We start from the raw sequence: 56,514 nt of genomic DNA, 5'->3' as shown, positions 1-56,514 counted from the left end.
TGAATGGCCCCACGAACAGGTCTGCTGCAAATGCCGCAGTGGATCACGGCAGTCAGGGCCGCGCAAGGAGGAAGGACTAACTTGCAGCCCGGACTGCCACGCGCCTGTGTCGGAGCCCGTTATTGCGAGGTGATTTTGTGAGATTTTTGTTTCTGGCATTTTTGAATGTGATGGCGTTCGTGGTCATGCCCGCAGTCGCCAGCGCCCAGCAGGCGCTCCTGACCGATCCCGTCGCTTTCGAAAAGGAGCATTTCACCAAGCGTTGCGGCGCCGGTGTCACCTTTGGCGATGGATTTGCAACAGAGCAGGACATCAACAACGACAAGCGCGGCGATATCGTCATCAACGAAGGTGAAATCACCTGCAAGGGCGAAAAAGGCCCCGACTGCACCGATGAAGGTTGCCCGCACAACTTCTACATCCAGGTCGACACCGGCGGCTACCTTATGATCGCCACCGCGCAGATCTACAGCTACGACTTCATCATGCGGTTCGGCAACATGGTGCTTGTGATGAAGATGCATCCGCGCTTCTGCGACCGCACCGACACCGAACCATGCCAGATCACGGTGCGCGTGCGCGGTACAAAGTTCACGACGATATTCAAGAAGTAGGGGCAGGCGCCATTGGCGTCTTCGAGGTCTCAGTCCGCGTGGCAGGGCCAGCCGGCCGGCTTTTTCAGGGCGGGCGGCAGCTTAGTCTTGTCGTCGCCGCAGGACAGATCGATCTGCGGCTGCAGCAGACCGCGCGCATTTGAGAGATCCAGACCTTCGATATCGGTCAGGAACATGAATGCCCTATCGAAGTTTATCGGCCCCTGGACGCTGGCAGCATCGAAATGGGCACGCGAGAGGTTGGCCAGGGTAAAATTCGTATCGCCCAGCACCACCTTGTCGAAGTTCGCCCGTCCGAGTTCGGCCTTCTGGAAGTCGGCCCCAGTCAGTTTCGCTCCGGAAAAATTGGCTCTCTGCAGTTCGGCACTGGCAAAAGACGCACCATCGGCCGACACCTTGGAAAAGCCGCTGCGGTAGGCCTGGACTCGCGCGAAGTCCGCCTTCTTCATCGTCGAGCCGGTAAACCAGGCGCGCATAAGGTTGGCTTTTTCAAGCTGCGCCCCGTCAAGGTTGGAGTTCGGAAGCCCGGTGACAGACAGATCGGCGCCGGAAAGGTTGGCATCCTTGAGGTTGCTGCCGTCAAGCATGATATTCTTCTTGCTGCATTCGCTCCAATCGAGACCAGGCTCCGGCATGCTGTCGCAATCGGCAGCCCGGGCGCCCGGCGCGCAATAAAACGCCAGCGAGGCAGCGAGTGCGAACATGGCAAGCGGCACGGGGTGGCGAAGGCCTTTGCCGCCGATGGCTTCAGCCAAAGGCATTCCCCGTCTCGACGAAACTACCGGCGTATCAACAACCATGCCACACCCATGTCACCTGATTTCCAACGCTCCAGCCTCCGGCTTTTGCGCCTGTCTATCGATCAGCCATCATCCTTGACGTCCGCTTCCGGACGGTCGCCGCCGCTGGCCGACTCGGTCTTCCAGCTTCCGTCCGCCGCCTGATAGGCGATCTCCGCATCCTGGCCGCCGATCTGCTGGCGTTTCGCGGCGTCCTTGGCAGCTTTCAGGGCCTGCGCATGATCAGGGAATGTTTCAGACCATACGTCGCCCAGTCGATAACCCCAGCCTTCGTCGTGTTCGGCAACATGATACGTAACGTGCATGACATATTTTCCTAATTCCAGATGTCGCGCAGCTTAGCCTACTTTGCACGCCGGAAGGCTTAAATCCTTGCGGCTTGCCCGGTAGTCGTCTTCCACGCCTATCGGAAATAGGGCTTCAACGGCCACTGGACAATGTGGATGCTGCGATTGCATCCGGAAATTGTCGTTAGACCGGAGGGGCCCTATTCCACCATGAGCCCGTCAAACACTTCGAGCATGGCATCGGAGATCGCCTTGCCGAGAGCGCCGCCGGTACGCTGCAAGGCTTCCTCGTCCATATCGCGGGCAGACAACGCCAGCGCCGAGCCTTCATTGCGAACGATTTCCTGCGCCCGCTGGATGGCCCAGAGTGCGAATTCGCTGCGGCTGTTGATTTCAACGTTATCCATGACGGCTCCGGCTCAAGGCTGAACATACTGCATTTTCAACCGCCGGTGTCACGCCGGCAGGCCGTGAAAATCACCACCAGCGGCTGGCGTGATCGAGATTGGTGTCCTGACGTTCCTGGACGGGACCCATCAACATCTTCAGCCGACCGATCTGCTTTTTGTCAAGAAGATCGCGGCGTGCAAATTCGTGCATGCTCCAGATGTCGCGAAGGCTGGTATCGCGTTTGTCGGATCGTTTTAATGTCATGGAGCCCACTACAAGACAATCTGGTCAAATGATAGGCGTCGCATGCCCAATCGAGGAGCAATACGCCTCCGACTGCCATCCCCAGCCGTTCACCTTTTGCGGAGGACGGTTGAATTCCACAGCCTGGCTATATCTACCAGTAGACGAGCCCCGGCCCTGTCGCGCGGCAAAACCATTCCCAGCGAACGAAATTTGGAGCATCACCATGGCAACCCAATCCCCGGTCCAGACCGAAAAAACCGTTCCTGCCCCGCGCGATCAGCACCTGCGCGACATGGCCGATTGCATCCGTTTCCTGTCGATGGATGCGGTGCAGAAAGCAAAAAGCGGCCATCCGGGCATGCCAATGGGTATGGCTGATATCGCCACGGTGCTTTTTTCCGAGTTTATGAAATTCGATGCAGCAGACCCGCACTGGTTCGACCGCGACCGTTTCCTGATCTCCAACGGCCATGGCTCGATGCTGCTCTACAGCCTCCTCTACCTGACCGGCGTCAAGGAAATGACCATCGACGAAATCAAGAATTTTCGCCAGATCGACAGCCGCACGCCAGGTCACCCCGAATACCATCATGCCCCGGGCATCGAGACCACCACAGGTCCGCTCGGCCAGGGTCTCGCCAATTCCGTGGGCCTGGCTTTTGCCGAACGCATCATGAACGCCAAATTCGGCGATGCCCTGGTCGATCACTTCACCTATGTATTCATGGGCGACGGTTGCCTGATGGAAGGCATCAGCCACGAGGCAATCTCGCTTGCCGGCCACCGCAAGTTAGGCCGTCTGATCGCTTTCTTCGACAACAATTCGATCACGATCGACGGTGCAGTCAACTTGTCCGAGTCCGATGATCAGGCAGCACGCTTCCGGGCGTCGAACTGGCATGTGCAGGAAATCGACGGTCACGACACCGATGCCATCCGCGCAGCAATCGTCGAAGCACAGAAGGTGACCGACAAGCCGTCGATGATCTCCTGCAAGACCGTCATCGGCTTCGGCTTCCCGACCAAGGCGGGCACCCAGAAGGCGCACAGCGATGCACCCGGCGAAGAAGAAATTGCCGGCGCGCGCCGTCTGCTGAAGTGGGATGCAGCGCCTTTCGAAATCCCGCAGCCACTGCTGGATGCCTGGAGGGCGATCGGCGCCAAGGGGCGCGATGCTCGCATGGCCTGGGCCGACCGCGTCAAGGCAGCCCCCGATGGGCTGGGCGTAGATTTCGACCGCCGGATGAAAGGCGAGCTGCCGGCCGGCTGGAAGCAGGCAGTCACCGACGCCAAGACAGAGCTGCTTGGCAGCGACAAGGATCTCGCCACGCGACAGGCAAGCGGCATCGTCCTCAACCATCTGTTCGATGCCATTCCGGAGATGCTCGGCGGCTCGGCTGACCTGACACCATCCAACAACACCAAGGCGAAGAACCAGGTTGAAATCCCAGCCGGCCAGTTCGACGGCTCCTATGTCCATTACGGCGTTCGGGAGCACGGCATGACTGCGGCGATGAACGGCATAGCCCTGCATGGCGGCCTAGTGCCCTACGGCGGCACCTTCCTGACGTTCTCCGACTATTGCCGCCCGGCACTCCGCCTGGCAGCGATGATGGATATCCGCACTATCTTCGTCATGACCCACGATTCGATTGGCCTCGGCGAAGACGGTCCGACGCATCAGCCGGTCGAGCATCTGAGCGCGCTGCGTGCCATCCCGAAGCTTGCAGTCTACCGCCCGGGCGATCCGATCGAAACGGCCGAATGCTGGGAAGCCATTCTCGACGCACCGCGCCAGGCAGCGCTCATTGCCCTGTCACGCCAGCCGATGCCGCTGCTGCGCCGCGATCCCGGCAAGGAAAATCTTTCTGCCAAGGGTGGCTACGTGCTGCTGGAAGCGGAAGGCGGCCCCCGCCAGCTGACGATTTTTGCGACCGGATCGGAGCTGCACCTTGCCGTCGAAGCGCGCGACCTACTGCAGGCCGAGGGTATTCCGACCGCCGTCGTCTCCATGCCCTGCAAGCTGCTGTTCGAAGCCCAGGATGCCGCCTACAAGGCATCCGTGCTCGGCGAGAAGCGCGCACGCGTCGCGGTTGAGGCTGCCGTGCAGGATAGCTGGGACAGGTATCTCGGTCTCGACGGTCGTTTCGTCGGCATGCACGACTTCGGCGCATCCGGTAAAATCGAGGATGTCTACCGCAAGTTCGATATCAACACCGAAGCCGTCGCCCGCGCCGGCCGCGAAGTGGTTGCTGCCCTCGCTGCTTGAACCGCTGAAGAAAACTCCCAATCTGCCGGATAGAAAATGCCGCCCGGTGAGGCGGCATTTTCGTTGAGGAATTAAGTCTGTCCTCTCTCGACCATATTACCGAAGTCAGAGGTACGGCGAATACGTCCCACCCGCCTCGTAGGCTGGCCGGCGAGATGCTGCCGCGGCATTGCTTTCCCGGCGCTCTGCCATGCGCATCGACTGCTGGAACAGATCGTCCAGGCGAACGCGCTCCGTGGCCATCGCCGCGAAAGCGCGATCAAATCTCGCGATTAGATGGCGATGTTTTTTCATTGCCGCCTGCAGCTCTTGCTCGCTCATCCTTTCCTCTGCTGGAAGCGGACGCATGGTCATGCGCTGGCCGATATCGTCCTGGAAGGAAGCGAGAGTTAGCCCGACCTTGCGCAGCTGCTGGCGGGTGGTTGCCGAGGATTCCGTTGCGATCAGGAGACGCACCGCGCTGACAAGCAATTGTTTTCGGAACGGGAGATCGTCGATGTCGACGACGTCGAGCCCCAGATCCGCCAGCTTTAGATAGCGCAGATACTGGTCGACCAGATCGCGCGCCTCGCGCAACGTGTCTGCATCCGACTGCTTGCTGGAATTGGCGCGAAAATTCTGTCTCTGCTGGGTAGGGTTCATCGGGTCCACCATCCTTGTCGACAGCGTAAACGTGATGTGAACCATAATGTTTCACGCAATGACGGTCATTTGATCGTTGCTGTTTTGCGGGCATTTCTGAGCCCGAATAATTCTCGCCCGGACGGCCGCGAATGCCCGCTTGTAAACGGGCTCACGTCCCCCGACCGATTGCTTGATCAATCGGAAATCCGAGCTATCCCAGAGGGTTGGCGTGCACCTTGCGTAAGTCTTGGAGGGCTTGCTGCAAACTCCCCATACCGTTGGGCCCACGCAATTAGTTCAATTTCGACTTGGAACAACTCAACAGCGAACTGGTTGTCAGAGGGCAACAAACAACAACAAGACACAGACGAGGAAACACCGATGAAGAAGATTTTGCTGACGTCGATTGCTGCCCTGATGACGACTTCGGTTGCCTTTGCGCAGAGCCAGACACCGACAACCTCGCAGGATACACCGGCCGTCGCCACGCCTGAAACCACAAACGCGGGCGCACCGGTCCAGGGCAAGAACAGCTTTACGGAATCGCAGGCGAAGTCGCGCATCGAAGCGGCCGGCTTTGCAGATGTCGCTGACCTCAAGCTCGACGACCAGGGCATCTGGCGCGCCAGCGCAAATAAGGACGCCAAGCCAGTTCAGGTGTCGCTCGATTATCAGGGCAACGTTGTCCAGGCCAAGTAATCGCGTCCTCATCAATAATAACATTCGGAAGGAAAACACCATGAGAACTGTCACAGGTCTGTTCGACAACTACGATGATGCAAAGACTGCGGTTGGCCAGCTCGAAAGCGCCGGTATTGCATCGAAGAACATCAGCATCGTTTCCAACACTAACGACGGCCGCAAGGTTGAGGATCAGGGTAACAACGCAGCTGAAGGCGCCGGAACTGGCGTCGGCATTGGCGCAGTTGCCGGTGGTGCCGGCGGATTGCTCGCAGGCCTCGGCATGCTTGCCATCCCAGGCGTGGGCCCGGTCGTCGCAGCCGGTTGGCTTGTCGCCACGCTGACGGGCGCCGTTGCAGGTGCAGTGGTAGGCGGTGCGGCCGGCGGTGTTGTTGGCGCCCTCATCAGTTCCGGCGTGCCGGAAGAAGACGCCCATGTCTACGCTGAAGGTGTCCGCCGTGGTGGCACTCTGGTCACCGCACAGGTCGAAGAGGACGAAGCCGTTTCAGCTGAAGCGATCCTTGACCGCTCCAAGCGTGTAAACCTGACGGACCGTCGCACGGCCTATACCGCCGAGGGCTGGAACCGCTTCGACGACACGCTCGACCCCTATTCGCAGTCGGAAATTGATGCCGAGCGTAACCGTTACGGTACTAACAATCCCCGCATCTGATCGTCTTATGATCCAAAGGAAAGCCGGCCCCCGCGGCCGGCTTTCGTGGTTTTCGGGCATCGGGCTATTTTGAGAAAATAGGGAACGATGTCGCGAGGTCTAGGTTGAGCTTGGACCTACCCCCGACCGGAGAACCCAGATGGCTAGAAAACCAACCCAGACCTTTGTCTCTGACAAGGTGACAATTCATGACCAGACGCTGCAGCGCGGCAACGGTGGCGAACTTCACCAGTATGCCGAAGGCGATACGCCTGTTCTGACAACGTCCCAGGGCGGCCCCGTCTCGGATGACCAGAACACTCTCAAGGTCGGAGCGCGCGGCCCGGCACTGATCGACGACTTTCATTTCCGCGAAAAAATCTTCCATTTCGACCACGAGCGCATCCCTGAACGCGTCGTCCACGCGCGCGGCTATGGTGCCCACGGCTATTTCGAAACCTATGAGTCGCTGGCCGACTACACGCAAGCCGACCTGTTCCAGCGGCCTGGCGAAAAGACACCGGCTTTCGTGCGTTTTTCGACGGTTGCCGGCAGCAAGGGCTCGTTTGACCTTGCCCGCGACGTGCGCGGCTTTGCCGTCAAGATCTATACCAAGGAGGGCAACTGGGATCTGGTTGGCAACAACATCCCGGTGTTCTTCATCCAAGACGCCATCAAGTTTCCCGACGTCATCCACGCCGTCAAGCCCGAGCCTGACAAGGGCTTCCCACAGGCGCAGTCGGCCCACGACAATTTCTGGGACTTCATCAGCCTGACTCCTGAAAGCATGCACATGATCATGTGGGTGATGTCCGACCGTGGCCTTCCCCGCTCCTTCCGGTTCATGGAAGGGTTCGGCGTACACACCTTTCGCTTCGTCAACGCCGAAAACAAATCGACCTTCGTCAAGTTCCATTGGAAGCCGAAACTCGGCCTGCAATCGGTCGCCTGGAACGAAGCGGTCAAGATCAACGGCGCCGATCCGGATTTCCATCGCCGTGATCTCTACCAAGCCATCCAGTCCGGCAATTTCCCTGAGTGGGAACTGCAGGTCCAGCTCTTCGATCAGGACTTTGCCGATAAATTCGACTTCGATGTGCTCGATGCGACGAAGCTCATCCCGGAAGAGATCCTGAAGCCGGTAGCCGTCGGCCGCCTTGTGCTGGACCGGATGCCCGACAACTTCTTTGCCGAGACCGAACAGGTCGCCTTCATGACGCAGAACGTCCCGCCCGGTATCGATTTCAGCAACGATCCGCTGCTGCAGGGCCGCAACTTCTCTTATCTCGATACGCAGCTGAAGCGCCTGGGTGGCCCGAACTTCGCCCATATCCCGATCAATGCGCCGAAATGTCCGTTCAACAATTTCCAGCAGGACGGCCACATGGCGATGCACAACCCGAAGGGTCGTGCCAACTACCAGCCGAATTCCTGGGGTGAAGGTCCGCGCGAATCGCCGACAGCGGGCTATCGTCACTTCCCTTCGGAGGAGCAGGGCCAGAAGGTTCGGCTGCGTCCGGAAAGCTTTGCCGACCATTACAGCCAGGCCCGGCAGTTCTATATCAGCCAGACGCCGCCCGAGCAGCGCCACATTGTGGCGGCCATCACCTTCGAACTCAGCAAGGTCATGACGCCGGTCATCCGCGAGCGGGTCGTCTCGCACCTCTTCAATATCGACGAGACACTGGCCTCGACGGTTGCCCGCAAGCTCGGTCTGCAGACAATGCCGAAGCCGGCCGACGCTGCTGTCGCGACACGCCAGGACCTCGAAGAGTCGCCCTCGCTCAGCATTGCCAGAAAAGGCCCGATGCGCTTCGAGGGTCGCAAGCTGGGGATTCTTGTGACCGACGGCGTCGATGCTGCCATGGTCAAGGCAGTCGTTGCGGCCGTGGTCGATGCCAAGGCGGACTTCGAGGTGATCGCCCCAAGGGTCGGCGGTGTCACCGCATCTGATGGCAAGTGGCTGGCCGCGCATCAGATGATCGATGGCGGACCGTCCGTTCTCTACGATGCTGTCATGCTGTTGACCTCACCGGAAGGCACGGAAGAGCTGGTACGGGAAGCAACGGCACGCGACTTCGTGGCCGATGCCTTCTCTCACTGCAAATACATCGGCTATGTCGATGCAGCTCTTCCGTTGATGCAGAAGGCCGGCATCGCCGATGCGCTCGACGAAGGCACGATCAGTCTCTCCGGAACCAGGGATCTGACTGGCTTCTTCGAGGAAATCGGCAAGCTCCGCGTCTGGGGCCGCGAGCCATCGGTCAAGCTGCCATAAGGCTTCGCGATAGTTTGAAAACAGGCCACGCAGCCACTTCAAGGCTGCGTGGCCTTTTTATTTTCCGCAATGGATATTGCAATAGGCACGATTGTTACGAAAAAAGCCCTATTTCGTCGTACCTATCCATATTGATCAGATTTTCTGAACAGTCCGTTTCGTTTTCCGCCCTTCAATAACCCACGCCCCGATCACACATTACGCCTGCAAGTGCCATGCCCAGCCTCACCCGCTGGTTTGCGGTCGGCCTTGCATCAAAGCGACCTTAAGCGCTGGGAGATATTGATATGGCATGTTGCGATTTTTTCGAGCAGCCCCACCGGGACGAACCTGCAGGCAATGGCGAAAAGGATTATCGCGAACACGTTGCCGCCCACAAGCTGTCGTTCGGCGAGATTATTGTGGTCGTCGCAGCCGTCGTGATGCTGGCGGGAATGGGCTTAGTACACCGTGACCCCGCGCCTGAGCCCCGCATTACCGGCTCGATTTCGGCCTCCGGCGCCTCTCCGGCGAGTGGCTTCACCCGCTGCGACGACGACAACCATTATCTCTCGCAAAGATGCGAGCGTTGAAGCCCGGACAGTCAAGTCGGATCGAGCGTGCCGAACACGGCCACCAGCCCGATAGCGGCAACACCCAGCAGGATCTCGACCAAGCTAGCCCGCCGGATTGACAGCAACGCGGCGTCCGGGTTTTCAGCGATCGCCGGAACGAACACATAGCGGTTGACGATAGCAAGACATGTCATCATGCCGACAGCAGCGATCTTCATCGTCAGCATCAGCAGGTATGGCGATGACCAGTCAGTTGGCCAGCGGCCGAGCGTCATGATGGAATTGACGATCCCCGTCGCCAACACCAGAAAGACGGCGCCGTGTCCGACGTTCGAAAAACGCCGCAGCGCAACTTGCGCCGCGGTATGATATTCGGGCACCGCAAGCATCCTCAGCACGACCACAAACGGGATCAACGCCCCCAACCAGGCACCGCCGGCGAGAAGGTGGACGATGTCGTTGAGCCGATGGGCAATCCGGAGCAGGCCATCTTCCATGGAGGCATGCCCGGTCAGCGCCAGCCCCGCGAGGCCAACCGCTGACGCAAGGGCCACGGTCCCCATTCGCCTGTCAGCGCGGCGGATGAAGGCCAGCATTAGAAGCAATCCTGCCACCGCCTGCGCCTGAAAGAAAAGAGCGAACGGACTTGCGACGAGGACGGCATACACCGTTGCCCCGTCCACGGCATCGGGCCACCCATTGCCCAGAGCTGCCGCCTGCAACGGTAATGCTGCCACTGTCGTCAGAACCGCCACCCCGGCTGCAGCGAGCGGAAAGATGCCGAGACGTATCAGCATCTGGGCGGCCAGCGAGGGTGGCATGAGAAACGCGACGAAAGCAGCCGTACCCCACAACAGCAACAGGGCGCTATCATGCAGAAAGCGGCAGATTTGGATCGCTGTCGATGGTTCGATCAAGGCTTGACGGTGAAACTGAAGGAACCGCTGGTCTTGTGCCCATCGCTCGACAGCACATGCCATTCGACGGTGTAGGGTCCAGCCGTGAGCGGACCGGCGACAGGCACGGTCAGACCCTTGTCCTCATCGCTGAGGCTCGCATCTCCCGTTTTCACCGCAGCCTTTTCCGGCCCGATCAGCTTGATGCCCGAAAATTTGAGATTTAGGCTTTCGGTGAACGTCATCGTCACCGCCGAAGGCGCCGATGCAACGGTACTCTTATCCGCCGGCAGCGAGGTCTTGAGATGGGCATGCGCCGACGCCTGGCCAGCGACGCCGAGCGTGCAGAGAAAGAGGAGGGCTGAAGCGACGCTACGATTTGTCATGATGACTCCTTGCGACAGATGAAACAACGCTCACGGAACGTGAAGGTGCAGCTAGTCGGTCTGAAAAACCAAAACTGCACGAAAAGCCGGTAGGAGCGTCAAAAGCCCCTGTCAATCGAATGATATCGTTGCGCTCCCCATGGTGACGCTTTGCCGCAAGCCCTTGCACCAAGGGCGCAGATGGAGGATTGCAGGTGATATACCCAAGGCTGCAAAGAAAGTGGCGGTCATTTGAGGGCCAAGCGAGTAGCATGTCAGCGAACCGGCGCCGCGATGGCGAATAACCCAAGGACCGTGAAGGCATTTTATGGCAGGCAATGGAATGCAGGAAAGTCAGCGTCGACGTGAGTTTCGCGATATAGCAGGAGTACCGACTTACGCGATCGGCGATATCCACGGTCGCTACGATCTGTTGACCGCCATCGAGGCATTGATCACCGCCGACGCAGCGCAATTTCCCGGGCGCAAGCTGATGATCACGCTCGGCGACTATATTGATCGTGGCCCGGATTCGGCCAGGGTCGTCAGCCATCTCATGGCACCGGCGCCGGAGGGTTTCGACCGCATCTGCCTGACCGGTAACCATGAAACGGCGATGCTGGCCTATGTCGACGGCGAGATCACCTTGACGCAGTGGCTGGCCATGGGCGCCGAGGCCACGCTTCTATCTTACGGCCTGGATAGCAATCACCTGGCGCGGCAATATCCTTCGCCCAAGAAGCTCGACGACTTTATCCGCGCCTCGCTGCCTGCGGATCACATCGCATTTCTGAGAGACCTGCCGATCATGCTGGACACCCCGAGCGTGCTTTTCGTTCACGCCGGCATAGATCCGCACTTGTCCATAGCCGACCAGACCGACCAGGATCTCGTCTTCATCAGAGGCCGGTTCCTGAAAAGCCGAACGCCGCTTCCAAAGCTCGTGGTGCATGGCCACACGCAGGTGAAATCGCCGGAAGCGCGTGGTCGTCGCCTCAATCTCGATACCGGCGCATTTCACTCGGGAAGTTTGTCGGTGGCACGATTTTACGAGGGCACGGTCAACGTCATGTCGACCTGAGCGTTGTTAATGGCCCAACGGACCAGGCTGGTTGAAAGGCGTGGACGGCAAATGGGAGATCTTGTCGTCGCGAAGGCTTTCGGCGCTGTTGATGAGATCGGTGGCGCCGCTGGCCGCCGCGCGCTTCGCCTGCTTCCACACAAGATAGCCAATGCACAGAAAATAGCCGAGCTGCAGCAAGATTGCCGCAGCAATTGATTCCAGTACGGTTATGACGAGAGATCCGGTCATGCAATATGTCACGATTGCAAAGACGATGATCGTAACGAACATGCCCGCGAACACGCGTGGCGCACTCATGAATGTCACCTTGAAGTAGATTTCGTTGATAAGCCGACCGAATACATCGCTGCAGTTCTTCCCGCTCCCGGAAAATGAATATATTTTAGAAAGCGGTATAATTCAATCACATGCTGTTCTTCAGTCGCGGTTTTATGATGCCCTGTGATCATGAATTTTTGGTGTAGTCCAGGCAATTCTACGCCGATCGACACGACGTTAAGTTGCATCAATATTAACGGCGGATGAAGTCGCTCGATTTAATATTCGTCATTTTCCTGCCACTTTTTAAACCCCAAATCCTGCAGTCGGAACGCGTTGAATGCGGCCACAACTGTCTGCAAAAGTTAGCTTCAATCAAATATTATTACAAAGTGACGATGCCGATGGCGCAAGAGTGCGTCGCAACAAAATCGGTGCATTGCAGCAAAAACGATTAGAATTTGAAACGATTGAAAGGCGGCAGACAATATATCCTGCGATTATGCGGATGGAGACAACGTATATATTTCCACCTTCTACGCGATTTTTGGGACAATTTTTGTATAATGTCATTATAAAATCGATTTTAGCAAAAAATTAAGCAACTTTTCTAAGCATAAAAACCGAAAATTTGGGCTTGAAAATTTCTATAGTATCGACAAACGCCGCGATTTTTCACGTCGCCACACGTGTTACAAAAATTTGGCTTAAAAAAACCATGTCCTGCGATATACTCTTGAACATGGAGCCCTATCTACCCTCCCCTGACGCATCCGACCAATCGCCAACAAAAGTGGAGCAATCTATGAAGTATGCGACGAGATCGGCCGATCCGGCTTTTTTCAACGCCGCAAGTTCCGGCACTCATCCACCGACAGGCGGTATTCTGAAGCGGGGATTCGACCTCGCACTGGCGTCGATGGCCCTGCTGTTTCTCAGCCCGGTTTTCCTGATGCTGGTTGCATTGGTCAAGTTTACGAACAAGGGCCCTGCGCTTTACGGGCATTCTCGTATCGGCCACAACGGTCGCACATTTAAGTGCCTGAAGTTCCGCACGATGGTCGTCGATGGCGATCAGGTGCTGCGCAAACATCTCGACGCCAATCCAAAGGCGCGCGAAGAGTGGCTGGCAACCCGCAAGCTCCAGGACGATCCTAGGGTTACGCCTGTCGGCGCAGTGCTCCGCAAGCTCAGCCTCGACGAATTGCCGCAGCTGCTGAACATCATCCGTGGTGAAATGAGCATTGTTGGTCCACGTCCCGTCGTGGAAGACGAATTGATGCTCTATGAGAGCTCCGCAGTCTACTATCTGAAGGCACGTCCGGGTCTGACAGGTCTCTGGCAGGTCAGCGGACGCAACGATGTGTCCTACGCTGAACGCGTTGGCCTCGACACGCACTATGTAAAGAACTGGTCTCTCCTGAGCGACGTGACAATCATCGCCAAGACGATCCCGGCTGTATGCCTCTCCCGCGGCAGCTACTGATCGACCTCTGCAATTGAAAATGCCGGCATGGCGATTTGCCGGCATTTTCTGTGTCTGAGGGCTAAGCCCCACGACCAACCTCTTCGTCCAGTGCCCTCGAGAGGTATCCCCGGCAGTGTCTCTGCGCTATAGCGGTCTCAAAGCTCGCAAGTGGACGACCAGACCGGAGACATCATGGCAACGACCATCCGCTATCACGAAGGCGACATTTCCGACGTGGCCGCAGCGCGATATTCCGACGCGATCGCAATCGATACCGAAACACTGGGCCTGATACCGCGCCGTGATCGCCTCTGCGTTGTGCAGCTTTCGCCTGGCGACGGCAGCGCCGACGTCATCCGGATCGCCGCCGGACAAACGGATGCCCCCAACCTCGTTGCCATGCTCGCAGATCCGGCCCGCCAGAAGATCTTTCACTACGGCCGATTCGATATTGCCGTGCTGTTCCATACGTTCGGCGTCACCACCGTCTCTGTGTTCTGCACCAAGATAGCCTCGCGCCTCTGCCGCACCTACACCGATCGCCACGGCCTGAAGGACAATCTCAAGGAAATGCTGGAGGTCGACGTGTCCAAGGCACAGCAGCAGACCGACTGGGCCGCAGACAAGCTTTCGCAGGCCCAGCTCGAATATGCGGCCTCAGACGTGCTCCACCTTCATGCGCTTCGCGACAAGCTGACATATCGCCTGGTTCGCGACGGACGAATGGAGCATGCGCAAGCCTGTTTCGAATTCCTGCCGACCCGGGCCAAGCTTGATTTGCTCGGCTGGCAAGACACCGATATTTTCGCGCATAGCTGAGCTACGAAGCCTTTTTGTGTGCAATGCGGAATTATCGGCCGATGGATTTAGCTTCCTTAACGGCTTGTTAACGCTCTTGGCGATATTTTATCGGTAACTACTCGCATTCGACAGGCGCCATGATGCGCCGCGCAGCCGTTATCTGGCTCTGGGATGCCATGTCTGCATAAGCAGCCCTGTTTTGTTTCCGTTATTGTGTCCATTTTCAGCTGTCCGATATGGAGCATGCCGATGTTGCCTCCCGTTGCCGCAGTTTCCAGCGCAAGTCCCGTCGCACCGCAGCGCGAGGTCGCAGTCGTAACGGAGATGCTGTCCGGGCTCTCGGCCGAGCCGGATGCAGCGGTTGCCTTGTCACTGGCTGCCAGCGCCGGGGTGGAAGGCAAGCTGAACATCCTCCTGCTCAATGCACGTGCCCGAATGCTCGACAGCCTGTTTGCCGTCATCGACGCTGTCAGCCAGTCCCTCGCATTGCCGCAGGCACCCGGCGAGAGCAAGGCTACCTATGCGCTGAGGCTGGCCGATACCATGACGGAACTGCCGCCGAAGCAGATGGCGGCACTGCAGCAGCAGCTGGCCGCGAAGGGGCAGACGGCACCCTTGGCGCTGGTGGCTGCCGCCCTTCACGATCCGGCCGGCGCCGAGGCAGCGCAACTCATCGCCTATCTCGAAGTCGTCCGCTACAAGGAAAAAGATCTGGCAACCAAGTCGGTCGTTGCCTCCTACGGGCAGAACAACAGCCAGGCCGAAACGGCAGCCGCAGCGCTACCTTTGCCTTTGCGCAACGGAGCCACGCAGACCGCCGCACTCCCGACCACCGTTCCTCCGCAGTCGGGCCAACCTGCCGCCGCGACGTCTGCCGCCACCGCTCCTGCAGACATCGTGCAACTCCAACCACCGGAAACTACTGTCGATCCGCATCCGCCGGAAACTGCCACCATTGCCCTGAAGGACCCGACAGACCAACAACTGCGAAATCCTTCGGTGCCTGCCGCGACCGCCCAGCCCTCGACGGCGCCGGCAAACACTGCAGCCGCCCAAGCACCACAGGCGCCACAAGCACAGACCGTTGCCGCACCGGCACCTTCAGCAGACCCCACAAAGACGGCCGTCCCGACTTTGACGCCGGACGAAAGCATACCGCGCGCCAACCAGCAGATCCGTAGCGACATCAAGGAAGGGCTAAAGGCCGTCTTTGACCGGTTGGTCCAGGCAACCGGCACCGATTTGCTGCAGACCATGGCTGAAGCTGCGCCGCTCGCCGACAAGGCCATTGCCCAGGCGCTGATTTCAGACATGATAGACGGCACGGAACTGCAGAACTTGCCGGTACCGGGCGCAGCAACCGCACCGGAGCGGACACCTCCTCTTGCCAACGCCATACCCGTCTCGCTGACGCAACAAACCTTGGCAGAGGAACAGGCACCTTCGGTGGTCGTTGCCAATGCCCAGTCCGATCAGCCCGAAGCCGCACCGCTGGTGGCCCTGCAGCACGCCCCCGCTGCCACCCCGCCGGGTCTTGCCGTCGCCTTCGTCACCGTGCCCTATGCGCCGGGCGACGATGTCGTCAAGAATAAGGAAGCCCTCCGCATCGACCGCGTCGACGCCGTCGATGACGACGAGCACGAATATCCCGGCCACCAGCCGCAAGAGGACGCCGAACCCGAGGAAGAGCCGGAAACGCCCGCCGAAGAGGCGCTCGACATGCTGGAAGCTGGGCCAGATTCCGAAGCTTCCGCTGATTTGCCTTCGGTCAGCCGCTCGTCGCTGACAGCCCTGCCCCGCCCGACATCCACGGAGCCGGTGCCGAGCGCCGGTTACGATCTCTACCAGCGCATCGGCGCCTGAGCGTTCCACGACGGGTTCCGACAAATCCAGCCTATATGCGGGCACAAAAAAACCCGCCGGATCGCTCCGGCGGGTTTCTTAATTCAGCAAGACTTGCGAAGATTATTCGCCGCGGTTCTTCAGAGCCGCGCCGAGGATGTCGCCAAGCGAAGCGCCGGAGTCGGACGAACCGAACTGTGCGACGGCTTCCTTCTCTTCAGCGATTTCGAGCGCCTTGATGGACAGCATGATCTTGCGGTCCTTCTTGGAGAAGTTGGTGACGCGGGCATCGACGATCTGACCGACCGAGAAACGCTCAGGACGCTGCTCGTCACGATCGCGCGACAGGTCGGCGCGACGGATGAACGAAGAAACGTCTTCGTGCTCGACGAGCTTCACTTCAATGCCGCCTTCGTTGACTGCGGTCACTTCGCACGAGACAACCGCATTCTTGCGGAGTTCGCCCGATGTAGCTGCGTCGCCGACGGCGTCCTTGCCGAGCTGCTTGATGCCGAGCGAGATACGCTCCTTCTCGATGTCGACGTCGAGAACCACGGCCTTGACCATGTCACCCTTGTTGTACTCCTCGATGACCTGTTCGCCTGGACGGTTCCAGTCGAGGTCGGAGAGGTGCACCATGCCGTCAACGTCGCCGTCGAGGCCGATGAACAGGCCGAATTCGGTCTTGTTCTTGACTTCGCCTTCGACTTCAGTGCCGGCCGGGTGGTTATGGGCAAAGGCCTGCCATGGGTTTTCGAGAGTCTGCTTGAGGCCAAGCGAGATACGACGCTTGGTCGGGTCGACTTCGAGAACGACCACTTCGACTTCCTGCGTCGTCGACAGGATCTTGCCGGGGTGTACGTTCTTCTTCGTCCAGGACATTTCCGAGATGTGGATCAGGCCTTCGATGCCGGGTTCCAGTTCGACGAATGCACCGTAGTCGGTGATGTTCGTGACGGTGCCGGAGATCTTCTTGCCTTCAGGATACTTGGCCTGGATGCCATCCCAAGGATCCGACTCGAGCTGCTTCATGCCGAGCGAGATACGGTGGGTTTCCTGGTTGATGCGGATGATCTGAACCTTGACCTGCTGGCCAATGGACAGGATTTCCGACGGATGGTTGACGCGGCGCCATGCCATGTCGGTCACGTGCAGCAAACCATCGATACCGCCGAGGTCGACGAACGCACCGTAATCAGTGATGTTCTTGACGACGCCGTCGACAACCTGGCCTTCTTCGAGGTTCTGAACGATTTCCGAACGCTGTTCAGCGCGGGATTCTTCGAGAACGGTACGACGCGAGACAACGATGTTGCCGCGACGCTTGTCCATCTTGAGGATTTCGAAGGGCTGCGGGTTGTGCATCAGCGGCGTGACGTCGCGGATCGGGCGTATGTCTACCTGCGAACGTGGCAGGAAGGCGATGGCACCGTCGAGATCGACGGTGAAGCCGCCCTTAACCTGGTTGAAGATCACGCCTTCGACGCGCTCTCCGGCTTCGAACTTGGCTTCGAGCTTGACCCAGCTCTCTTCGCGGCGAGCCTTTTCGCGCGACAGAACGGCTTCGCCCAGCGCATTTTCGATGCGTTCGACGTAAACTTCGACTTCGTCGCCGACTTTCAGTTCGCTACCCTTGGAGCGGGCGCCGAATTCCTTGAGCGCGATGCGCCCTTCGACCTTAAGGCCGACGTCGACAACCGCAACATCTTTTTCGATGGCGGTGACGATACCCTTGGTAACGTAGCCTTCAGCCAGATCGTTCTTGGCAAAAGACTCTTCGAGCAGGGAGGCAAAATCCTCATGCGAGGTGGCAGCTACAGACATAAAATCTCCTGGCGTGTCCCGGATGGTCTCGGACACTGGGCGCCGGTGGGTTGTTCTGATGAACCTGGATCCAGTCCGCCCTCTCGAAGAGGACAATCCGGCGCGGGGACGGAAACCCAGGCTTTGCTTGATGCAAAAGCGCCCCGTGGCAACCACGTGACGCCGACTTTAATTCAGGCATGTCGGTTCAGGGCAGCATCGATGATGGTTTTAGCCGCCTGAAACGCCGCCTCTATACTCATTTCCGACGTATCAAGCAAGTGCGCGTCTGCAGCGGGACGCAAAGGGCTGTCGGCCCTTCCCATGTCGCGCTCGTCGCGCCGCTTCACGTCCTCGAAAATCGCCTCGTAATCCGCTGTGACGCCATTCGCGACGATCTCGTCAAACCGCCGACGGGCGCGGATGTCGGCCGATGCCGTCACGTAGAATTTCACCGGTGCTTCCGGGCAGACGACGGTACCGATATCGCGGCCGTCAATCACGGTGCCCGGCAACATCCGCGAAAACTGCCGCTGCGCCTCCACCAGCGCCCGGCGCACCGTCGGCATGACGGCAACCTTTGAGGCCGCCTCGCCGATCTCGTGGCGCGACAGGACCGACCGGTCGAGCGCGTTGAGGTCGAGCCCTGCCGCCACGGCCGCGGCCACCGCCTCGTCGTCCAGAGGCTGGCCGGCATCGAGCAACGCCTTCGCCGTCGCGCGGTAGGTCAGGCCTGTGTCGAGATGGTGGAAGCCATAGGTCTCGGCAATCCGGCGCGACAGCGTTCCCTTGCCGGCAGCGGCCGGCCCGTCGATGGCGATGATCATGCCTTGCTCCTGCTGTCTAAGATTGCTCACGGCGTGCCGCGTTCGCTTACCATGGCGGCCATGGCCGCCGCGTCGTTCGCAACGTCCGGCTCGGCCATCAACCCTTCCGCGACGCCATTGCGGTCGGCTTCAGAACGGTTCTGGCTGACTTTCCACTTGCCGTCGATCTCGGCAATGTCGATTTCAATGCCGACGATGCCCTTGATCTGGGACGCAATATAAGTGTCGGGTGCGTCCCCGACCGCCCAGGGCTCTGCGCGCGGTCCTTCCTGGTCGCGGGTCAATGCCTCGACCTGGGCGCGGATCCAGGCGCCATCTTCTATGACCCGTGCCGGACCGCGCACCTGAACGATGGCGTAATTCCAGGTCGGCACGACCTTGCCGGTTTCCTGCTTGGTGCGGTACCAGGACGGGGTGATGTAGGCATGCGGCCCCTGGAAGACGACCAGCACCGGTGCGCCGTCACGGATCTCCCGCCACTGGCCGTTGGCGCGCGCCACATGCGCCTGCAGCCGGCCCTTGCTACCAAAGGACGGATCGAGATGAAAAGGTATGGGATTGGCAACCGGACCATCGGCGCCCGAGGAGATCAGCAACCCGAGCGGATGGGCGCGGATCAGCCCGTGCTGGATATCGATGCGGTCTTCCCGGAAATGCGGCGGCTGGTACATGGAAACCCTTGGCGAAGTGTGCATCCGGCCGTGCGGGACGACGCGGCAAACGTGGCGCGATTTATCACGGTTTGGCCGTTGCCGACCAGTCATCAACCAAGGTTTTATGAAGGAGCGCGACCGCTCGATAAGAGCAAATTTCAAGCCTTTGCGGGCATTCCGATGAGCCCGGAAAGGCCTTTGGCGAAGTTAGGCTTTGACAGAAACGGCCATAACGACTATGGGGACCGGCTAATAATTTCCCTATGAAACGCCGGCTTGCACGGCACTGCCGAATATCTCTTCGGCCATTCACGAGGCTATGACAGTGGCGAAAGCGGAACTTGGAACGAAGCGGACCGACCCGGACTCCGGCAAGAAATTCTACGACCTGAACCGGGACCCAGTGGTTTCTCCCTACAGCGGCAAGTCCTGGCCCCTGTCTTTCTTCGAGGAAACCGCAGCTGCCGTGAAGGAAGTTCCGGAAGAGGAAGAGGTCGCGGAAGTCGACGTTGAAAACCCCGAAGTCGAACTGGTTTCGCTGGAAGAAGCCGACGAAGCCGCCGCTGGCGACGACATCCCGGATATCGGTGACGACGACGTCGAGATCGACGGCGACGACGATGACGACGACACATTCCTGGCGCCCGACGAAGACGACGATGACGACGATATGAGCGACATCATCGGCGTTACGGGCGATGACGACGAGGTCTGATCGACCCGCTCCGGCCCGCGCAAAGAAAAGTGCGCGGGCCCTGATTTTTCGGCTTGCTATCTGAATTTACCAGACGTAATAAGCCGCCACCCCAACGAGCGAAGCGCTCCACGGGGACCCAGGCCGGCCAGACCGGACCATTTCGATGGGGCTATAGCTCAGCTGGGAGAGCGCTTGCATGGCATGCAAGAGGTCAGCGGTTCGATCCCGCTTAGCTCCACCAAATTTTCCCAAGAACAAATCATTCACAACATCGCAATTTCATCATTCCGCCAACCGCGATCATCGCAGGCGGACCGGATCTCGCCTGATCAATCCTCGAATTCGGCATTCATCGCATCTGCCAGTTGTCGCATCAGGCGTACGAGATTGGCGACGTCCTCTTCTGCCCATGTGCTGAAGATTGCCCGGCCAATTTTCTCCCGGGCCAGGTCGACTTGGTCGGTCATTGCCTTGCCGGCAGCGGTGATCGTGGCTTGTCTCGATCGGCGGTCGGAAGGGTTCTCCTTGCGGTCGGCCAGCCCGAGGCTCTCAAGCTTGGCAACCTGGCGACTGACGGTGGTGTAGTCCCGTCCTACCCGGTCGGCCAATTCGATGACACCTATGGGTCCCAGCCTCTCGATCATGACGAGCAGTGGGAAAAGAGCGCGATCAAGCGAGATTCCTGCCTTTTTGACCATGGCCTCGTCCCGCTGAGGACGGTTCATCACGCTGACAATATCGAGCAGCGCGCCGTGGAGTTCGCGGAGAACTTTTCCATTAAGTGTATTATGCACGTTTTTATTTGACATCGTAGCAATCCCTCTGATACATGCATAATACACGCAATTGAGTGCCGATGACAAATCGTTTTGCCGCCTGCGCTAAACAGGGTTCACCAATGCGCGCTATCTCGTGGGAAAATGACCCGGCGTCTTCAGCGACGCCGAAATCGGGAAGCCCCCCGGGCGCCGCACTCGGCGTTGGGCCGCGGCCCTCAGTGCTTATCCGGCCGAGATAGCCCCGGCACAATCAAAGGACAAAATCTATGAAAGCCGCGATCGTTACAGCTTCCGGGCAACCGCCCATCCTGACAGACATTCCGGAACCCGTTGCCTCCGCAGGCGAAGTCCGCGTCAAAGTCACTGCCTCGGCCGTCAGCCAGGTTACCAAGAGCCGGGCATCCGGGCATCACTACAGTGCTGTCGGCCAGTTTCCCTTCGGCGTGGGCATTGACGGTGTGGGGACTTTGGATGACGGGCAACGCGTCTACTTCGTGCTGCCGCGTCCCCCTGTCGGCGCGCTGGCTGATGTGGCCGTCATTGCCGCCAATCAATGCATCCCGCTTGCCGATGATCTCGATGACTTGACCGCTGCAGCAATCGCCAATCCGGGTATGTCGTCATGGGCAGCCTATAGCGAACGCGCAAGATTGCAGCCCGGCGAAACTGTGTTGGTCAACGGCGCAACCGGGACATCCGGGCGGCTGGCCATCCAGATCGCCAAGCATCTCGGCGCCCGGAAGGTCATCGCCACAGGCCGTGGAAACAAGGACAGCCTGCGCGAACTAGAAGCGCTCGGTGCCGATGTCATCATTCCACTCAGCGGTGATCAGGAAGCATTCAAGGAGAGCCTGAGACAGGAGCTTCGCTCCGGCGTGGACGTCGTTATCGACTACCTCTGGGGGAAGAGCGCGGAAGCGATTCTGTCCACAAAGGCGGAAACCAGCCCGGCGCCAATGCGGTTTGTCCAGGTCGGTTCAATCGCGGGTTCGGATATCGATCTTTCCGCATCGATCCTGCGGTCGTCCGCAATCGACCTGATGGGCAGCGGGATCGGCAGCGTGCCCCCCAAGCGCTTCCTGCACGTCCTCGGCGAAGTCTTGAAAGCAGCGGCAGGAGGCAGGTTCCAGATCGCGTTCAAACCCGTTCCCTTCTCTGAATTCGACGAGGCATATCCGCTGGACGAAAGCACTTGCCGCACGGTATTTACGATGTCCGGCTCCGGCTGAAGTGTAGCTCGCCGGTCGGATTGAAAAGATCAGAGGCCCATCGGCACCCAGAACTTAAAGACTAGGGAGCGACGTCAAATGAATGCTTTGTCTAAGCCCACATGCCGCGTTGTCCGACCGGAAACCACCTATGCCGGCAAGCAGGGATTGGAGTATTTTGAAGGGATTGCCGCCGAGACGGTCGGCTCGACCCGGATCTGCATGCATCTGCTGACTATTCCGGCGGGCGGACGGGCCAAGGCACATCTGCACGCCGAGCACGAGACGGCGATCTACGCACTTTCCGGCGAGACGCAGTGCTGGTTTGGCGAACAGTTGGAACAGCATGTTGTGGTGCGACAGGGCGAGATGTTTTACATCCCCGCAGGCGTCCCGCATCTGCCCGCCAATCTGAGCGATACGGCAGCGACGGTTGTCATAGCCCGAACCGATCCGAATGAGAAAGAAAGCGTCGTCCTGCTGCCGCATCTTGAGGACCTTGTCCCGCGCTAGGCGATCCAGAAATGATGCTTGACTTGGCCGGCATGAGCTCACTCGGAGCAGAACAAAGAAGAGGCTGACGAATCCGGGGGGTGTCGTCAGCCTCGAGCGAAGAGATACGGCTCTTGCGCTTTTTTCGCCTGTGTGGGGCAGAGGCGAGACATTCGAATGCCATGCTAAAATGAGCCGAAGCTGACGAATGTACATTTCGCGCGCTGGTTGGCGCCCGATAGCCGGCATATGGCTTCACGTTTGCTTGATCTTACATATTCGCGGAATGGGCTGTTCTGCCGCATCGGCTGTATGTGCATCAGCCGCGGAAAAGCGACAGCAGTCTCTGCGGCGCCTGGTTGGCGATGGATAGCGACTGCACGGCCAGCTGCTGCTGGGTTTGCTGCGCCGCCAGTTTGGACGACTCGGTTTCCATATCCGCATCGACAAGCCGGCCAACGCCCCGATCGATGCTATCCATCAACGTTTTGGCAAAGTCGGACTGGACGCCGATCGACGATTGCAGCGAGCCGAGCAGTGCTGCGGCGGCCGTCACCCTGTTCTGCATCGCATCGAGGCCGCTGATATAATAGTCGACATCGGCCCCGGCGGTGGTGATGTCGATATCGGTGAAATTGAAGTCGATTGCACCGGCGGTGTGCTTCTGTGGCGCAGAGACGGTCATGCCGACACCGGCCGTCGGATACCGGGCCTTGTCGCCTGACAGCGTGACCGACCCGCCGCTCGCGGTTGCCAGAAGTCCCGTCTGCTGGCCGGCAGCACCAAGCACGGCCGCCATGTCGTCCGCCGTGGAAACGATCCCGTTGGCAGACGTGCCGAGTGCTGCATCGACGGTGGCGCGGTCGACGCTGATGGTCTGCTGCGAACTGCCGTCTATTGCGAAACTGAAAGAGAACGACTGGCCTTCCGGAACTGCAAAGCGACTTCCGAAACTGAAATCGACCTGCGGATAGACATTTTGCACCGACGCCGTTGGCGCACTCTCCAGGCCCAGGCCCGACCCGCCACTGAGACTGGATACCAGATTGCTGGTGGAGACGCTGGAGCCGGCAAGGCCCGTTGCGTGCCGCGTGGCGATTTCAAAGCTCGAGGTTCCGCCCCCCGAGGAGGCCGGTGCGCCGGCCAGCTGGAACGCCTTGTTGAGCACCGCTGCCATGTCCTGTCCGTTCGCGATCTTGCCGTTTGCCGCAGCGCCGAGAGCCGCCGTGACGACGCTTCTATCGATGGTGATTGCATAGCTGTTGCCGGCAGACGCGTCGCTGGCATCCAGCGTGAGGTCGAAGGAAACGGCATCGCTGGCGCCGAATGTTTGCGCGCCGATGAAATTGAAGTCCTGATGGCCGGCCACCGCGCCGATGCTGCCGCCGGAAAAGCTGCCGAGGGTGGCAAGGCCCAGCGCGTCGCTGTCGCTTTGCAGTAACCCGCCGCCACCTGTGTTGAAGAGGAGGGTCTTCGTCATGTCGATGTCGCTATCGCTGATGGACACCGTGCCGTCGGCGGAACGGACGAAGGCCGCCGGAACCGAAGTCGTTACCGAATTGGTGGTTTTAAGGTTTGCCGCCTGGCTGTAGCTCAGCATGTTGACGCCGTTGAAGCTGGCGCTGGTGGCAACGCTTGCGACCTGCTGCTTCAACTGATCCAGTTCATCCTGGACTTTGCTCTTGTCGACGCTGCCTTCCTTGGCCGTCACCAGCTTTGCCTTGAATGCGGAAAGCGTATCGAGCACCGACGTCATCCCGGCATAGGCAGTGTCGACGGTGGCAGATGCCACGCCGAGCGCATCGGCCACGGCAGACGTCGCACCCCTGTCCGAACGCATGGTGGTTGCAACGGACCAATAGGTGGCATTGTCGGATGCGGAAGCGACTTTCAAACCGGAGGAGACACGCTTCTCCGTTGAGGTCAGCTGTTGCGTAACGCTCCCCAGCGTCCGCAAAGCCGCCATCGCAGACAGGTTCGTCTTGATCGACGACATACAACCCCCAGGTATCGAACCAAAAAATCAATAGTTTTGGAAAAAGGGAGCATCATGCAGCCATAAGATGCAGAATCGCCAATTTGTGTTAACTTCCAATGAAGTACGGGGAAACTGGATGATATAGCCGATGCGAAGGCCACCCGAGGGCATATCGCGCCTTTTGTCGGCCTACAGGCTGCCACCGGTGGCCAGACAGGACGCATCCAGCCTGTAGGCATAGATCGTCTTGCCGCGATAGTTGCCCGTATGCGGTTGCCATGTCGCCGCCGGCGCCTGAGGTCCGGTCGGACACACGTTCGGATGAGTCGACACGAAGAGCACGGACCCGTGCAGGGACTTCGGCACCGGAAACTTCTGATCGTAGTAGCTCTGCGGCGCATCAGGATCGCCGCTGGCGTAGATGCTATAGCCCCGCCCCCGCAACGTATAGAACATGTCGGCAAGAATATCCCTGTCGTCGCTGACGATATCCCTCAGTCCGAGCGTCCGGGCGAGTGCGGCAGCATCGTTGCTAACCTTGCTGCGGCCAAGATAGCGATCCAGCACGATAGAAGCGCCGCTTTCGCTGACGGGAATGGCAAACACCGGCGCCGTTGCCACCAGGCAGGATACCGTCCCGTTCAGCAGCAACGACCATTTGAGGCCCTGCGGCCAGACGCGCCGCAGGGTCCAGACGGCGAGCAGCGTGCCGGCGACATAGGCCGTGGCCGCCCAGTTGGCATAGGCCTTGGCAAGGGTCGCCTGCAGGGAGATCAGTGCTATGATCGGCAAGGACAGCCAGACCAGCATCTGCTCGCGCCACTCGCCTCCCCGCATTAGCACCCGGTAGCTGGCGATGAGGATCGCCGCAAACACGATCGGTCCAACCACGCCGAACTGGGCACCGAAAAATTCCAGCCCGCCGGACAGGTGCGGATTGAGCCGTCCCCAGTGGGCAATATTCTCGGTATGCTTGACGGTGACCATCCGGTTTTCGAGGTTCCACCAAATGTTTGGCAGGCAGCCGGCACTGGCCACAGCCACAGCGATCCATGCGTCGCGCCACGCGATGCGCGCCCTTGGGACGCACGCAATTGCGATCAGGCCACCCGGCAACAGAAACAGGATCGCGTATTTCGACAGGAAGGCGCCTGCAACGGCAAGGCCAAGCGCAACGGCAATCGTCACGGAACGCCTGCCGGTCAGCACCACGTAGGCCGCAAGAGCGACCGCGAGGAAAAACAGCAGCGGCACATCCGTCGAGAAGAACACCGACGACAGCGCCACACCCGGCAGTGTGATGTAGGTGACGCCGGCCCAGGCAGCGATCTCCCTGTCGAACAGCCGCAATGCGACCTGCATCAGCGCCAGCCCGGTTGCGAGATGCAGCAGCGGCCCGCAGATCCTGATCCAGAAGATGCTACTCGAGCCGGAAATCTCCGACATCGCTCTGAGGATCCATGCGATCATCGGCGGCTTCGAATAATAGCCGAAGTCGAGGCTCTGCGACCATAGCCAGTACTGTGCCTCGTCGACGAATAGATCCGTCGTATCGAATGAAAGGGTCACGATCCGCCACAAGGTAAGTGCGACCATGACGAGAAGGGCAGAATGGATCGATAACGACGGAATCGAGAACGGCGCTGCGGGCGCTACGGTCCAATCCGCCGGTAGAGCAACGTCATTCCCGGCGGCACGATCGACCGTCCGGTCGGCATAGTCAGATGGCACGCCACGACCGGTCGCCAACCGGAGAATGTGAGAAAACATAGAGTAAACCGCTGGAGATTGCTGCTGCCGACCTTATTAGCAATCCAATGTTACAACCAGACGGCAAAACGTCCAGCAGCATGTGAATTCAGCCGCCTTCCCTGACGTCAAGATGATGCTCGAGATCCTTCCAGCTGCGGTCCATGGCGAAGCTGGCTGACAGATATGGAACGCCGATATGTCCGAACAGCACGGACAACTGCCATTCCGCAACATCCTCGGGAACACCCGCGACCTCGTAGCTGTAGATCAGCGAAAACAGGCCGGTTCTGTCGGCGCCGGACATGCAATGCACCAGGATCGGCCTTGGGGCTGTCTTCATGATGTCGATCAGTGCAACGGCCTTGTCCACTGTCAGGATTTTCGTCGCCGACATGCCGAAATCGATATGCTGCACACCGAGACGCCGGGCGACGGCCGTCTCCTCCCGGTACCATGGTTGGTCGTTGCTACCGCGAAGATTAACGATCGTCTTTATGCCGTACTGTTGAACATAGCTCTCGAGTTGCGCACCCGAGGGCTGCGCGGAGCGGTACAACTGGCCGGGGATCACCGTGTGGAAATTTCCCGTTGCCTGCAGCAAGGCGAGATGTCCGCCGAAAAACAGGAGGCCAACTAGAAAACAGGCAACCGCATAGCGCATTATTTTACGAATACGTCCGAGAATTGCCATTCTTTCCCCGATGCTATTTTTTTACTGCACCTTTCCGCAGGCTAGCCACCGAATCCAACAAGAGATTAAAGATAATACGAAGCTTTTATGTCATTGCTGGCTGTGCATGCTTGACTGTCGTCTCCGGCATTTCGGGCAAACTGCGACATGAATAATCCATGCTCATGCCGCACGGATCGGTTATCGATAGTTCTGCGGGTCGGGCCGGGGTTTCCACGACCGAATCGCTATCAACAACCTCACGGAGGACCGACTGATGACGCCTGCCCGCTTCAACGAGTGTCTGCTGCATATCCGCTGGACACCCATCAACCTGGCAAGTGCCCTGCAATGCGATCTGTCCTGGGTCGAAGCGCTTGAGGTCGGCGCCGTCGAGGTACCCGCAGCTCTCGGAGAATGGCTCGAGACACTCGCCCGCTGCCACGAGGCAAACGAAACACCGAAAGCCTTTCGCGGTCGCGGCCAGGATTGACGTCTGCCGGCATCCTGACGCGGAAGCAGCAAAACAGTTAAACCGCTGAAACTAATTGAGCGCGAAGGGCGTATCCCTATAGGCCTTTGGTCGGGCCCGAGGCCGTCGCCCGCACACCGTAAGGTCGAAGGTGGCGGCCTCACTTTATAGTTCCACCCTCAAGGCAAACACCGCATCTGGCCGCATTTGCCCTGCGCCAGCGGGAGGACATGTCCCGCCGATGGCTTTCCGGTTGCATATGCATTACGCATGGTCTTTCGAGGGGGAAATCATGAAGCTCTTTGCCGCAACGCTGTTGTTCTCGACTGTGCTGACGCTGCCGGTCGGCGCGCAGTCTTCCATCTCGACCGACCGCGGCCAGCTCATCGAGAGCTACCGGGCCTTTATCAGCGCCGTCGACATCATCAATTCGAACGGTGACCGCCTCTCCGAGCCATGGCAGATTATTCGCCAGGATCGCGCAAATTATCACCACTTTCATCTGATGGACGCCGACGACGAAACCGATACCTTTTTCGCCAGCCCCGCCAATCGCCAGCTCATGGAGGCGATGCTGGCCGATGGCGAGATCGAAGGCGACGCGGCCGAACGGATCGTCGCCGGCGATGTCCATATCAAGGTCGATATCTACGGCCATGGCACAACGGGCGAACGCATAGACGTGCACATCGAGGACTGACCGACGATCCCCAGTTCTCAGCGCCGCGTCTGCAATTTCTTCTGGCCTCCCAACCATGGCCGGAATAGCATGCACCACCCGTAGCCGCAGAAACGCCATGACCCTCTATCGACGCCGCTTGATCAAGATACGCCGGAAGACGACGGGCCTTGCGCTCGTCGGCCTGATTTCCTTCATCGCCGGTATGACGGATGCCGTCGGCCTTGTGCTGAGCGGCGACTTCGTCTCGTTCATGACCGGCAATACAACCAGGGCGGCCATCGCTCTAGGCAATGGCCAAACCCGGCATGGTCTCGTGCTTCTGGCGGCAATCCTGATTTTCGTCGGCGGTAACGCGCTCGGCGTCGTGCTCGCCCATGCCGCCAGCCGGCCGGCCTTCGTCGTTCTCGGGTGGGTCAGCGTCCTCTTGTCGCTCGCCTCCACCTTCGCATCCCCGTCCAACGTCGTGACGCAGTTCTATCTCGTGGTGCTGGCGATGGGCATGATCAATGCGACGGTCGAACATGTCGAGGGGCTGCCGATCGGCCTGACCTATGTCACCGGTGCGCTGTCGCGTTTCGGTCGCGGCATCGGCCGCCTGATGGTCGGCGACAGGGATTTCGCGTGGACGATACAGATCGTCCCCTGGATCGGAATGCTGGCCGGCGCCGTCGTCGGCGCGTTGCTGGTGCATCAATTTGCAGCAAAGGCCCTGCTGTTCGTGGCTGTCATGGCGCTCATCGCCGCCTTTGTGACACTCATCATCCCTCCTGCCCTGCAGCACCGCTATCGGCAGCGCGTCGCCCGCCAGGCTTTGGCTACAGGACGGGCGCCCTAAGAGGGCTTTTTCACACAGTAAAATCTGTTAGGAAGGCGCGTCGCTGCCGGAGTGCCTGCATGTTCGTGATTTCCAAACTCGTCTGGATCCTGTGCCAGCCTCTGTCGCTCGCCTTCTTTTTAGGCCTCGTGGCGCTGCTTGCAGCACTCCTCCGGCGCCATCGACTGGGCATCGTCTCCTCCGCGCTGTCGGTATCGATCCTGTTCGTCACGCTGTTCACCTCGGCCGGCTCGGTACTGATCGAGACCCTTGAAGACCGTTTCCCCCGCCCCGTCGCCGATCCCGCCACGCTCGAATGCATGATTGTCCTCGGCGGCGGGTTCGCTACCGAGGTCACCACCGGCCGTGGCGGCTACGACCTCAATGCTGCCGGCGATCGCTTCGTCGAAGCGCTCCGGCTGGCGATGAAATATCCCCGTTCCCGCATCCTGATCTCCGGTGGCGACGGCACCATCACAGGCCGCCTCGAGGGCGATGCGATCATAGGCGAGCGGATGTTTGCAGCCTTCGGCATCGACAAAGCCCGCCTCATCGAGGACCGCAGCTCGCGGACAACCTACGAAAACGCCGTCAACACCAAGGCGCTGCTGGCCAGCAATGGTCTTAGCGATTGCCTGCTGATCACCTCCGGCTTCCACATGCCGCGCGCAATGGGGATTTTCCGCAAACTCGATATTCCGGTCGTCCCCTGGCCAGTGGACTATCGCTCGGGCGGCAAAGACACACTGGGGCTAGACGCAACCCAGCCATCGCTCAACAGCGAGCTCCTCGGCATTGCCGGGCGCGAGTGGATCGGCCTTGCCGGCTATTATTTCACAGGCCGTACCTCCGCCCTCTATCCGGCGCCCTGAGCGCGGAGGCATTCGCCGCTTCCAACCTGATCCGACGCCAGTCGCCACTCAGAACGGCCAGTTCTTCGACCCGACGACGCGCTTTTGTAGTGTAGGCTTTGCCGAAACGGTTCTGACGACGCGCTTCGGCTTCTTGGGCACAAAGGTCTTGAAGTCGTTCAAGCCCGGAAAGCGATCCGCGTATTCGCGCTTCAGTGCGGCAACCTTGGTGAAATCCTTGCTTCTGCTCGCAAGGACCGCCTCGCCGATGACGCCTCCCTCGGTCGGCTCCCACTCGACAGATTGCGCGAAAAGCGGTTGTGCTTCCTTCGTGCCCTTGTCTTTCAGCAGTTTCCAACCGAGCGCCTGCGCGCCCAGCGCCGACTTGGCGGCGAAGACGTGGTCCTTGAAGGTCGCAATGTCCTTTTCACTGAGTTGCAGCTTCGAATCCTTGTCAGTCAGTTCGCCCGCAACGATCTCGATATATTCCTTGCGTATGTCGTCAGACTTGTCAGCAAAGCGCGATGCCAGGGCCAATGCGTCGGCAACCTTGTCCAGGTTTCGCAAGGTCAGGATGACGCCTTCGACATTTTTCATGTCTGGGCCATACCGCGTGCCGGCAACGAACCAGGCATTGGCTGCCTGCCACTGCTGCTGGCTGTAGTAATACCAACCGAACAGGCCGGCATCGGCAGCGGACTTTGCAGACTGGACATACGCGCCAAAAGCTTGAAGCTCGCTCTCCGTCGGGCTCTGCGCCAGATGATCGCCGCTGGCAATCAATCCCATTTCCTTGCGCAGATTGTCGAAGGTGAAGTTGGCAAACTCGGATGTCCCGTCAGGCCCGATGCGCGCGAACGCCATCAGCGAATTGGCGCCCGCAGGCGGCAGCAGAGCGCTTGCCTTCTGCATGGTGGCCAGCCGTTCCGGTGCTCCGTCGCACTGGGTCAGGATATACTTGTAGAGGTCGAAGGAACGCGCCATGTCGCCTGTTTTTGCGAGCGCCTCGCCAACCTGCCACATCGTGTTCATTTCGCTGCACGCCAGCAGCTGCGGCTGCTGCTGCGCCGTGGCGACGACCTGGGCCCAGTTGCCCTGCTGGTAGATGCGGTCGATCAGCTTGCGCGTTTCGCCGATCGCCAATTTGGTCATCAGGTCGGCAGATGGCTTCCATTCCGGATTGCTGCTGGCCAGGCGTGCAATTTCGGCGCGCACGCCGGTGAAATTGCCGGCTCCGTACATATCCCACAAAGGCTGTTCGTTGACGGTCGTCGTTTGTGCACTGAAGAGGTCTTCGGACGCCTCCCAGGTTGGGTAAAGCCCTTTCAGCCGGCGTAGCTCTGCGCCGAGCCGCTTCAGGTCGCGGGTCTTGGCATAGTAGCGCAGCGCCGTGTCATCAACCTTGATCTCCGAGGATCCGGGCTGGGGTCCGGAAACGGTCACGTCTTTTGGAGTACCGGCGACCGATGGGCTACCGACAGGAAACTGCTGGGGCATAGGCGCCCTGACCACCGGGGCAGCCGCGGGCGATGCAGCGCCGGAGGCCGGCGCAAACGGATTTTGACCCGGCTCGACATTGACGATAACCGCCTGCGACTGCTGCGGTTTCGCATCAGGCAGGATGACGGGTTGTACGATCGGCTTCGTCGCCGCAGCGGGCGTAACCGTGCTGGAAACGGCATCCGGCATCACTGCATTTGCGCTTTTCGCCGCTGGGACGACGCTGTTGACCCAGCCCGCCCCAAGATCCTCGGCGCTTGTGGTCGAGACGTGAGCGAAGTTCGGAAGCAGCAAGAATGCGCAGCTGCAAAGCAGGACTGTTGTCATTGAAGATCGGGCAGACATCTTGGATACCTTTCTGCAAGTGCGATGAGACTGAGGAGATGCAAGGTCGATGGATAGTAATCGGTCGGCTGAAAAGCGGCGGCATGCACGGCCGTCTTCTCAGCGCCGAGGCTGCAAGCGACGAGATCGACGACAGCGCGATATCCAGGGTCGGGCAACACGGCGACAGGGTCCGCCGTGTCAAGGTCGATGACGGCAGGCTTGCCACCGCTACGCTGCTCGAACGCAGCGTTGAATTTCTCGAGAATGTCGGGGTAATCCCTTGAGAACCAGGCCACGTACATCGGCACCCGGATGGCATCCTGGCCGAATTGCGCGGCGTAGCCTGCTGCCGGTTGAGGTGTCCGCCCCTTCAGCGATATCCAGTCGGATGGCAACTCGGCGGGACCGAAGCGCGCCATCCTGGTGAGTGACAGGCCGGTTGCGATCAGCTGGGTTGCTGGGAACCCAGCCGAGAGATCGCCAAGCTCCTTGATGGCCGGGTAGACCCAGTAGGAAAGATTGACGACAGGCCCATCCGGCTGGTCGTTGGCGCCGAAGCCCTTCGATCCCGGCAGAAGCGCCTTGCCAAAGCTCGTCTCAATAACCAGCCGGCTGGAGATGGCCTCGGCCACTGCCTTGGCGTCCCGGGCATAGGCTGCGTCCTGCCATTTCTGTGCAGCGCGGGCCAGCGCCCAGCCGATCAGCAGGTCTCCGTCCGTGGCGTTGTTGCCGTCCGTGACCCGTGGGGTCGCATTGGGATCCCATCGCCAGGCCGCCAATCCGTCGCCCCGGACATAGAGATTGGCCTTTGTCCAGTTCCACATGCGATCGAACATGCGGCGATCGCCCGTGGATGCGGCAATCAACATGCCGTATCCCTGCCCTTCGCTGTGGCTTACCCCGCCGGCTCGGGTATCGATCACACGGCCTTCAGGCGTGATGTAGTCGCTCCGGTAGAGAAGCCACGATCCCGTAACTAGGTCGTCCGCGATCAGCCCTTCGTCCTGTCCGTGACTGATGCCCGCCGAGCCGGCCAGGGTCCCGACAATCAACAGGGACCTGACCAGCAGTTTTGCCTTCACCATTTCGGACGCCCCAGCTTCAGCAGCAGGAATGTCGAGGCACCGAGGAGAAGTGCGGCGATGATCTGTGCAAGCGTGTATTCCAGTACGTGGTGGGAAAACCAGCCGGCAACGATCAGCCGCAGATTACCCGCACTCGCAGGCTGGGTCTGAAACAGCGCAACCTTGCTCGGCGCGATCTCGTCGATGACCTGTCCGGTCGTCGAAAATGCCTGCACGGATCCATTCAGCCGGGTCCAGGTCGACCGGTCCATGATGGCATCGACGGTTGCCGTTAGCCCCTGTTCGGATGGCGATGCGACAACAGTCCAGACGCCGGCAGCGCCCTTCATGTCTTTCTGTGCAATCAGCAGCGCGGTTTCCGCCTTGGGCTGGTAGCGGACTTCTTCCGGCTGGCCCATGGCCGAGACTTCGTGGCGCAGCTTGTCGATCTGCGCCCCGACGCGATCGGTCAGGACAGTCTTGATCTGACCGACATATCCCAGCATTTGCCCGGTGACGTCGCCATCGGTGCCTGTGGCCGGCGCTGTGTCTTTGGTATTGCGGAACGAAAGAGCAGACGCGACCTCTTGCGTCGGCGCATTGATGGCCGGTCCCGGGCTTGTAATGCGGGTCGAAAGATCGAGGCCCGTCGGCGTCACAACATCGGAAGGAAGCTGGCTGAACGTGCCAAACGCCATGACATTCGGCTGATGAACATCCGGCACCGTGGCAGTGACGTTGACCGGCAGTATGTGGCCGGAAGAATAAGCCATCTTGGCCATGAACGAAGCGGCGGCACTGAGCGCGGTCGAGTTGAGGTTGGGTACATAAAGCGCGATCGGCGCACTGCCCACCCGCTCGTCGAAGGCACTGCCGGAGACCAGGGCGGCAATATCCGGATAGCGGCCGACGCGGGCGAACTGCGGAACCTCAAGGAAGCTCTTGCCGAGCACCAGCAGGCGCGGACGGTCCTCTCCCCCCTTACCGACGGGATCGCAGGTCACGTCGGCAGGAACGGGAAGCCGGGCTTCGAACTGGATGGTATTCTCGCCGGGACGAAGCTTGCTGAGTGGCACCGGAAGACGCTGGTCGTCGATCAGGCCGCTGCGACTGGAACCGAGATTGATATCGGCGACCGTCTCATCGTTTGCCCGCACGATCAGCTCCGCATCGCGCGAAAGGTTTGCGGCGTACTGTGCGCTCAGGTGCAGGACGAGGGAGCCGTAGTCGCCGGGATAGAAATCCGACGGCATCGAAAAGTTGATCTGCTGCTTGTAGAGACGGCCCGAAAACGGTTCGGCAATCAGGCCGAGGTTACGCAAGGGCACTGTCGAGCCCGGCGAAAGCAGGCGACCCTTGCTGTTGGCCAGCGCCCTCAGCCCCTGTGGGGTCCCGTCCGACTGACCCTTTTCCGCCTCGGCCTTGAGGATTTCAAGCGATGCATCGACATCGGCTGCGGTCCGGCCCGTGACCACGAGGGTCTGACCCTTGCCGTGTCCGGCCGGCAGCACGTTGATACCGTCCTTGAGGATTGAATCTGCCTGCTGGCCCAGAATTTCGGCAACGGTGCCCCGGGTTCCGACGACGACGCCGATGCTGCGGTCATCCGCCGCCTGCTGGCCGATCGATACCGCAGGACGGTCGAAATTGCCGATGATCGTCAAGGCTTCGATCGCCGTGATGGTGCGATTGTAGTCGGTACCGGTTGCGCCGGGGGCGATCGAGCCCTGGATGGCGGTGCGACCATCGATCATGCCGCCGCGGGCGATCAGATCCGGCATCGTGTCGCCCATCAGCCTGCCGCCTTCGGAAAATACAAATCCGCTGCGCTCTGGATCGATCTGCGTCCACAATTCGTAAGTTGCATCGATCGAGCAATCGACGCGGTGCTTCTGGTCCACAAGGATGGAGACGGCATTGTAGCCCGGCTGGATGACGCCGTTCGGCACCTTCATCTCGACGCGATACGGTGCGCCTGACTGCAGCTTGATGGAACCGACATCTTGGTCGTTGACGAAAACGCGCATGGAGGAGTTTTCCGGCGCAGCGGAAATTGCCGTCTGCATCCAGAGAACAAGTTTAGCCGAGCCTGCGATTTCCGAGGGAAGCGCATAGAACGGATATTCGTTGCTGGTGCTTTCCCCGTTGAAGAACATCCCCCGGCGGTCGGCGCCAATGCGGCGAAGGTTACGGTCGTCGGTTTCAACGGACATCTTGTCCGAGGAGTTGGCGGCAGGTGCGGTGCCCAGCGAAAAAGCTTGTTGCGAATGGGCGAGCGAGGCGTCGCAAACCACGGCGAGCGCAGCGCCGGCAAGGGCGAGCTTGTAACGAGCGAGGGAGTTCATTTCGCACCTTCCTTGAGGTTCGTTTCGACGAAAGATTTGGCCACGTTGTTGTTGGCGGGAGCTTTGTCCTGCGACGGCTGGCGACGGGCGCCTGCCGAACCGCCGACCATCGCCAATCCGAGAGCCTTGATCGGGCTGGTCACTGCCCAGCGCATCAGCACGGCCGTTGCGACGATGATGTTGCGTCGTTTTTGTCTGCTCGACCGGTTCGCACGTACATCGCTGAGATCGCTGAGGATCAATTCTGCGATGACCGGGTAGTGATGCGGTTCCGGATCGAATTTCAGCGTCAGAACCTGCTGGTCGAGCGCCGGCTGCGCGGCGACGGTGATCGGCATGGATGTGACGATCATGCCTGAACTCGGCTTGACCACCGAAAGCCTGCCGTAGTCGCCCTTGCGCATGGCCTGGGCGACGCCCTTCGGCAAGGTGACAGTGGCGCCGGCAGAGGAGGCCTTGTTGACAACGCCGTGGATAGTGGCCTGGGCAAAGGTCAGTTCGACGTTGACCTTGGACGGCAGTTCAATGCCGGAAACATCGTTGCGACGTTCGGTAATGACGCCAAGCGCAGCACCGGCAATGATGAGATTGAGCAGGTTCCACGCGCCGACGATCAGCAGCAGATTGCCGATTTCAGGCTCGGTATTGTAGCGATAGGCGGAGAAGGCGAGCGTACCGGCGAGGATGGCGAAGATCACGAAATAGGGCAGCGAAAGTTCGGAAAGGCGCTCGCCCGTCGTGTTCTGGCCTTTTGCCGTTACGTTGAAGGTTGGCCTGCGCGGATGGAGCACGACGCCGACGATGGCACGGAAAAGATAGACTGACTGCAGATATTCATAGAGTTCGGAAATCCAGGGCCAGCGAACGCTGCCGTAGAGATAATTGCGGATCAGTTCGCTGACGATGAGATAGGTGATCGTGTGGGCGATGAAGTCCTCGGATGAGGCAACGAAGATCTTCATGTTGAGCAGAATGAAGAGCAGCGGTGCGATGACGAAGACTGCGCGGACAAAGGGAAAGAACCAGAAGAGGGCACTGGACAGGTAGCAGATGCGCTGGGCGAAGCTCAGTCCGCTTTTCAGCAGCGGGTTCTTGAGCAGAAGGATCTGGACCATGCCGCTGCACCACCGGGTGCGCTGTCCAATGAAGCTGGAGAAGGTTTCGGGCTGGAGGCCGGACACCAGCGGCTTGTCCACATAGACGCTGTTCCAACCACGCGAATGCAATTCGAGCGCGGTCTCGCAGTCTTCCGTGATGGTAATACCGGAGAAGCCGCCGACTTCTTCCAGGGCTTCGCGACGAAGAACCGCCGCCGAGCCGCAGAAAAACGAGGCATTCCAGCGATCGAGGCCCTTCTGGATCTTTCCGTAGAACATCTCGTTCTCGGACGGCATCGTCTTGAAAGTATTGAGATTGTGCTCGACCGGATCGGGGTTCGAGAAGAAGTGCGGCGTCTGCACCAGGAACAGGTTCTCGTCCTTGGCGAAATAGCCGACGGTCTCGAGCAGGAAATTACGTTCCGGCGCATGGTCGGCGTCGAAGACGACGATCAGTTCGCCATGGGTGTTCATCAGTCCGGCGTTCAGGTTGCCGGCCTTGGCATGGACGTTTTCAGCGCGCGTCATGTAGGTCACGCCGAGATCGGCACAGAGATCCTTGAGCATGGCGGCTCTGACTTTCGCAGCCTCGGCGACATCGGCATTGTCGGAAAACCGCTTCTGTTCAGTGCCACCATCGTCAAGCAGGAAAACCTTCAGCTTGTCCTGCGGATAATACATGGCTTTTGCAGCCGAGAGCGTCAGCGCCAGGATATCGCTACTCTCGTTGTAGGAGGGCACGAAGACGTCGACGCTCGGGGCATCCTCGTCGCTCAGCCGTGGCGCATCTTCGCGCTCCAATGGATCAGAAATAACAAAAAGGCTGATAGCGAGCATCACGACGCAGTACATCTCGGCGAGATAAAGTATAATTGCCGGAAAGAAAGAGTACAGATCATCCATGGAGGGAAGTGTACTTGTCGTACGCCAGTATGCGTACCTCAAAATGACGATTGAAACCAAAGCCAAGAAAATGTGGCGCCAGATCCCATCTAGCTTCAAAAGGCTGATGACCAAGAGAACAACAATGATGCTCACAGAAAGAAAAAGCTGCACCGAGTTACCCAACGGCTGGGTAATAAGGAATGCAGCAAACAATGCACTCAGCATCCATAGAAAAAATGTCGCAATCTTACTCATTACGCCGCCTCATATGTTAACAAGTTGTTTGTGTTAACAAATGATTGACCAGAATAACCGATCGTTCAACAGGAAATTATCGATTAAAAATTATAGCGATTTTTACTAAAATACCGCATTAGAATATGCGTCGCATAAACCGCCATAAAAAATGAAATTTTACTAATTTAGGCGTATTTTTAGATGAAAATTTTTAATTAGAAGCCACTTTCTCGATAATGCTATTTTATAAAAGTAGTTAATTCCCATGGTTGTTTTGGCTCAAAATCACACGAAAAAAGATAGTTGCAGCACAATAGTTTTTCCCGCGCCTAGCAGAACCAAATTTATCCCTGATATCAGCTATGAATTGCGGCTCAAAATGACTGCCTTCCTACTGCTCTTTTGCCGCTTTAATAAGCATTTATATTTTTAGAATAGGCCCATTAAACTACCGCTCATATATCCGGACTCTGCCATCCAAGAGTTAAACCAGCACCAATGATCCTGACTCACCTCCAAGTCCGGAGTTATTTCGCAAGGCAAATATAAAAATTTGAGGATCGGCACGTTTCTTTGATTGGAGCAATCGTTCGAAAATAGAATGACCCAACGCCATTCCTGCCGCTTTAGCGTTCATCTCTCGACATCAGAAAAGCAGCGTCACATATCCGCTCTTCTTCTCAAAAAGCGGTTGAACATATCGAACTACGATGACGATATCAGCCTTGCTTCTTGCCCGTCGCCGCCGGCTTTGCCGCCTCGCATCCCCGTGATCAAAGGCTCTCCGGCAGTAACGGAAAGTATCGTCTTATCGCCTGAGGGTCCGTCCGTGATGGTTCATCGGGGACGTAGCAACGACTTTAAGGTTAATCGACCCTGTATGTTCGTAAGTTAAAATAAACTTATTCTTCATTTTAGTCATCTAGAAGGTTCTTAAATAACTTTACGAATTATGGCGCAAGCGACGGGTCGTTATCATGAAAAATATCTCGATTATTGGAAAATTCCTGTCCATCATGGCGTTGTTCGGCGTCTTTGCCATCGGGGTGGCGAGTTATGCTGCTTTCCAGATCAAGGCAACCGATACGGCCTACAGTAATCTTCTGGATCACGAGACAATTGCTGCGCTGTACTCCGCTCGCGCAAACAGAGCCCTGCAGGGCTCACGCGCTGCAATCGGCGACTTGCTGATAGCCCGGTCGGATGAAGCCAACGCGAAGGCTTCGAAGGAATTCCAGACCCAACATGATAATTTTATCAAGTACATGGATCTGGCGATCGCAGCCCTGCCTTCATACAAGGACGCGCCGTCCCTCAAGGCGGATAGCCTGGCGTTGATCGATAATACGTGCGGCAACACAGTTGCTCTTGCCAAGAAATCAACGACGGCGGACGATATTTCGGCGAGCCAGGAAGTATTCCTGAAAGAATGCCAGCCAGGTTTCGCAACCTTGTTGCCGCGTTTCACGCAAATGGTGGACACTATCTCTGCTGCAAGCAGCCAGAATAGCGACGACCTCACTGTATCGTCCAATCACACGGCAGTTCTCACCATCGTCGGTGTTGTCGGCGGACTTCTGGTTGTCCTTACGATTGGCTTCTTTGCAATCCGTTCGTGGCTTGTGATGCCGATCCGGGGCCTCGCCGAGACGATGGGGACGCTCGCCGGTGGCGATCTGTCTGCGAACGTTGCCGGTACCGAGCGCCGTGACGAAGTCGGAACGATGGCAAAGGCCGTTCAGGTCTTCAAGGACAACGGTCTGCGCAGCCTCCAGCTGGAGCAGGAAGCAGCCACTGTCCGTAACACAAGCGAAGCCGAACGTGCCCGCACTGCAGAGGCGGACCAGAGGCGTGCGAGCGAGATGGCGCAGGCCACGTCCGGTCTTGGCGAAGGCTTGCAGCATCTCTCCAGCGGCGACCTCACCTTCCAGCTCAACGAACCGTTTGCGGCTGCCTTCGAAGGCCTGCGGTCGGATTTCAACAACACCGTCGAACGCCTTCGCGAGACACTCTCGTCTGTGAGCCAGGCAACCGGCTCGATCGACAGCGGCTCCCGCGAGCTTAGCCAGAGCGCCAACGACCTTTCCAAGCGGACCGAGCAGCAGGCTGCGGCCCTTGAAGAAACTGCAGCCGCCCTCGATCAGATCACCACCAATGTCGCCAATTCCTCCAAGCGTGCCGAAGAAGCCCGCTCGGTGGCAATCGAGGCCAACCAGTCAGCCCGTCAATCCGGCGAGGTCGTCTCCAATGCTGTCGATGCCATGCAGCGGATCGAGCAATCCTCCACCCAGATCTCGAACATCATCGGCGTCATCGACGAAATTGCCTTCCAGACAAACCTTCTCGCCCTGAATGCAGGCGTCGAGGCGGCACGTGCCGGCGAGGCCGGCAAGGGTTTTGCCGTTGTCGCGCAGGAAGTGCGTGAACTGGCTCAACGCTCAGCGCAGGCAGCAAAGGAAATCAAGGGTCTGATCCGCAATTCGGCAACCGAAGTCGAAAGCGGCGTCAAACTGGTGACCGCCACTGGCGAAGCCCTCAAGATCATCGAAGGTCAGGTCATTTCGATAAACACCCAACTCGACGCTATCGCGACATCCTCGCGGGAACAGTCGATCGGACTTGCCGAAGTCAACACGGCCGTCAACCAGATGGACCAGGTGACGCAGCAAAACGCCGCGATGGTCGAGGAAGCCACGGCGGCCAGCGTCTCGCTAGCAGACGAGTCCGACAAGCTTCGCCAGTTGATCAGCCAGTTCCAGCTCGGACGCAGCGCTCCCTCCACGACAAGCACCAAAAGCAGAATCACCAGCCATGCTCCAACCCCGATCCACGCCGGCCAAAAGCCCGTCTCATCGCCGGCAAGACGCATGGTAGGCCAGGTCGCAAAAGCTTTCGGCCTCAACACCGCCGCCAAAGCCGAAAGCTGGGAAGAGTTCTGAGACCAAGCCCAAGGGCCTGTCAGCCACTCCGAAGGGCCCGTATCACCGATACGGGCCCTTCGCGTTTCATCTCTCCAGCCGCGCCACCATAAAGGCGTCGCAAAAGCCGCCTTGATCTCAGCCACGGCAGCCTTGGGCTGCTTTCGTCTTGTTGGGGTGCGGGAAGATCTCTCCCTCGAGCGCGTCACTCGACGACAGCAATGAGCGGCATTCAGGTTGCAGTCGAATGCCTGCCGCCTTCAGCCAAGCCGATCCACGCGACAGTCACGACGATGGTAGAATAAATACGGACTGGTGATGAGGGCCCCAAGCCAGAGACGGCTCTGTCGGCGATGCTCGGCCGGCGGGACTGCTAGTTGGGCACCGCGGCAAATAACGACATGGCGAGCCAGAAGCCCGGGAAGGACCGAAGCGAGGTTGAGATAGCCGAGGCGCGGCATCGCCTGCAGTCATCACCATAACTTCGGGAGACCTGGTGATGCTGCGAGCGGTGAAGCAAGTGTCCTGCCGATGTTTGCAGGTTCAGGTTTTTCGAGCGTAACCCTCTCAGGGTGGCATCGGCAGCGGCGGTTAACCGCGCATGAGCAGGGTCAATCGGTTTCAGGCCCGGCTTCGCCTGGGGCGTGCGGCTGGTTAACTGGGTGACCCAAGCTCCCGGATGCGCTTATGGCTGCATGTAGCGGAAGTGGGCGCAGAGCTCACCACTAGACATGCTATTCACGCGGCTGAAGAGCTTTTGATGACGGGCGAGTGTCCGCCATTTACTTCGAAGAATGCAGCACGGATCGTGCAAGGAATTGTTCCCCGATAACCTCGAGGCAAGCTCGCCCGGCCTCGATAGCCGGGCGACTGCCTGGGGTTACGATGCCAGGGCGAAGGGTTGGTGGCCGTGGGAGCGTTGGGTGCGGAAACGGCCGATCATGTTGGCGAGATTTTCCGTTTCCTGGCTCAGGCCTTGGGCTGCGGCGGTCGTTTCTTCCACCATGGCGGCGTTTTGCTGGGTGACCTTGTCCATCTGGTCCGCTGCGGCAGAAACTTCGCGGAGGCTGGAGGCCTGTTCGCGTGCGCTCGTCGCAATTTCACCGACGGTTCCGCTCATAGCGACGACCTGCTGGACGATTTCCCGAAGCGAAACGCCGGACTGGCTGACGAGATTGACACCCGTGGCCACCTGCGTCGACGAGGCGGAAATCAAAGTCTTGATCTCCTTTGCAGCGCTGGCGGAGCGTTGGGCGAGCTCGCGGACTTCCTGTGCGACGACAGCAAAGCCCTTGCCGGCCTCACCGGCGCGCGCTGCCTCGACACCTGCGTTCAGCGCAAGCAGGTTGGTCTGGAAGGCGATTTCGTCGATAACGCTGATGATATTGCCGATCTTCGACGAGGAAGCCTGGATTTCCGTCATGGCCTCGATGGCGCTTGCGACGATCTCGCCACCCTTCTCGGCGTTGATACGAGCGGTCGCAACTGTCGTCTGTGCAAGGCTTGCACCCTCCGCAGTTCCGTTCACGCCACGCGTCACGTCTCCGAGTGCAGCAACGGTCTCCTCGAGCGAGGCTGCCTGTTGCTCTGTTCGCCGTGCGAGATCATTCGAGGCCGTGGAGATTTCACTCAGTCCGGAGCGGATCGTGCTGACGGCATGGATGACCGACTGGATTGCCTCTGCAAGAGATGCGACGGAGTTGTTGAAATGGTCGCGGATCGTCTCGTAGCGGGCGTCCACCGCCCCGACGCGGACCGTCAGATCGCCTTGCGACAGCGCGTCGAGCCCGGCTGAAATCTGCTGGAAAGCGTGCTCCATGGAGCGTGCATCGGACAGACGCTCGGATTCCTGACGGAGCCTCTCGTCTTCCGCTGCAATGCGGCTGCGCTCGGCGTTTGCTTCCGCGATCAGCTTGGCGCGGCCGGTCTCCTGGAAGATTTTCAGCGATCGCGCCATGGCGCCTAGCTCGTGCTGGTATTCCGTGCCTTCGACGGCGATGGTATCGTCGCCGCGTGCCAACCTCTCCATGGCAAGCGCCATGCTGCGCACTGCCGCAGAGATGAGGCGGCCGATGGCGTAGGAGAGAACCAACCCAACGAGAATGAGCATCGCGCTGATGACCAGCGTCTTCGTCGTGGCGGATTGCACGGTGCTTTCCACCGAGCCGTCCAGCGCCGTTTGCGAGTTGGTGATCGTCGACTGCAGGTTCTTGAAGCCACTGGCAATTTTCGGGGCGAGGACATCGAGCTCGCCTTGCCGGATCGCATTGCTTGCGAGCAGCACATCCTTCACGTCGCCGAGACGGGCGGTGTAGTTTTGCATGAGGCGAGCAGCCCCGGCGATACGCTTTTGCTGCAATTCGTTAGGCGCGATTTTTCCGAGCGCCGTATTGCGGTCGACCGCCTCCTTCAGCGCAGCCTGTGCACTTTCATAGGCTTGGAGATCGTCGGCGTGGACGAAGCGTTCGGAGAAATAGAGGCTTCGGTTGAATGCCTCCAGAGCGTCGCCCGCCAGATGAAGGGTGCTGACGTCACCCTGTCTCCAAGCGCTGCGCATCACGTCGTTCAGCGCTATGCTCGTCCATGGTCCGAACTGGGTGACCTTGCCGATCAGCGCATCTCGCTTGGTGTGGAGTGCGACGATCTTTTCGAAGGCCTGGCTGTAGGTGCCGATCTCCGCACGGATCTCGACCATCTGCTGCTGCAGTTCCCGGTTGCCGGACAGACGCGGGTCGTCAAGCGAAAATGCCTTCACGCCTTCTTTGAAAGACTGGACGACGGCGGCGCTGGGATTAGTACGGAAGCTTTCTGCGGCCAGCTGGATTTCGTGCAGCCTGTTGCTGTAGTCCGAGACCGCGACGCTCTGTCCAGCGGTGGCGCGGTAGGAAGTGAACATCGAAGCGAGACCGCTCATGCCATTGATCGCGCTCAGCGACAATACGCTCATCAGCAGGATAAGAGGCAGGAAGCCAACGGTAATTTGGGTCCGGATACCCAATTTTTTCCAGATTTTCATGTGATTGATCCTTGGCTATCTTACTGGCTCTTAGGCAGATATTTGGCGACGTTGTCGGCGGTCACGAGTTCGAACGGGATGTAGATTGTCTTCGGCACGCTCTCGCCCTTGATCAGTTTCAGCGCCGCGTCCACCGATCCTGAACCCTGCCCTGCCGCGTTTTGCAGGATCGTAACGTCCAGATCACCGCGCACGATGGCGGCCAGTGCGTCATCGGTGGCATCGACCCCGGCGACCACCACTTTATTCATCGGCACGTTGGCCTTCTTCAAGGCCTTGATTGCTCCCAGAGCCATCTCGTCGTTGTTGGCGATCACGGCATCGAACTTGACGCCGGCAGTCAGCCATTCCTGCATTTGAAATTCGGCAAGCTGCGGCGACCAGTTTGCCGCCTGCCGCTCGACGACATGGATCTGCTTGCAGTCATCCGTCGCCAGCACTTCGGCAACATCTTCCGTCCGCTTGCGAGCCGCCGCATGAAACAGCTCCCCCATCAGGATGACCACATTGCCCTTGCCATGCAGTTGCCGGCACACTTCCTTTGTCTGGAGCGTGCCGGAATCTTTCTCGTCCGAGGCGACGAGGGTCTGCTTCTCCGGGAGTTCGGCGAGGTTGGCTGGCTCGTTGTTGACGTAGACCAGCGGAATTTTTGCATCGCTGGCGATCTTGGAAAGTTCGGCACCCATGTCACCGTCAGCGGGACCGACGATCAACGCGTCGACCTCGTCCGCGACGAATTTTTTGACGGTTTCCATCTGCTTTGCGGCATCGCCACCGGCGCTTTCCATCGTGATCTTGACCCCGGGTATCTTTGCGCCGTGATCGGTGATGCCAGCGGCAAGCGCCGTCTGGAACTTGTCCATATTGGCCATGGAGACACCGATGGTCTCAGCCGAGGCGGCACTGGAATAGAGACAAGCTATAGTTAGGATGAGGCGAATTTTACACATGTGAATCACCAGTTGCGACGTTCTTTTCCGCACACTGGTTCAAATTATTTAAGTAAATGTTGATTTCAATTTTTAACGAACTTGAAGTTAATGTTATTAAAATAACAAACGACTTTGTCGTTGTAGCTTCATGATAAATGTCAATTTTTAGAGAGCATAATTAAAATATATCATGCGCTTATTTACCAGTGATACGCCGACAACGAAGCATTCCATGAATACGGAAATATGGATGCTGCCGGTATATTGCAGCGAGTATCAGGATAAGCACTAAATTATCTTAAAAATTTGGATATCTTCGTGGATAGGCGCCCGTATCTACAACAAGGGAGGCCCGGTGTATCACGCACAGCGGAATGCGGTGCTCACTCCAGCCATGCCGCATGCTGTCGTAAGAGAGGATAGTCTGCGGCAGGCATCCGGGGCGATCATCGTTTTAGGTTCGTCTTCGCAAGGTCCACGAGCTGGTTCGCCCTTCCGTCAAGCACCGCAGCCATCATGAAGAGGCCGAAATTGAAGGCCTCGCCGAATGTGGTCTTCGGTGGCATCACCAGCTCCTGCCGGGCGCTGACCACATCGACGATCACCGGACCGTCATGGGCCAGTGCCTCCCGCAACGCTGCTTCCAGATCCTCCGGCCTCTCCACCCGGATACCCCTTATGCCCATGGCTTCAGCCATCGCCGCAAAGTTGGGGTTCTTCAGGTCACAGCCTACATCGAGGAACCCGCCCGCCTTCATTTCCATCTCGACAAAGCCAAGCGTACCGTTGTTGAGGACGATGACTTTGACCGGCAGCTGCATCTGGGTAAGGGTGATGAAGTCGCCCATCATCATGGTGAAACCGCCATCGCCCGACATCGATATGACCTGGCGTTCTGGGAATGCTGACTGGGCACCGATGGAGTGCAGCAGAGCGTTCGCCATAGAGCCGTGATTGAAGGAGCCGACCAGCCGGCGCTTGCCGTTCATCTTGAGATAGCGAGCCGTCCAGGCGATCGGGGTTCCCACGTCACAGGTAAAGATGGCGTCCTCGGCCGCCAGTTCGCTAACCAACCGCGTCAGATATTGCGGATGGATTGTGCCGCTTTCCGGATCGGGCACCGCCAGCGCATCGAGTTCGTTGCGCGCCTTCGCGTAGTGGGCAAGCGCATTGTCGAGAAAGCGGTGGTCGGTCTTTTCCGTCAGATGGGGCATCAGCAGCTTCAACGTCGACCCCACATCGCCCAGTATGCCGACATCCAGCCTGCAGCGGTTGCCCAGCGCTTCCGGCCGGACATCGACCTGCGCGATCAGCGCCTTTTCGGGATAGAACTGACGATAGGGAAAATCGGTGCCGAGCAGAAGCAATGCATCGCATTCCTTCATGGCAGCGTAGCCCGAGGAGAAGCCGACGAGGCCGGTCATGCCGACATCGTAGGGGTTGTCGTACTCCAGATATTCCTTGCCCCGGAGCGAGTGGATGATCGGAGCTTTCAGCCGGGCTGCAAGCTCGACGACCTCGTCATGCAGCCCGGCGCACCCCGCGCCGCACATCAAAGCCACCTTTTTCGAGGAATTCAGGATTTCCACGAGCTTGGCGACCTCCGACGCGTCGGGGATCACCTTCGGCATCATCGGCGTGAGCCACGCCGGCACGACTGCCTTGGTCTGCTTCAGGGCGACGTCGCCCGGAATGACGACGACTGCCACGCCTTTCCTGCCAACCGCCACCCTCATCGCCCGGGCAAGGATCTGCGGAAGCTGGTCGGGATTCGATACCAGCTCGACATAGTGGCTGCATTCCCTGAACAGATGCTCGGGATGCGTTGCCTGGAAGTAATCGATACCGATTTCCGAGCTCGGGATATGCGCTGCAATTGCGAGCACCGGCACCCCGCTGCGGTGGCAGTCGAAAAGGCCGTTTATGAGGTGCAAGTTGCCGGGGCCGCAGCTGCCTGCGCAAACGGCGAGTTCGCCGGTCAGATGCGCCTCGGCACCGGCTGCGAATGCAGCACCTTCCTCGTGACGGACGTGCACCCAGTCGATCGTCTTCAGGCGCCTGAGAGAATCGGTAAAGCCGTTCAGGGAATCGCCGACAACGCCGTAGATGCGCTTCACCCCCTGCTGCTGGAGGGCCTCTGCGATGTAATCGGCCACCGTTCTTGACATCGAACTCTCCTGTCTGGTTTCAAAATAACCTAGGCGGGTTCCGCTGGACGGCAAGGCAGCTCGCACGCGCGTAAAACGCATATCGGGGATGCATTATAGCCAGGAACCCCAAGCTCAGGCTTGCAGGGCTGCGGCCGGCAAGTCGGTCAGAAGAAAGCGCCGGCCGTTTGGGGCGAACCTTCGAGCGCATGCCCCATGAATTCCAGCGCGCCTTTCAGCGTATCGCGACGGATCGGGCCGCCGAGGCAGACGCGGACGGCCTCTTCGGCCGGACCGTCGACGGTGAATGCATCGCTGGCAACGACGCCTATGCCGGATGAGCGCATATGTGTCCCGAACGTCGAACGCGTCCATCCCCCGGTGAGCGGAAGCCATATATTGAAACTGATGGGATCGCTCTTGTAGCTCCCCGGCGGCAGGAGTTCCGCGACAAGCGCCTGGCGGGCTGCGGCCTCGGTGCGGATGAAGCGAAGGATGCTGTCGGCCGTTCCGTCCTCGATCCAGCGTGTGGCAAGGGCGGCAGACAACGGCGACGCCATGACGCTTGCCGCACGCATGGCACTGGCGAAGGGCCACGCAGCCTTGGTATCCGGCACCACGACATAGGCGAGACGTAGGCCTGCGCCGATGCACTTTGCCAATCCGCCGATATGCCAGGTGAGATCCGGCGCCATGGCGGCAAGCGGTGCCGGACTGTGCAGGGGAATGAACCCGTAGGCATCGTCCTCGACGATCGGGACATGATATTTGCGGGCGACCGCGCAGATTTCTTCCCGGCGCTTCTCGGGAATGGTCAGGGTCATCGGGTTTTGCAGCGTGGGATTGAGATACAGCGCCTTCGGCTTGCCGGTCTTGCAGACCTCGGCGAATGCGGCCGGAATAATGCCTAGCTCGTCCATTGGCAGGCCGACCAGATTGAGGCGCAGCTGGGCTGCGATCGAACGCATGCCGGGATAGGTGATATTTTCCGAAAGCACCGTTTCGCCCGGCTTGGCGAGAAGCCCGAAAATCGCCAGAAGAGCCGGATGTGCTCCGGGCGTTACGAAGATTCGCTCCTGGGACGGCACCAGACCGCGCCGACTAAGCCAAGACGCCGCCGCTTCCTTGTCGATCCCGGCACCTCCGAAACCTTGATAGCGCAACAGCGGGATCAGGTTGGTGGCAACAGCGGAAAGCCCTTCCTGCATGCGGGCGAGAAGAGCCGGATCTTCCGGCTCCGGCGGCATGTTCATCGAGAAATCGACGACGGATGTGCGCCGGCTATCGAGCGCGGCATCGGCGATGAACCCGCGCCGTTCTTTTTCCCGTCCACCCGTCACAAAGGTCCCGCGTCCCACATGTGTGGTGACAAGACCGCGCTTCTGCGCCTCGACATAACCGCGTGCCACCGTGGTGAAATCCATCGACAGCTGTTTTGCGAGTTCGCGTTGTGGCGGAAGCCTGTCGCCGACCAGAAGCTTGCCGCTTCTCAAATCCATTTCGATGACGTCGGCGATCACCATGTAGCGGGGACCGTTGCTGCGGGAGAGATCTGGGAGCCAGGTTTTCATGGATGCTCGTGGTTTTGCAAGATTGACTGCAAATTGTTGCTTTCCAGATCCGACGTGTCAACCACACCAGCCACGTAAAAATGTAATTATATCGCACGTAGGCCCTTCCAGTCTCGCGCCCGCGACGCCTCAAGCTTTTATTGACTGTATATTGACTGCACCAAAAGTAGTTCGATAAGCACGGATTTTTGGCAGACGATTGCCTTGGATATGACGAGGCAATCGCTCGGATTGAAAAATTGACTGGTTTATTGACTGCAATTTTGGCCCTTTTGAACGTATATTAGGCATAAAGCGTACTGGCACGTCCTTTGCAAATGAAAGATGGCGCCCATCGCAGGGCCGACGTCAAAACAGGAGCCAAACATGCCAGCAATCACAGCACCGGCCCACGCCGACGGAGACTTCTTCGTCGATTACGAAGAAAAGGTTTTTGAGGACATCCAGGCCAACGAGGGCGAAAAAGCGCTCGTCACCTTCCACACCGTCGCCTTCGAAGGGTCCATCGGCCTCGTCAACCTGCTGCAGGCCAAACGCCTGAAGCGCAAGGGCTACGACACGTCCATTCTGCTCTACGGCCCGGGCGTGACGCTCGGCATCCAGCGCGGCTTCCCCAAGCTCGGCGCCGAAGCTTTTCCGGGGCACCTCAATTTCAATAACCAGATCAAGGGTTTCCTAGAGGAAGGCGGCAAGGTCTATGCCTGCCGTTTCGCGCTGCAGGCCCTTTATGGCCACGGAGAGCCGGCACTGATCCCGGGGATCACGCCCATCAGTCCGCTGGATGTGCTCGACCTGATGTTGATCCACCGGCGCGCCGGCGCGGTCATTCTCGACACCTGGACGCTCTGACCCAGCAAGCGCTGCCGATCTCGGCAGTCCATCCCGGGAGGCGGATCGCCTTCGCCTCCTTCCCTCAATCCAAGGAATTCGTCATGGAGAAAAGCAGAACTGTCCGGGCAGCAGCCGCGCAGATTGCACCGGACCTGACCTCGCGGGACAAGACGCTCGCCCGCGTGCTGGAAACGATCCGCGAAGCCGCCTCGAAGGGCGCCGAACTGATCGTCTTTCCCGAGACGTTCGTCCCTTGGTATCCTTACTTTTCCTTCGTGCTGCCGCCTGTCCTGTCCGGCCGCGAGCATGTCCGGCTCTATGAAGAAGCTGTCACCGTCCCGAGCGCCACAACGGATGCGGTTGCCTCGGCCGCGCGCGAGCACGGCATTGTCGTCGCTCTCGGCGTCAACGAGCGGGATCGGGGCACGCTTTACAATACGCAACTGGTGTTCGACGCAGATGGCACCCTCATTCTGAAGAGACGCAAGATCACCCCGACCTTCCATGAGCGGATGATATGGGGACAAGGCGATGGGTCCGGCCTGAAGGTCGTGGACAGCAGCATCGGTCGTGTTGGCGCGCTGGCCTGCTGGGAGCATTACAATCCGCTCGCCCGCTACGCGCTGATGGCCCAGCACGAGGAAATTCACGTCGCGCAATTTCCCGGTTCCATGGTCGGTCCGATCTTTGCCGACCAGATGGAGGTGACCATACGTCACCACGCGCTGGAAAGCGGCTGTTTCGTCGTGAATTCCACCGGCTGGCTGTCAGACGAACAGATCGCCTCGATCACACCGGTCGAGGGTCTGCAGAAAGCACTGCGCGGTGGCTGCATGACGGCGATTATATCACCCGAGGGCAAGCACCTCGCTCCGCCGATTACGGAGGGTGAAGGCATCCTGATTGCCGATCTCGACATGAGCCTGATCGTCAAGCGCAAGCGGATGATGGACTCGGTCGGTCACTACGCGCGCCCCGAGCTGTTGCATCTGGTGATCGACGACCGGCCGACTTCTCCCATGGTCACCTCATATCCTTCTCTCGAAACCGCACCGGCAAGGAGCACGATCGATGAACACCACACGTCAGCTTTCGACGGAAACCCTGATCAACGAGCTGCAGTCGTTCGGCGCCAGGCTGGTTGATCCGAAGGCCGGTCACGAAAGCCGTCGCGGTGGCGCCGGTCCTTCCGACCACAAGGCGCTGACGATCGACGGAATGACGGTGATGGTCCCCGTGCACACCGCGCCGGCGTTCGAAAGCCCCTATCTCGTGGAAAAGCCGGATGAGACCGGAAACAGCCGCATCAGTCGCGATGGCGTTGTCATCGGCGAGGTGTCCTTTCCCCTGCGTCCACGTTTCTACGATTTGTCGACTGCAGACGGCGTCCCCTACTCGCAGATCGCCGTACTCCATGGGCGCGACGTGCTGGCGACAACTGTGCTGCAGACCTGCATTCGCTACCAGAGCCGGACGAAAACCTGTCAGTTTTGCGCCATTGGCCAGTCACTCGCGGCAGGCCGCACCGTCGCCCACAAGACGCCGGCGCAACTTGCCGAGGTCGCAAGGGCCGCCGTCGAGCTCGATGGAGTCAAGCACATGGTGATGACGACCGGCACGCCGAAAAGCGACGACCGCGGTGCTGCGGTGCTTGCGGAAAGCGCCCGCGCCATCAAGGCCGCAGTCGATATTCCGATCCAGGCACAATGCGAACCGCCGGAAGACGACATCTGGTTTTCGCGCATGAAAGACGCCGGTGTCGATGCGCTCGGAATGCATCTGGAAGTCGTCACACCCGAGCTGCGGGCGCGGATCATGCCCGGCAAGGCGCAGGTCAGCATCGAGAAATACATGGCCTCGTTCAAGGCAGCGGTCGATGTCTTCGGGCGCGGCCAGGTCTCGACCTATATCCTGGCGGGCCTCGGCGACACGCGCGAAGCGATCCTCGATATCTGCAGGGAGCTCGTCGCGATCGGTGTCTATCCCTTCGTCGTGCCCTTCGTGCCGATCTCCGGAACGCCTCTCGAAAGCCACCCGGCCCCGAAACCGGAATTCATGCATTCGATCCTCGGGCCGCTGTCGAAGATGCTCGTCGAAAGCGGCCTCAAGGCGGTCGATATCAAGGCTGGCTGCGGCAAGTGCGGCGCCTGCTCCGCTCTTTCGACCTATGAAAGGATGCTGACCAGATGATGATCGAACCATTTGCACCCTTCCGCACCGGTGAATTCCAGGTGAAGTTCGCGACATCCGACTGGGAGCGCCGCCGGGCCCATGCCCTTCGTCGCGACGTCTTCTGCCGTGAGCAGAAACTCTTCGATGGCGACGATCGCGATGAGATCGACAATCACGCCATCCCCATCGTTGCTCTGTCGATGCTCGGCATAGCTGCCGACCGGCTCGTAGGGTCGGTACGAATCCATCAGGCAGAACCGGGCCTCTGGTGGGGCTCGCGACTTGCCGTGCATGAGGATTTCCGCAGGATCGGCGCGCTGGGCGCGACGTTGATCAAGCTCGCCGTATCCTCCGCCAACGCCATGGGCTGCCACACGTTTCTCGCCAACGTGCAGATCCAGAACGGCCTGCTCTTCCGCCGGCTTCATTGGGATGTCGTCGAAGAGTTCGAGATATATGGAAAACCGCATCTGCGCATGAAAGCGGACCTCGCTTACTATCCGCCGTGCACGACGCCAAAAGCCGGTTTCGTCGCTCTTGCAAAGAGAGCCGCGTGACGATGCCAGCCATCGATCTCAAGGCAATCGCCGAGACACTAGGGGCCAGCAAAGGCATCGCTGCCAAGCACGATATCGACGCCATCACAGCTGCTCTCGGCGTCAAGACGCAATCCGTCCCGGTTGGCGACGACTGCGCGGCCTTGCCGGATGGTGACGAATACCTGCTGTTTGCCATCGAGGGCTTCATGAACGCTTTCGTCGCTGCCGATCCGTGGTTTGCAGGATGGTGCGGCGTCATGGTCAACATATCGGATATCGCCGCAATGGGTGGACGTCCGATGGCGGTCGTCGATGCCATCTGGGCAGATGGAGAGGCCGGCGCGGCCCCGGTTCTCGCTGGCATGCGCGCAGCGGCGGAAGCCTACGGCGTGCCGATCGTCGGCGGCCACACCAATATCCGCACCGATCGCAGCCAGCTATCCGTCGCCATCCTCGGCAGGGCAAAACGGCTTCTGACCAGTTTCGATGCAAGACCCGGCGATGTGCTAGTGGCCGCCATAGATCATCGCGGCCGCTACCGCCCGCCATTCGACAACTGGGAGGCAGCAACGGACGCGCCTCCGGAACGTCTGCGCGGCGATCTCGAAATCCTGCCCCAGATCTCCGAAGCGGGGCTCGCCCTTTCCGCCAAGGACATCAGCCAGGGCGGTATCGTCGGCACGGCTATCATGCTGGCGGAATGTTCCGGCGTCGGTATCGACATCGACGTATCCGCAATCCGCAGTCCCGACGGCGTCAGCCTCGAGCGCTGGCTCGCAACCTTCCCCAGCTACGGCTACCTGCTGTCGGTCGCGCCGGAAAACCTCGAGACAGTACTCGCCCTTTTCGCCGCCCGCAGCATCGCTGCCGATGCCATCGGCACGGTGACAGTGGGAACTACGGTGACGATCACCGATGGCAGCGAGCGGATCGTCATCCGCGATCACGCCGAAACGCCCCTGATGCAACTTCGGCCTGGCGAGGTTGCGGCATGACCCGGCCTTTGCGCATCGCCATGCTGACGCACTCCACCAACCCGCGCGGCGGTGTGGTCCACGCCATGCAGCTCTCCGAGGCATTGACGGCGACGGGGCACGAGGTCGTGCTCCACGCCCCCGATACGAAAGGCACCGGCTTTTTCCGCCCGCCCGCCTGCCAGACCGCATGCTTTCCAGTCCAACTCGCAGCCACGGACATGACGGCCATGGTCGAGCAGCGCATCGAGGATTACGTCCGCTATTTCGAACGAGCGGGCGCGGGAGAATTCGACATTTTCCACGCGCATGACGGCATTTCCGGAAATGCACTGGCGAGGCTGAAAGAACGCGGATTGATCCCCGCCGTTGCCCGCACGGTCCACCATATCGACCAGTTCGCCGATCCGCGGCTCATGGCGCTGCAGGACCGCTCCATCACCAGCGCCGACGCCTTTTTCGCAGTCAGCACCCTCTGGCAAACAGCCTTGCAGGCACAACACGGCGTCACTTCCACCGTCGTTGGAAACGGGGTCGATACCCAACGCTTCGCCCCGGCCTGGAGTGGCGAACAGGCAGCACTGCACGATCGTATCGGCCTGCAGACCGGCCCCGTTTTCCTCAGCATTGGTGGCATCGAGGCGCGCAAGAATACGATCGGAATCCTCGATGCCTTCCGTCAGTTGCGCGCCGTCAAGCCCGATGCGCAACTTGTCATCGCCGGCGGCGTCTCCCTGCTGGACCACAGCGCCTACCAGGAGGAATTCCACTCTCACCTGCGCAGCCTGCACGACGATGCCTCTGCCGTGCACATCATCGGCGCGGTGTCCGACGACGACATGCCGAACCTCTATCGGCTCGCCGACGCCCTGGTGTTCCCGTCGCTGAAGGAGGGATTCGGACTTGTCGTGCTGGAGGCGATGGCCAGCGGCACGCCTGCAATCGTCCCCTCCATTGCGCCGTTTACCGAATATCTCGGCAGCGAAGACGCCATATGGTGCGACCCCCGCCATTCCGCCTCCATCGCCGAGGCCATGGCACTGTCGCTGGTACCGAAGATCCGCGACGGCATCATCGCCCGTGGACTGGAAGTGGCTGGCAGGTTCTCCTGGCGCCGCGTCGCCGAAGCCCACCTTTCCACCTATGCAAACTTGAAGGAGGCAGCCAATGCCTGAAATGCGCTTCGTGATCACCTGGCCCGATGGCACAGATGAGACCTGCTATTCGCCATCGCTGATCATCCGCGATTTCCTTACCGAGGGCGAAAGCTATCCGGTGGCTGATTTTGTCGAGCGCAGTCGGAAGGCACTGACCATCGCCAGCGATCGAGTCGAGGCGAAGTATGGGTTCGCCTGCTCGGCAGCAAACGACCAACTCGCCCGCATCGAAAGCGCAGCCGAACCTTTCCTTGCCGGCGAGGATGCCCGCATCCGCTGCAAAAGCTTCATCCTGTGAAAGGACATCCGATGACCCGGTCCCTCAACACCCATTACAGCACTGTCGTCGTCGGTGGAGGACAGGCCGGCCTTTCCGCCAGCCACTACCTCAAGAAGCACGGCATAGAGCACGTCGTCTTCGAGGCGAAAACAGTGGCCCACAAATGGAAAAACGAGCGCTGGGATGCATTTTGCCTGGTAACGCCGAACTGGCAATGCCAGCTTCCGGACCATCCCTATGACGGCCCCGATCCTCACGGTTTCATGGTCAAGGACGAAATCCTCGCCTATCTCGAGCGCTTCGTGAAAAAGGTGGATGCCCCCGTCCTCGAAGGCACGCGCGTCACGGCGCTCGAAAAGACCGGCGACGTGTTCCGCCTCGAAACGTCTGCCGGCACTGTCACGGCAGATTCGGTCGTGCTTGCCACAAGCCTCTACAGCCGGCCGTTCGTGCCGCGCGCCGCAGAGCGGCTCCCCGCGACGATTACCCAGGTCCATACGGCAAATTACCGCAATGCCGCGCAACTTCCCGAGGGCACCGTCATCGTCGTCGGTTCCGGCCAGTCCGGTTGCCAGATCGCCGAAGACCTGCATCTCGCCGGCCGCAAGGTCCACATGGTGACCGGCAATGCGCCACGCTGCGCCCGCTTCTATCGCGGCCGCGACGTCGTCGACTGGCTGGCAGATATCGGCCAATACGACATCACCATCGCTCATGACGGGATGACGAAGAAGAAGCACGATACCAATCACTATCTGACAGGCCGGGATGGCGGACGCGACATCGACCTGCGCAAGTTCGCCCTCGACGGAATGTCGCTTTACGGGCGGATGACCGCCGTCTCGGACGGAAAAATGCTGTTCGAGCCGAACCTAAAGGCCAACCTCGACAACGCCGACCGCGTCTACAATGGCATCAACGCCCTGATCGATCGCCACATCGCTGAAAAGCGCATCGAAGCCCCAGACGGCAGCCCTTATGTTCCCCTGTGGGAGCCCGACGCCGAGCCAGGAGAACTCGATCTCGAGGCCGAGGGCGTCACCTGCATCATCTGGGCGACCGGATTTACCCCAGACTGGTCCTATGTCGGCCTGCCGATCTTCGACGGTACGGGCTATCCCGTGCAGCAACGCGGCGTCACGGGCATCGCCGGCGTCTACGTTCTAGGCCTTCCCTGGCTCTGGACCTGGGGCTCCGGCCGCTTCCTCGCCGTCGGCCGCGATGCCGAGTATGTCGTCGGCCATTTGGCAAGCCATCTCGATCGGGTTGGCAGCCCATTGAAGCAAGCGGCGAGTGGCTGATCGATGAACATTGCCTTGCGGACGCCCGGGCTCCGGGGACCCTCGACGCGTGACCTGATGGACCGCGCGCTCGATCCCTATCTCCTGATCGGAATGCCGCACATGACACCGTACGGCCTGTCGGAAACCTGGCTGATGAAGGAACTGGGGCATCGCCACTGGCTGATGCTGGCGCGCGAACTGGACATGGAGAATGCCGATTTCCGAACAGCCGAAGGAAACGAAGCCTACGCCGCCATTTGCGCCACCTCGCTGAAAGCCGAGGGGTTCGGCGACGTGAAGGCAAACGACATCCTGACGATACGCTCAAAGCTGTCAGCAGTCTCGATGACGCAGACGTCCACGACCCACGAACTCCACGTCAAGGGCAGACACATCGGAGGTGCCGAACTGATTTCCACCTTCGTGCATCGGCGAACCCAGGGCTGCAATCGCTCCATTGCCCGTGTCGCGGTCAGCAAACCCAGACCGGAGATCTACAAACCCAGCCAGCTTTCAAAAACTGCCACCGATCTCCGTAACCGCCGCCTCGACCGACACTGGGGCCTACCCGTCATCACCGCGAAACCGCTGCAGACGTTCGGCTTCACGCCCAGCCCGTCGCAGGAATTCAACGGAGCAGGCCTATTCTATTTCGCAGAATTCCAGGCCATGGCCGAGCGCGCACTCGAGACTTTCATTCCAGACAAGCCGCCAACCACCCACCGCGAGGTTTTCTTTCTCGGAAACATAGAGACAAACGAAAACGTCTTTTTCGACCTCCTCTGCTGCAACGCCCAAACTGAAACCTTTCACGGTCAACTCCGCCGAACGACAGGCAAAATCATCGCCACGATGTTCATCAGATGTAACGGAGTTGCCGGAACGTCAAACGGCCCGCCTTCGTTATGACGCGGGCCTGGTGAAATCGCCGTAATGCATGCAGTGAGAGATTTGGGTTGCGAATACCGGCTCCCCATGGTTAACAAAGCGCGAGGCGCTGATGTGGGGGCCGCACCCCGAACGCGAAACGGCCCACTGTCATTACGACGCGGGCTTTATAGTCCTGGGCAGTGCATTGCTGTTTGTTTGGGATTTGGTTGCGGGGGCAGGATTTGAACCTGCGGCCTTCAGGTTATGAGCCTGACGAGCTACCGGGCTGCTCCACCCCGCGGAAAGTCGTGTTGTTTGCGTTTGGGTTGTTGCAAACGGTATTGGTTTGTTGGTTTGGAACGACTTTGTGTCGTTGTGTGCATGTGAATGAGAATTATGTTGCGTTTTGCAGACCTGGCAGCGACCGACTCTCCCGCGTCTTAAGACGGAGTACCATAGGCGCAGGGGCATTTCACGGCCGTGTTCGGAATGGGAACGGGTGCAGGTGCCCCGCCATGACCACCAGGTCGGCAAAGCGCAACATTTGAGAAGCTGGGTGGCATCGCCACTTGAATCTTTTTT

General features: G+C 59.4%; 52 protein-coding genes, 2 tRNA genes and 1 rRNA gene (1 of these 55 only partly in view). 29 read left to right on the top strand and 26 right to left on the bottom strand.

The features are described from left to right. Position 1 carries a 1-nt sliver of a trimeric intracellular cation channel family protein gene (locus J5278_RS03920; RefSeq protein WP_142831520.1) on the bottom strand. Its footprint begins 635 nt before the window's first position, so a 1-nt sliver of its 636-nt coding sequence is all that appears in the window; only part of the start codon is in view: it crosses the left edge, with 1 base visible at position 1; its stop codon lies beyond the left edge, outside the window. 136 nt (positions 2-137) lie between these two features. On the opposite strand from J5278_RS03920, the gene J5278_RS03915 reads away from it, so the two are divergent. Then, the gene (locus J5278_RS03915; RefSeq protein ID WP_142831521.1) at positions 138-614 is read left to right on the top strand and encodes a hypothetical protein; all 477 of its coding nucleotides are present in this window, start codon (positions 138-140) and stop codon (positions 612-614) included. 29 nt (positions 615-643) lie between these two features. On the opposite strand, the gene J5278_RS03910 is transcribed toward J5278_RS03915, so the two are convergent. The 4 genes from J5278_RS03910 to J5278_RS03895 all read right to left on the bottom strand — a co-directional run bounded on the left by J5278_RS03910 (position 644) and on the right by J5278_RS03895 (position 2,355). After that, positions 644-1,375, bottom strand: coding sequence for a pentapeptide repeat-containing protein (locus J5278_RS03910; RefSeq protein WP_209182124.1), 732 nt, complete (start codon positions 1,373-1,375; stop codon positions 644-646). A 101-nt stretch (positions 1,376-1,476) separates the two neighbouring features. After that, entirely contained in the window at positions 1,477-1,719 is a 243-nt protein-coding gene (locus tag J5278_RS03905; RefSeq protein ID WP_111220850.1) for a DUF2188 domain-containing protein, read from the bottom strand. A 182-nt stretch (positions 1,720-1,901) separates the two neighbouring features. Further along, positions 1,902-2,108 (bottom strand): hypothetical protein, encoded by a 207-nt coding sequence (locus tag J5278_RS03900; protein ID WP_111220849.1) that lies wholly within the window; start codon positions 2,106-2,108, stop codon positions 1,902-1,904. 70 nt (positions 2,109-2,178) lie between these two features. After that, on the bottom strand, positions 2,179-2,355 hold the full coding sequence (locus J5278_RS03895) for a hypothetical protein (RefSeq protein WP_209182125.1): 177 nt from the start codon (positions 2,353-2,355) through the stop codon (positions 2,179-2,181). A gap of 205 nt (positions 2,356-2,560) precedes the next feature. On the opposite strand from J5278_RS03895, the gene tkt reads away from it, so the two are divergent. Beyond that, entirely contained in the window at positions 2,561-4,606 is a 2,046-nt protein-coding gene (tkt, locus tag J5278_RS03890) for a transketolase (protein ID WP_219258312.1), read from the top strand. Positions 4,607-4,711: 105 nt separating this feature from the next. On the opposite strand, the gene J5278_RS03885 is transcribed toward tkt, so the two are convergent. Further along, on the bottom strand, positions 4,712-5,293 hold the full coding sequence (locus J5278_RS03885) for a hypothetical protein (protein WP_209207649.1): 582 nt from the start codon (positions 5,291-5,293) through the stop codon (positions 4,712-4,714). A gap of 318 nt (positions 5,294-5,611) precedes the next feature. Between J5278_RS03885 and J5278_RS03880 the strand changes: the two genes are divergently transcribed. The 4 genes from J5278_RS03880 to J5278_RS03865 all read left to right on the top strand — a co-directional run bounded on the left by J5278_RS03880 (position 5,612) and on the right by J5278_RS03865 (position 9,413). After that, positions 5,612-5,929 carry a PepSY domain-containing protein gene (locus tag J5278_RS03880; protein WP_142831524.1) on the top strand — a complete coding sequence of 106 codons (318 nt, stop codon included), beginning with the start codon at positions 5,612-5,614 and terminating at the stop codon, positions 5,927-5,929. A 40-nt stretch (positions 5,930-5,969) separates the two neighbouring features. Next, complete coding sequence (locus J5278_RS03875) at positions 5,970-6,584, top strand: general stress protein (protein WP_209182128.1); 615 nt, start codon at positions 5,970-5,972, stop codon at positions 6,582-6,584. A 139-nt stretch (positions 6,585-6,723) separates the two neighbouring features. Beyond that, on the top strand, positions 6,724-8,841 hold the full coding sequence (locus J5278_RS03870; protein ID WP_209182129.1) for a catalase: 2,118 nt from the start codon (positions 6,724-6,726) through the stop codon (positions 8,839-8,841). Positions 8,842-9,128: 287 nt separating this feature from the next. Further along, positions 9,129-9,413 carry a hypothetical protein gene (locus tag J5278_RS03865; protein WP_209182130.1) on the top strand — a complete coding sequence of 95 codons (285 nt, stop codon included), beginning with the start codon at positions 9,129-9,131 and terminating at the stop codon, positions 9,411-9,413. Between the two features lie 11 nt (positions 9,414-9,424). On the opposite strand, the gene copD is transcribed toward J5278_RS03865, so the two are convergent. Beyond that, on the bottom strand, positions 9,425-10,312 hold the full coding sequence (copD, locus tag J5278_RS03860; protein WP_247749741.1) for a copper homeostasis membrane protein CopD: 888 nt from the start codon (positions 10,310-10,312) through the stop codon (positions 9,425-9,427). After that, positions 10,309-10,677: a copper homeostasis periplasmic binding protein CopC gene (gene copC / locus J5278_RS03855; protein WP_209182131.1), complete on the bottom strand. Its 369-nt coding sequence runs from the start codon at positions 10,675-10,677 to the stop codon at positions 10,309-10,311. The genes copD and copC overlap by 4 nt, the downstream gene beginning before the upstream one ends. Before the next feature lie 322 nt (positions 10,678-10,999). Between copC and J5278_RS03850 the strand changes: the two genes are divergently transcribed. Continuing rightward, positions 11,000-11,737 (top strand): metallophosphoesterase family protein, encoded by a 738-nt coding sequence (locus tag J5278_RS03850; protein ID WP_209182132.1) that lies wholly within the window; start codon positions 11,000-11,002, stop codon positions 11,735-11,737. A 6-nt stretch (positions 11,738-11,743) separates the two neighbouring features. On the opposite strand, the gene J5278_RS03845 is transcribed toward J5278_RS03850, so the two are convergent. Next, on the bottom strand, positions 11,744-12,037 hold the full coding sequence (locus tag J5278_RS03845) for an exopolysaccharide production repressor protein (protein WP_142831531.1): 294 nt from the start codon (positions 12,035-12,037) through the stop codon (positions 11,744-11,746). 301 nt (positions 12,038-12,338) lie between these two features. On the opposite strand from J5278_RS03845, the gene J5278_RS03840 reads away from it, so the two are divergent. The 4 genes from J5278_RS03840 to J5278_RS03825 all read left to right on the top strand — a co-directional run bounded on the left by J5278_RS03840 (position 12,339) and on the right by J5278_RS03825 (position 16,130). Further along, on the top strand, positions 12,339-12,599 hold the full coding sequence (locus J5278_RS03840; protein ID WP_209182133.1) for a hypothetical protein: 261 nt from the start codon (positions 12,339-12,341) through the stop codon (positions 12,597-12,599). 204 nt (positions 12,600-12,803) lie between these two features. Beyond that, positions 12,804-13,484: a sugar transferase gene (locus J5278_RS03835; RefSeq protein WP_142831532.1), complete on the top strand. Its 681-nt coding sequence runs from the start codon at positions 12,804-12,806 to the stop codon at positions 13,482-13,484. A gap of 174 nt (positions 13,485-13,658) precedes the next feature. Beyond that, positions 13,659-14,285 (top strand): ribonuclease D, encoded by a 627-nt coding sequence (locus J5278_RS03830; protein ID WP_209182134.1) that lies wholly within the window; start codon positions 13,659-13,661, stop codon positions 14,283-14,285. 231 nt (positions 14,286-14,516) lie between these two features. Then, positions 14,517-16,130 carry a hypothetical protein gene (locus tag J5278_RS03825; RefSeq protein ID WP_209182135.1) on the top strand — a complete coding sequence of 538 codons (1,614 nt, stop codon included), beginning with the start codon at positions 14,517-14,519 and terminating at the stop codon, positions 16,128-16,130. A gap of 102 nt (positions 16,131-16,232) precedes the next feature. On the opposite strand, the gene rpsA is transcribed toward J5278_RS03825, so the two are convergent. From rpsA to J5278_RS03810, 3 genes are all read right to left on the bottom strand, one after another. Then, positions 16,233-17,933, bottom strand: coding sequence for a 30S ribosomal protein S1 (gene rpsA / locus J5278_RS03820; protein ID WP_142831535.1), 1,701 nt, complete (start codon positions 17,931-17,933; stop codon positions 16,233-16,235). A gap of 173 nt (positions 17,934-18,106) precedes the next feature. Beyond that, a complete protein-coding gene (gene cmk / locus J5278_RS03815; RefSeq protein ID WP_209182136.1) occupies positions 18,107-18,739 on the bottom strand; it encodes a (d)CMP kinase in 633 nt (210 codons plus the stop codon). 26 nt (positions 18,740-18,765) lie between these two features. After that, positions 18,766-19,410: an FMN-binding negative transcriptional regulator gene (locus J5278_RS03810; RefSeq protein ID WP_209182137.1), complete on the bottom strand. Its 645-nt coding sequence runs from the start codon at positions 19,408-19,410 to the stop codon at positions 18,766-18,768. Positions 19,411-19,717: 307 nt separating this feature from the next. Between J5278_RS03810 and J5278_RS03805 the strand changes: the two genes are divergently transcribed. Both J5278_RS03805 and J5278_RS03800 read left to right on the top strand, forming a co-directional pair. Beyond that, the gene (locus J5278_RS03805; protein WP_142831538.1) at positions 19,718-20,107 is read left to right on the top strand and encodes a TIGR02300 family protein; all 390 of its coding nucleotides are present in this window, start codon (positions 19,718-19,720) and stop codon (positions 20,105-20,107) included. Positions 20,108-20,254: 147 nt separating this feature from the next. After that, positions 20,255-20,330 (top strand) — tRNA-Ala (locus J5278_RS03800). A gap of 88 nt (positions 20,331-20,418) precedes the next feature. On the opposite strand, the gene J5278_RS03795 is transcribed toward J5278_RS03800, so the two are convergent. After that, positions 20,419-20,898, bottom strand: a complete 480-nt coding sequence (locus J5278_RS03795) for a MarR family winged helix-turn-helix transcriptional regulator (RefSeq protein ID WP_142831567.1) — start codon at positions 20,896-20,898, stop codon at positions 20,419-20,421. Positions 20,899-21,134: 236 nt separating this feature from the next. On the opposite strand from J5278_RS03795, the gene J5278_RS03790 reads away from it, so the two are divergent. Both J5278_RS03790 and J5278_RS03785 read left to right on the top strand, forming a co-directional pair. Continuing rightward, the gene (locus J5278_RS03790) at positions 21,135-22,097 is read left to right on the top strand and encodes a zinc-binding alcohol dehydrogenase family protein (RefSeq protein WP_209182138.1); all 963 of its coding nucleotides are present in this window, start codon (positions 21,135-21,137) and stop codon (positions 22,095-22,097) included. A gap of 78 nt (positions 22,098-22,175) precedes the next feature. Further along, on the top strand, positions 22,176-22,589 hold the full coding sequence (locus J5278_RS03785) for a cupin domain-containing protein (RefSeq protein WP_209182139.1): 414 nt from the start codon (positions 22,176-22,178) through the stop codon (positions 22,587-22,589). A 298-nt stretch (positions 22,590-22,887) separates the two neighbouring features. On the opposite strand, the gene J5278_RS31480 is transcribed toward J5278_RS03785, so the two are convergent. The 3 genes from J5278_RS31480 to J5278_RS03770 all read right to left on the bottom strand — a co-directional run bounded on the left by J5278_RS31480 (position 22,888) and on the right by J5278_RS03770 (position 26,989). Further along, on the bottom strand, positions 22,888-24,564 hold the full coding sequence (locus J5278_RS31480) for a flagellin (RefSeq protein ID WP_209182140.1): 1,677 nt from the start codon (positions 24,562-24,564) through the stop codon (positions 22,888-22,890). A 171-nt stretch (positions 24,565-24,735) separates the two neighbouring features. Further along, positions 24,736-26,142, bottom strand: a complete 1,407-nt coding sequence (locus tag J5278_RS03775; RefSeq protein WP_209182160.1) for a glycosyltransferase family 39 protein — start codon at positions 26,140-26,142, stop codon at positions 24,736-24,738. A 262-nt stretch (positions 26,143-26,404) separates the two neighbouring features. Then, positions 26,405-26,989 (bottom strand): dual specificity protein phosphatase family protein, encoded by a 585-nt coding sequence (locus tag J5278_RS03770; protein ID WP_209182141.1) that lies wholly within the window; start codon positions 26,987-26,989, stop codon positions 26,405-26,407. Positions 26,990-27,245: 256 nt separating this feature from the next. Between J5278_RS03770 and J5278_RS03765 the strand changes: the two genes are divergently transcribed. The 4 genes from J5278_RS03765 (at position 27,246) to J5278_RS03750 (ending at position 29,808) form a co-directional block, all read left to right on the top strand. Then, entirely contained in the window at positions 27,246-27,461 is a 216-nt protein-coding gene (locus J5278_RS03765; protein ID WP_142831543.1) for a hypothetical protein, read from the top strand. 271 nt (positions 27,462-27,732) lie between these two features. Continuing rightward, the gene (locus tag J5278_RS03760; RefSeq protein ID WP_209182142.1) at positions 27,733-28,140 is read left to right on the top strand and encodes a hypothetical protein; all 408 of its coding nucleotides are present in this window, start codon (positions 27,733-27,735) and stop codon (positions 28,138-28,140) included. A 97-nt stretch (positions 28,141-28,237) separates the two neighbouring features. Further along, positions 28,238-28,957 (top strand): YoaK family protein, encoded by a 720-nt coding sequence (locus J5278_RS03755; protein WP_209182143.1) that lies wholly within the window; start codon positions 28,238-28,240, stop codon positions 28,955-28,957. A 59-nt stretch (positions 28,958-29,016) separates the two neighbouring features. Beyond that, positions 29,017-29,808 carry a YdcF family protein gene (locus J5278_RS03750; protein WP_209182144.1) on the top strand — a complete coding sequence of 264 codons (792 nt, stop codon included), beginning with the start codon at positions 29,017-29,019 and terminating at the stop codon, positions 29,806-29,808. A 48-nt stretch (positions 29,809-29,856) separates the two neighbouring features. Here the strand turns inward: J5278_RS03750 and J5278_RS03745 are convergent, their stop codons facing one another. From J5278_RS03745 to bcsA, 4 genes are read right to left on the bottom strand one after another with little or no spacing between them, the layout of a single operon-like run. Then, positions 29,857-31,614 carry a hypothetical protein gene (locus tag J5278_RS03745; protein ID WP_209182145.1) on the bottom strand — a complete coding sequence of 586 codons (1,758 nt, stop codon included), beginning with the start codon at positions 31,612-31,614 and terminating at the stop codon, positions 29,857-29,859. After that, positions 31,611-32,699: a glycosyl hydrolase family 8 gene (locus J5278_RS03740; protein ID WP_209182146.1), complete on the bottom strand. Its 1,089-nt coding sequence runs from the start codon at positions 32,697-32,699 to the stop codon at positions 31,611-31,613. Before J5278_RS03740 ends, J5278_RS03745 begins: the two co-directional genes overlap by 4 nt. Then, positions 32,693-35,023, bottom strand: coding sequence for a cellulose biosynthesis cyclic di-GMP-binding regulatory protein BcsB (locus J5278_RS03735; protein ID WP_209182147.1), 2,331 nt, complete (start codon positions 35,021-35,023; stop codon positions 32,693-32,695). Before J5278_RS03735 ends, J5278_RS03740 begins: the two co-directional genes overlap by 7 nt. Beyond that, entirely contained in the window at positions 35,020-37,230 is a 2,211-nt protein-coding gene (gene bcsA / locus J5278_RS03730; RefSeq protein WP_257623397.1) for a UDP-forming cellulose synthase catalytic subunit, read from the bottom strand. The genes J5278_RS03735 and bcsA overlap by 4 nt, the downstream gene beginning before the upstream one ends. A gap of 989 nt (positions 37,231-38,219) precedes the next feature. Here bcsA and J5278_RS03725 point away from each other — a divergent pair. Beyond that, on the top strand, positions 38,220-40,181 hold the full coding sequence (locus J5278_RS03725) for a methyl-accepting chemotaxis protein (RefSeq protein ID WP_209182149.1): 1,962 nt from the start codon (positions 38,220-38,222) through the stop codon (positions 40,179-40,181). A gap of 859 nt (positions 40,182-41,040) precedes the next feature. On the opposite strand, the gene J5278_RS03720 is transcribed toward J5278_RS03725, so the two are convergent. The 4 genes from J5278_RS03720 to J5278_RS03705 all read right to left on the bottom strand — a co-directional run bounded on the left by J5278_RS03720 (position 41,041) and on the right by J5278_RS03705 (position 47,826). Next, the gene (locus tag J5278_RS03720) at positions 41,041-43,176 is read right to left on the bottom strand and encodes a methyl-accepting chemotaxis protein (protein WP_209182150.1); all 2,136 of its coding nucleotides are present in this window, start codon (positions 43,174-43,176) and stop codon (positions 41,041-41,043) included. Positions 43,177-43,196: 20 nt separating this feature from the next. Next, positions 43,197-44,126 (bottom strand): substrate-binding domain-containing protein, encoded by a 930-nt coding sequence (locus J5278_RS03715; protein WP_219258310.1) that lies wholly within the window; start codon positions 44,124-44,126, stop codon positions 43,197-43,199. A gap of 428 nt (positions 44,127-44,554) precedes the next feature. Then, positions 44,555-46,276, bottom strand: a complete 1,722-nt coding sequence (gene poxB, locus J5278_RS03710) for a ubiquinone-dependent pyruvate dehydrogenase (RefSeq protein WP_209182151.1) — start codon at positions 46,274-46,276, stop codon at positions 44,555-44,557. 146 nt (positions 46,277-46,422) lie between these two features. Further along, a complete protein-coding gene (locus tag J5278_RS03705; RefSeq protein WP_209182152.1) occupies positions 46,423-47,826 on the bottom strand; it encodes a PLP-dependent aminotransferase family protein in 1,404 nt (467 codons plus the stop codon). A gap of 366 nt (positions 47,827-48,192) precedes the next feature. Between J5278_RS03705 and J5278_RS03700 the strand changes: the two genes are divergently transcribed. From J5278_RS03700 to J5278_RS03660, 9 genes are all read left to right on the top strand, one after another. After that, positions 48,193-48,675 (top strand): MSMEG_0572/Sll0783 family nitrogen starvation response protein, encoded by a 483-nt coding sequence (locus J5278_RS03700; protein ID WP_142831556.1) that lies wholly within the window; start codon positions 48,193-48,195, stop codon positions 48,673-48,675. 83 nt (positions 48,676-48,758) lie between these two features. After that, complete coding sequence (locus J5278_RS03695; protein WP_209182153.1) at positions 48,759-49,802, top strand: Nit6803 family nitrilase; 1,044 nt, start codon at positions 48,759-48,761, stop codon at positions 49,800-49,802. Further along, positions 49,729-50,847 carry an MSMEG_0568 family radical SAM protein gene (locus J5278_RS03690; protein ID WP_209182154.1) on the top strand — a complete coding sequence of 373 codons (1,119 nt, stop codon included), beginning with the start codon at positions 49,729-49,731 and terminating at the stop codon, positions 50,845-50,847. Before J5278_RS03695 ends, J5278_RS03690 begins: the two co-directional genes overlap by 74 nt. Further along, positions 50,844-51,386 carry an MSMEG_0567/Sll0786 family nitrogen starvation N-acetyltransferase gene (locus tag J5278_RS03685; protein ID WP_209182155.1) on the top strand — a complete coding sequence of 181 codons (543 nt, stop codon included), beginning with the start codon at positions 50,844-50,846 and terminating at the stop codon, positions 51,384-51,386. The genes J5278_RS03690 and J5278_RS03685 overlap by 4 nt, the downstream gene beginning before the upstream one ends. A 2-nt stretch (positions 51,387-51,388) precedes the next feature. Further along, a complete protein-coding gene (locus J5278_RS03680) occupies positions 51,389-52,363 on the top strand; it encodes a sll0787 family AIR synthase-like protein (protein WP_209182161.1) in 975 nt (324 codons plus the stop codon). Then, positions 52,360-53,517, top strand: a complete 1,158-nt coding sequence (locus J5278_RS03675; RefSeq protein ID WP_209182156.1) for an MSMEG_0565 family glycosyltransferase — start codon at positions 52,360-52,362, stop codon at positions 53,515-53,517. The genes J5278_RS03680 and J5278_RS03675 overlap by 4 nt, the downstream gene beginning before the upstream one ends. Further along, the gene (locus tag J5278_RS03670) at positions 53,510-53,797 is read left to right on the top strand and encodes an MSMEG_0570 family nitrogen starvation response protein (RefSeq protein ID WP_209182157.1); all 288 of its coding nucleotides are present in this window, start codon (positions 53,510-53,512) and stop codon (positions 53,795-53,797) included. The genes J5278_RS03675 and J5278_RS03670 overlap by 8 nt, the downstream gene beginning before the upstream one ends. An 11-nt stretch (positions 53,798-53,808) precedes the next feature. Further along, positions 53,809-55,080, top strand: a complete 1,272-nt coding sequence (locus J5278_RS03665) for an MSMEG_0569 family flavin-dependent oxidoreductase (RefSeq protein ID WP_209182158.1) — start codon at positions 53,809-53,811, stop codon at positions 55,078-55,080. A 3-nt stretch (positions 55,081-55,083) separates the two neighbouring features. Continuing rightward, complete coding sequence (locus J5278_RS03660; protein WP_247748928.1) at positions 55,084-55,971, top strand: Pnap_2097 family protein; 888 nt, start codon at positions 55,084-55,086, stop codon at positions 55,969-55,971. A 185-nt stretch (positions 55,972-56,156) separates the two neighbouring features. Here the strand turns inward: J5278_RS03660 and J5278_RS03655 are convergent. Next, positions 56,157-56,233, bottom strand: a tRNA-Met gene (locus J5278_RS03655). 111 nt (positions 56,234-56,344) lie between these two features. Beyond that, positions 56,345-56,459 (bottom strand): 5S ribosomal RNA (rrf, locus tag J5278_RS03650). Positions 56,460-56,514 lie beyond the last annotated feature (55 nt).

Source organism: Rhizobium sp. B21/90, from assembly GCF_019355815.1.
GTDB classification, from domain to species: domain Bacteria; phylum Pseudomonadota; class Alphaproteobacteria; order Rhizobiales; family Rhizobiaceae; genus Rhizobium; species Rhizobium rhododendri.
The sequence above is the reverse complement of the archived record's forward strand: the minus strand, read 5'-3'. Positions and strand labels throughout refer to the sequence as shown.

What these genes read in the sequence shown, in the direction of transcription:
- J5278_RS03910 (WP_209182124.1), bottom strand. Translation starts at nt 1,375, where the DNA reads ATGCCTTTGGCTGAAGCCATCGGCGGCAAAGGCCTTCGCCACCCCGTG.
- J5278_RS03905 (WP_111220850.1), bottom strand. Translation starts at nt 1,719, where the DNA reads ATGCACGTTACGTATCATGTTGCCGAACACGACGAAGGCTGGGGTTAT.
- J5278_RS03900 (WP_111220849.1), bottom strand. Translation starts at nt 2,108, where the DNA reads ATGGATAACGTTGAAATCAACAGCCGCAGCGAATTCGCACTCTGGGCC.
- J5278_RS03895 (WP_209182125.1), bottom strand. Translation starts at nt 2,355, where the DNA reads ATGACATTAAAACGATCCGACAAACGCGATACCAGCCTTCGCGACATC.
- tkt (WP_219258312.1), top strand. Translation starts at nt 2,561, where the DNA reads ATGGCAACCCAATCCCCGGTCCAGACCGAAAAAACCGTTCCTGCCCCG.
- J5278_RS03885 (WP_209207649.1), bottom strand. Translation starts at nt 5,293, where the DNA reads ATGGTTCACATCACGTTTACGCTGTCGACAAGGATGGTGGACCCGATG.
- J5278_RS03880 (WP_142831524.1), top strand. Translation starts at nt 5,612, where the DNA reads ATGAAGAAGATTTTGCTGACGTCGATTGCTGCCCTGATGACGACTTCG.
- J5278_RS03875 (WP_209182128.1), top strand. Translation starts at nt 5,970, where the DNA reads ATGAGAACTGTCACAGGTCTGTTCGACAACTACGATGATGCAAAGACT.
- J5278_RS03870 (WP_209182129.1), top strand. Translation starts at nt 6,724, where the DNA reads ATGGCTAGAAAACCAACCCAGACCTTTGTCTCTGACAAGGTGACAATT.
- J5278_RS03865 (WP_209182130.1), top strand. Translation starts at nt 9,129, where the DNA reads ATGGCATGTTGCGATTTTTTCGAGCAGCCCCACCGGGACGAACCTGCA.
- copC (WP_209182131.1), bottom strand. Translation starts at nt 10,677, where the DNA reads ATGACAAATCGTAGCGTCGCTTCAGCCCTCCTCTTTCTCTGCACGCTC.
- J5278_RS03850 (WP_209182132.1), top strand. Translation starts at nt 11,000, where the DNA reads ATGCAGGAAAGTCAGCGTCGACGTGAGTTTCGCGATATAGCAGGAGTA.
- J5278_RS03845 (WP_142831531.1), bottom strand. Translation starts at nt 12,037, where the DNA reads ATGAGTGCGCCACGCGTGTTCGCGGGCATGTTCGTTACGATCATCGTC.
- J5278_RS03840 (WP_209182133.1), top strand. Translation starts at nt 12,339, where the DNA reads ATGCGGCCACAACTGTCTGCAAAAGTTAGCTTCAATCAAATATTATTA.
- J5278_RS03835 (WP_142831532.1), top strand. Translation starts at nt 12,804, where the DNA reads ATGAAGTATGCGACGAGATCGGCCGATCCGGCTTTTTTCAACGCCGCA.
- J5278_RS03830 (WP_209182134.1), top strand. Translation starts at nt 13,659, where the DNA reads ATGGCAACGACCATCCGCTATCACGAAGGCGACATTTCCGACGTGGCC.
- J5278_RS03825 (WP_209182135.1), top strand. Translation starts at nt 14,517, where the DNA reads ATGTTGCCTCCCGTTGCCGCAGTTTCCAGCGCAAGTCCCGTCGCACCG.
- rpsA (WP_142831535.1), bottom strand. Translation starts at nt 17,933, where the DNA reads ATGTCTGTAGCTGCCACCTCGCATGAGGATTTTGCCTCCCTGCTCGAA.
- cmk (WP_209182136.1), bottom strand. Translation starts at nt 18,739, where the DNA reads ATGATCATCGCCATCGACGGGCCGGCCGCTGCCGGCAAGGGAACGCTG.
- J5278_RS03810 (WP_209182137.1), bottom strand. Translation starts at nt 19,410, where the DNA reads ATGTACCAGCCGCCGCATTTCCGGGAAGACCGCATCGATATCCAGCAC.
- J5278_RS03795 (WP_142831567.1), bottom strand. Translation starts at nt 20,898, where the DNA reads ATGTCAAATAAAAACGTGCATAATACACTTAATGGAAAAGTTCTCCGC.
- J5278_RS03790 (WP_209182138.1), top strand. Translation starts at nt 21,135, where the DNA reads ATGAAAGCCGCGATCGTTACAGCTTCCGGGCAACCGCCCATCCTGACA.
- J5278_RS03785 (WP_209182139.1), top strand. Translation starts at nt 22,176, where the DNA reads ATGAATGCTTTGTCTAAGCCCACATGCCGCGTTGTCCGACCGGAAACC.
- J5278_RS31480 (WP_209182140.1), bottom strand. Translation starts at nt 24,564, where the DNA reads ATGTCGTCGATCAAGACGAACCTGTCTGCGATGGCGGCTTTGCGGACG.
- J5278_RS03775 (WP_209182160.1), bottom strand. Translation starts at nt 26,142, where the DNA reads ATGGTCGCACTTACCTTGTGGCGGATCGTGACCCTTTCATTCGATACG.
- J5278_RS03770 (WP_209182141.1), bottom strand. Translation starts at nt 26,989, where the DNA reads ATGGCAATTCTCGGACGTATTCGTAAAATAATGCGCTATGCGGTTGCC.
- J5278_RS03765 (WP_142831543.1), top strand. Translation starts at nt 27,246, where the DNA reads ATGACGCCTGCCCGCTTCAACGAGTGTCTGCTGCATATCCGCTGGACA.
- J5278_RS03760 (WP_209182142.1), top strand. Translation starts at nt 27,733, where the DNA reads ATGAAGCTCTTTGCCGCAACGCTGTTGTTCTCGACTGTGCTGACGCTG.
- J5278_RS03755 (WP_209182143.1), top strand. Translation starts at nt 28,238, where the DNA reads ATGACCCTCTATCGACGCCGCTTGATCAAGATACGCCGGAAGACGACG.
- J5278_RS03750 (WP_209182144.1), top strand. Translation starts at nt 29,017, where the DNA reads ATGTTCGTGATTTCCAAACTCGTCTGGATCCTGTGCCAGCCTCTGTCG.
- J5278_RS03745 (WP_209182145.1), bottom strand. Translation starts at nt 31,614, where the DNA reads ATGACAACAGTCCTGCTTTGCAGCTGCGCATTCTTGCTGCTTCCGAAC.
- J5278_RS03740 (WP_209182146.1), bottom strand. Translation starts at nt 32,699, where the DNA reads ATGGTGAAGGCAAAACTGCTGGTCAGGTCCCTGTTGATTGTCGGGACC.
- J5278_RS03735 (WP_209182147.1), bottom strand. Translation starts at nt 35,023, where the DNA reads ATGAACTCCCTCGCTCGTTACAAGCTCGCCCTTGCCGGCGCTGCGCTC.
- bcsA (WP_257623397.1), bottom strand. Translation starts at nt 37,230, where the DNA reads ATGCTGAGTGCATTGTTTGCTGCATTCCTTATTACCCAGCCGTTGGGT.
- J5278_RS03725 (WP_209182149.1), top strand. Translation starts at nt 38,220, where the DNA reads ATGAAAAATATCTCGATTATTGGAAAATTCCTGTCCATCATGGCGTTG.
- J5278_RS03720 (WP_209182150.1), bottom strand. Translation starts at nt 43,176, where the DNA reads ATGAAAATCTGGAAAAAATTGGGTATCCGGACCCAAATTACCGTTGGC.
- J5278_RS03715 (WP_219258310.1), bottom strand. Translation starts at nt 44,126, where the DNA reads ATGTGTAAAATTCGCCTCATCCTAACTATAGCTTGTCTCTATTCCAGT.
- poxB (WP_209182151.1), bottom strand. Translation starts at nt 46,276, where the DNA reads ATGTCAAGAACGGTGGCCGATTACATCGCAGAGGCCCTCCAGCAGCAG.
- J5278_RS03705 (WP_209182152.1), bottom strand. Translation starts at nt 47,826, where the DNA reads ATGAAAACCTGGCTCCCAGATCTCTCCCGCAGCAACGGTCCCCGCTAC.
- J5278_RS03700 (WP_142831556.1), top strand. Translation starts at nt 48,193, where the DNA reads ATGCCAGCAATCACAGCACCGGCCCACGCCGACGGAGACTTCTTCGTC.
- J5278_RS03695 (WP_209182153.1), top strand. Translation starts at nt 48,759, where the DNA reads ATGGAGAAAAGCAGAACTGTCCGGGCAGCAGCCGCGCAGATTGCACCG.
- J5278_RS03690 (WP_209182154.1), top strand. Translation starts at nt 49,729, where the DNA reads ATGAACACCACACGTCAGCTTTCGACGGAAACCCTGATCAACGAGCTG.
- J5278_RS03685 (WP_209182155.1), top strand. Translation starts at nt 50,844, where the DNA reads ATGATGATCGAACCATTTGCACCCTTCCGCACCGGTGAATTCCAGGTG.
- J5278_RS03680 (WP_209182161.1), top strand. Translation starts at nt 51,389, where the DNA reads ATGCCAGCCATCGATCTCAAGGCAATCGCCGAGACACTAGGGGCCAGC.
- J5278_RS03675 (WP_209182156.1), top strand. Translation starts at nt 52,360, where the DNA reads ATGACCCGGCCTTTGCGCATCGCCATGCTGACGCACTCCACCAACCCG.
- J5278_RS03670 (WP_209182157.1), top strand. Translation starts at nt 53,510, where the DNA reads ATGCCTGAAATGCGCTTCGTGATCACCTGGCCCGATGGCACAGATGAG.
- J5278_RS03665 (WP_209182158.1), top strand. Translation starts at nt 53,809, where the DNA reads ATGACCCGGTCCCTCAACACCCATTACAGCACTGTCGTCGTCGGTGGA.
- J5278_RS03660 (WP_247748928.1), top strand. Translation starts at nt 55,084, where the DNA reads ATGAACATTGCCTTGCGGACGCCCGGGCTCCGGGGACCCTCGACGCGT.